Source organism: Bacillus sp. CIS52 (genome assembly GCF_053545315.1).
In genome coordinates this window covers 1,564,045-1,621,715 of record NZ_JBIUFR010000001.1, presented here as the reverse complement: position 1 = coordinate 1,621,715, position 57,671 = coordinate 1,564,045, and the positions used below count along the sequence as shown (strand labels likewise).

Annotated in this window: 55 protein-coding genes (2 of these 55 only partly in view); 14 read left to right on the top strand and 41 right to left on the bottom strand. The window is 47.8% G+C overall.

Annotation, left to right across the window (positions count from 1 at the left end; translation table 11 throughout):
* Together ACH32G_RS07835 and ACH32G_RS07830 are read left to right on the top strand one after the other, a co-directional pair.
* Positions 1-1,245, top strand: partial view of an MFS transporter gene (locus ACH32G_RS07835; protein ID WP_188154409.1) — the 3' portion only. The gene continues 132 nt to the left of window position 1, outside the view; 1,245 of the gene's 1,377 nt are visible here — the last part of the coding sequence; the start codon falls outside the window, past its left edge; its stop codon occupies positions 1,243-1,245.
* A gap of 178 nt (positions 1,246-1,423) precedes the next feature.
* Positions 1,424-2,263: a hypothetical protein gene (locus ACH32G_RS07830; RefSeq protein WP_188154408.1), complete on the top strand. Its 840-nt coding sequence runs from the start codon at positions 1,424-1,426 to the stop codon at positions 2,261-2,263.
* Between the two features lie 8 nt (positions 2,264-2,271).
* Here the strand turns inward: ACH32G_RS07830 and ACH32G_RS07825 are convergent, their stop codons facing one another.
* The gene (locus ACH32G_RS07825) at positions 2,272-2,847 is read right to left on the bottom strand and encodes a TIGR00730 family Rossman fold protein (protein ID WP_047477263.1); all 576 of its coding nucleotides are present in this window, start codon (positions 2,845-2,847) and stop codon (positions 2,272-2,274) included.
* 115 nt (positions 2,848-2,962) lie between these two features.
* On the opposite strand from ACH32G_RS07825, the gene ACH32G_RS07820 reads away from it, so the two are divergent.
* Positions 2,963-3,283: a MazG nucleotide pyrophosphohydrolase domain-containing protein gene (locus ACH32G_RS07820; protein WP_016937830.1), complete on the top strand. Its 321-nt coding sequence runs from the start codon at positions 2,963-2,965 to the stop codon at positions 3,281-3,283.
* A 44-nt stretch (positions 3,284-3,327) separates the two neighbouring features.
* Here the strand turns inward: ACH32G_RS07820 and ACH32G_RS07815 are convergent, their stop codons facing one another.
* The gene (locus tag ACH32G_RS07815) at positions 3,328-4,917 is read right to left on the bottom strand and encodes a SulP family inorganic anion transporter (protein WP_049627467.1); all 1,590 of its coding nucleotides are present in this window, start codon (positions 4,915-4,917) and stop codon (positions 3,328-3,330) included.
* Between the two features lie 2 nt (positions 4,918-4,919).
* Entirely contained in the window at positions 4,920-5,510 is a 591-nt protein-coding gene (locus tag ACH32G_RS07810) for a beta-class carbonic anhydrase (RefSeq protein WP_095241440.1), read from the bottom strand.
* A 364-nt stretch (positions 5,511-5,874) separates the two neighbouring features.
* On the opposite strand from ACH32G_RS07810, the gene ACH32G_RS07805 reads away from it, so the two are divergent.
* Together ACH32G_RS07805 and ACH32G_RS07800 are read left to right on the top strand one after the other, a co-directional pair.
* A complete protein-coding gene (locus ACH32G_RS07805) occupies positions 5,875-6,867 on the top strand; it encodes a 2-hydroxyacid dehydrogenase (RefSeq protein WP_366969815.1) in 993 nt (330 codons plus the stop codon).
* 130 nt (positions 6,868-6,997) lie between these two features.
* Positions 6,998-7,462, top strand: a complete 465-nt coding sequence (locus ACH32G_RS07800; RefSeq protein ID WP_016937826.1) for a ribonuclease — start codon at positions 6,998-7,000, stop codon at positions 7,460-7,462.
* A 62-nt stretch (positions 7,463-7,524) separates the two neighbouring features.
* Here the strand turns inward: ACH32G_RS07800 and ACH32G_RS07795 are convergent, their stop codons facing one another.
* From ACH32G_RS07795 to ACH32G_RS07695, 21 genes are all read right to left on the bottom strand, one after another.
* Positions 7,525-8,271 carry an arylamine N-acetyltransferase family protein gene (locus ACH32G_RS07795; RefSeq protein WP_095241281.1) on the bottom strand — a complete coding sequence of 249 codons (747 nt, stop codon included), beginning with the start codon at positions 8,269-8,271 and terminating at the stop codon, positions 7,525-7,527.
* 24 nt (positions 8,272-8,295) lie between these two features.
* Positions 8,296-8,553, bottom strand: coding sequence for an HPr family phosphocarrier protein (locus tag ACH32G_RS07790; RefSeq protein ID WP_012118534.1), 258 nt, complete (start codon positions 8,551-8,553; stop codon positions 8,296-8,298).
* Positions 8,554-8,576: 23 nt separating this feature from the next.
* The gene (whiA, locus tag ACH32G_RS07785; RefSeq protein WP_007407421.1) at positions 8,577-9,527 is read right to left on the bottom strand and encodes a DNA-binding protein WhiA; all 951 of its coding nucleotides are present in this window, start codon (positions 9,525-9,527) and stop codon (positions 8,577-8,579) included.
* Between the two features lie 26 nt (positions 9,528-9,553).
* Complete coding sequence (locus tag ACH32G_RS07780) at positions 9,554-10,507, bottom strand: gluconeogenesis factor YvcK family protein (protein WP_013353725.1); 954 nt, start codon at positions 10,505-10,507, stop codon at positions 9,554-9,556.
* Positions 10,504-11,391 carry an RNase adapter RapZ gene (rapZ, locus tag ACH32G_RS07775; protein ID WP_013353726.1) on the bottom strand — a complete coding sequence of 296 codons (888 nt, stop codon included), beginning with the start codon at positions 11,389-11,391 and terminating at the stop codon, positions 10,504-10,506. The genes ACH32G_RS07780 and rapZ overlap by 4 nt, the downstream gene beginning before the upstream one ends.
* 25 nt (positions 11,392-11,416) lie before the next feature.
* Positions 11,417-11,884 (bottom strand): 8-oxo-dGTP diphosphatase, encoded by a 468-nt coding sequence (locus ACH32G_RS07770; protein ID WP_095241274.1) that lies wholly within the window; start codon positions 11,882-11,884, stop codon positions 11,417-11,419.
* 274 nt (positions 11,885-12,158) lie between these two features.
* Positions 12,159-13,109, bottom strand: coding sequence for a thioredoxin-disulfide reductase (gene trxB / locus ACH32G_RS07765; protein WP_029575303.1), 951 nt, complete (start codon positions 13,107-13,109; stop codon positions 12,159-12,161).
* 206 nt (positions 13,110-13,315) lie between these two features.
* Complete coding sequence (locus ACH32G_RS07760; RefSeq protein WP_049627469.1) at positions 13,316-14,722, bottom strand: C40 family peptidase; 1,407 nt, start codon at positions 14,720-14,722, stop codon at positions 13,316-13,318.
* Between the two features lie 397 nt (positions 14,723-15,119).
* Positions 15,120-16,574 carry a tetratricopeptide repeat protein gene (locus ACH32G_RS07755; protein WP_095241272.1) on the bottom strand — a complete coding sequence of 485 codons (1,455 nt, stop codon included), beginning with the start codon at positions 16,572-16,574 and terminating at the stop codon, positions 15,120-15,122.
* A 115-nt stretch (positions 16,575-16,689) separates the two neighbouring features.
* Positions 16,690-17,751, bottom strand: coding sequence for a sensor histidine kinase (locus ACH32G_RS07750; protein WP_448814174.1), 1,062 nt, complete (start codon positions 17,749-17,751; stop codon positions 16,690-16,692).
* The gene (locus tag ACH32G_RS07745) at positions 17,748-18,425 is read right to left on the bottom strand and encodes a response regulator transcription factor (protein WP_016937821.1); all 678 of its coding nucleotides are present in this window, start codon (positions 18,423-18,425) and stop codon (positions 17,748-17,750) included. Before ACH32G_RS07745 ends, ACH32G_RS07750 begins: the two co-directional genes overlap by 4 nt.
* A gap of 37 nt (positions 18,426-18,462) precedes the next feature.
* Positions 18,463-19,068: a hypothetical protein gene (locus tag ACH32G_RS07740; RefSeq protein ID WP_016937820.1), complete on the bottom strand. Its 606-nt coding sequence runs from the start codon at positions 19,066-19,068 to the stop codon at positions 18,463-18,465.
* Between the two features lie 88 nt (positions 19,069-19,156).
* Positions 19,157-20,926, bottom strand: coding sequence for an ABC transporter ATP-binding protein (locus ACH32G_RS07735; RefSeq protein WP_016937819.1), 1,770 nt, complete (start codon positions 20,924-20,926; stop codon positions 19,157-19,159).
* A gap of 213 nt (positions 20,927-21,139) precedes the next feature.
* Positions 21,140-21,760, bottom strand: a complete 621-nt coding sequence (gene hisIE / locus ACH32G_RS07730; RefSeq protein WP_099744374.1) for a bifunctional phosphoribosyl-AMP cyclohydrolase/phosphoribosyl-ATP diphosphatase HisIE — start codon at positions 21,758-21,760, stop codon at positions 21,140-21,142.
* Positions 21,757-22,515 carry an imidazole glycerol phosphate synthase subunit HisF gene (gene hisF / locus ACH32G_RS07725; protein ID WP_188154406.1) on the bottom strand — a complete coding sequence of 253 codons (759 nt, stop codon included), beginning with the start codon at positions 22,513-22,515 and terminating at the stop codon, positions 21,757-21,759. Before hisF ends, hisIE begins: the two co-directional genes overlap by 4 nt.
* The gene (gene hisA / locus ACH32G_RS07720) at positions 22,512-23,249 is read right to left on the bottom strand and encodes a 1-(5-phosphoribosyl)-5-[(5-phosphoribosylamino)methylideneamino]imidazole-4-carboxamide isomerase (RefSeq protein ID WP_188154405.1); all 738 of its coding nucleotides are present in this window, start codon (positions 23,247-23,249) and stop codon (positions 22,512-22,514) included. The genes hisF and hisA overlap by 4 nt, the downstream gene beginning before the upstream one ends.
* Positions 23,246-23,884 (bottom strand): imidazole glycerol phosphate synthase subunit HisH, encoded by a 639-nt coding sequence (gene hisH, locus ACH32G_RS07715; RefSeq protein WP_045925881.1) that lies wholly within the window; start codon positions 23,882-23,884, stop codon positions 23,246-23,248. Before hisH ends, hisA begins: the two co-directional genes overlap by 4 nt.
* Positions 23,885-24,469 carry an imidazoleglycerol-phosphate dehydratase HisB gene (gene hisB / locus ACH32G_RS07710; protein WP_016937814.1) on the bottom strand — a complete coding sequence of 195 codons (585 nt, stop codon included), beginning with the start codon at positions 24,467-24,469 and terminating at the stop codon, positions 23,885-23,887.
* A complete protein-coding gene (hisD, locus tag ACH32G_RS07705; protein WP_188154404.1) occupies positions 24,466-25,749 on the bottom strand; it encodes a histidinol dehydrogenase in 1,284 nt (427 codons plus the stop codon). The genes hisB and hisD overlap by 4 nt, the downstream gene beginning before the upstream one ends.
* A complete protein-coding gene (gene hisG / locus ACH32G_RS07700) occupies positions 25,746-26,387 on the bottom strand; it encodes an ATP phosphoribosyltransferase (RefSeq protein WP_045925879.1) in 642 nt (213 codons plus the stop codon). Before hisG ends, hisD begins: the two co-directional genes overlap by 4 nt.
* Complete coding sequence (locus tag ACH32G_RS07695) at positions 26,380-27,552, bottom strand: ATP phosphoribosyltransferase regulatory subunit (RefSeq protein ID WP_064778558.1); 1,173 nt, start codon at positions 27,550-27,552, stop codon at positions 26,380-26,382. The genes hisG and ACH32G_RS07695 overlap by 8 nt, the downstream gene beginning before the upstream one ends.
* Positions 27,553-27,792: 240 nt before the next feature.
* On the opposite strand from ACH32G_RS07695, the gene ACH32G_RS07690 reads away from it, so the two are divergent.
* Positions 27,793-28,518 (top strand): C39 family peptidase, encoded by a 726-nt coding sequence (locus ACH32G_RS07690; RefSeq protein WP_448814173.1) that lies wholly within the window; start codon positions 27,793-27,795, stop codon positions 28,516-28,518.
* A gap of 16 nt (positions 28,519-28,534) precedes the next feature.
* On the opposite strand, the gene ACH32G_RS07685 is transcribed toward ACH32G_RS07690, so the two are convergent.
* From ACH32G_RS07685 to hprK, 4 genes are read right to left on the bottom strand one after another with little or no spacing between them, the layout of a single operon-like run.
* Positions 28,535-29,053, bottom strand: a complete 519-nt coding sequence (locus ACH32G_RS07685; RefSeq protein ID WP_016937809.1) for an acyltransferase — start codon at positions 29,051-29,053, stop codon at positions 28,535-28,537.
* 3 nt (positions 29,054-29,056) lie between these two features.
* Entirely contained in the window at positions 29,057-29,707 is a 651-nt protein-coding gene (ppaX, locus tag ACH32G_RS07680) for a pyrophosphatase PpaX (protein ID WP_064778555.1), read from the bottom strand.
* A 25-nt stretch (positions 29,708-29,732) separates the two neighbouring features.
* A complete protein-coding gene (lgt, locus tag ACH32G_RS07675; RefSeq protein WP_016937807.1) occupies positions 29,733-30,548 on the bottom strand; it encodes a prolipoprotein diacylglyceryl transferase in 816 nt (271 codons plus the stop codon).
* A gap of 14 nt (positions 30,549-30,562) precedes the next feature.
* Positions 30,563-31,495, bottom strand: a complete 933-nt coding sequence (gene hprK, locus ACH32G_RS07670; protein ID WP_013353746.1) for an HPr(Ser) kinase/phosphatase — start codon at positions 31,493-31,495, stop codon at positions 30,563-30,565.
* 169 nt (positions 31,496-31,664) lie between these two features.
* On the opposite strand from hprK, the gene nagA reads away from it, so the two are divergent.
* From nagA to ACH32G_RS07655, 3 genes are read left to right on the top strand one after another with little or no spacing between them, the layout of a single operon-like run.
* Complete coding sequence (gene nagA / locus ACH32G_RS07665) at positions 31,665-32,855, top strand: N-acetylglucosamine-6-phosphate deacetylase (RefSeq protein ID WP_448814172.1); 1,191 nt, start codon at positions 31,665-31,667, stop codon at positions 32,853-32,855.
* On the top strand, positions 32,852-33,577 hold the full coding sequence (gene nagB / locus ACH32G_RS07660; protein WP_448814286.1) for a glucosamine-6-phosphate deaminase: 726 nt from the start codon (positions 32,852-32,854) through the stop codon (positions 33,575-33,577). The genes nagA and nagB overlap by 4 nt, the downstream gene beginning before the upstream one ends.
* Before the next feature lie 13 nt (positions 33,578-33,590).
* Complete coding sequence (locus ACH32G_RS07655; protein WP_438420726.1) at positions 33,591-34,322, top strand: UTRA domain-containing protein; 732 nt, start codon at positions 33,591-33,593, stop codon at positions 34,320-34,322.
* Between the two features lie 132 nt (positions 34,323-34,454).
* Here ACH32G_RS07655 and ACH32G_RS07650 read toward each other — a convergent pair whose 3' ends face one another.
* The 6 genes from ACH32G_RS07650 to ACH32G_RS07625 all read right to left on the bottom strand — a co-directional run bounded on the left by ACH32G_RS07650 (position 34,455) and on the right by ACH32G_RS07625 (position 41,166).
* Positions 34,455-35,030 (bottom strand): TetR/AcrR family transcriptional regulator, encoded by a 576-nt coding sequence (locus ACH32G_RS07650; protein WP_045925873.1) that lies wholly within the window; start codon positions 35,028-35,030, stop codon positions 34,455-34,457.
* A 165-nt stretch (positions 35,031-35,195) separates the two neighbouring features.
* The gene (locus ACH32G_RS07645) at positions 35,196-39,065 is read right to left on the bottom strand and encodes a metallophosphoesterase (RefSeq protein ID WP_448814171.1); all 3,870 of its coding nucleotides are present in this window, start codon (positions 39,063-39,065) and stop codon (positions 35,196-35,198) included.
* Positions 39,066-39,158: 93 nt separating this feature from the next.
* Complete coding sequence (locus tag ACH32G_RS07640) at positions 39,159-39,518, bottom strand: phage holin family protein (protein ID WP_014418984.1); 360 nt, start codon at positions 39,516-39,518, stop codon at positions 39,159-39,161.
* Positions 39,519-39,713, bottom strand: a complete 195-nt coding sequence (locus ACH32G_RS07635) for a PspC domain-containing protein (RefSeq protein WP_003151448.1) — start codon at positions 39,711-39,713, stop codon at positions 39,519-39,521.
* Between the two features lie 4 nt (positions 39,714-39,717).
* Entirely contained in the window at positions 39,718-40,815 is a 1,098-nt protein-coding gene (locus ACH32G_RS07630) for a DUF4097 family beta strand repeat-containing protein (protein WP_188154400.1), read from the bottom strand.
* A 24-nt stretch (positions 40,816-40,839) separates the two neighbouring features.
* A complete protein-coding gene (locus ACH32G_RS07625) occupies positions 40,840-41,166 on the bottom strand; it encodes a hypothetical protein (RefSeq protein WP_016937800.1) in 327 nt (108 codons plus the stop codon).
* Positions 41,167-41,366: 200 nt separating this feature from the next.
* On the opposite strand from ACH32G_RS07625, the gene ACH32G_RS07620 reads away from it, so the two are divergent.
* Positions 41,367-41,606, top strand: coding sequence for a hypothetical protein (locus ACH32G_RS07620; protein WP_016937799.1), 240 nt, complete (start codon positions 41,367-41,369; stop codon positions 41,604-41,606).
* A gap of 45 nt (positions 41,607-41,651) precedes the next feature.
* Here the strand turns inward: ACH32G_RS07620 and uvrA are convergent, their stop codons facing one another.
* The 3 genes from uvrA to ACH32G_RS07605 form a co-directional block, all read right to left on the bottom strand.
* Positions 41,652-44,525: an excinuclease ABC subunit UvrA gene (uvrA, locus tag ACH32G_RS07615; RefSeq protein WP_047475768.1), complete on the bottom strand. Its 2,874-nt coding sequence runs from the start codon at positions 44,523-44,525 to the stop codon at positions 41,652-41,654.
* 7 nt (positions 44,526-44,532) lie between these two features.
* Positions 44,533-46,518, bottom strand: coding sequence for an excinuclease ABC subunit UvrB (gene uvrB / locus ACH32G_RS07610; protein ID WP_045926627.1), 1,986 nt, complete (start codon positions 46,516-46,518; stop codon positions 44,533-44,535).
* A gap of 174 nt (positions 46,519-46,692) precedes the next feature.
* Positions 46,693-46,929 (bottom strand): CsbA family protein, encoded by a 237-nt coding sequence (locus ACH32G_RS07605; protein WP_003151438.1) that lies wholly within the window; start codon positions 46,927-46,929, stop codon positions 46,693-46,695.
* Between the two features lie 298 nt (positions 46,930-47,227).
* Here ACH32G_RS07605 and ACH32G_RS07600 point away from each other — a divergent pair, with 298 nt between their 5' ends.
* From ACH32G_RS07600 to ACH32G_RS07590, 3 genes are all read left to right on the top strand, one after another.
* On the top strand, positions 47,228-49,729 hold the full coding sequence (locus tag ACH32G_RS07600; protein ID WP_448814170.1) for a PEP/pyruvate-binding domain-containing protein: 2,502 nt from the start codon (positions 47,228-47,230) through the stop codon (positions 49,727-49,729).
* Between the two features lie 71 nt (positions 49,730-49,800).
* Positions 49,801-50,370 carry a TetR/AcrR family transcriptional regulator gene (locus ACH32G_RS07595; RefSeq protein ID WP_016937794.1) on the top strand — a complete coding sequence of 190 codons (570 nt, stop codon included), beginning with the start codon at positions 49,801-49,803 and terminating at the stop codon, positions 50,368-50,370.
* A gap of 25 nt (positions 50,371-50,395) precedes the next feature.
* The gene (locus ACH32G_RS07590) at positions 50,396-51,733 is read left to right on the top strand and encodes an MFS transporter (protein ID WP_016937793.1); all 1,338 of its coding nucleotides are present in this window, start codon (positions 50,396-50,398) and stop codon (positions 51,731-51,733) included.
* A gap of 225 nt (positions 51,734-51,958) precedes the next feature.
* On the opposite strand, the gene ACH32G_RS07585 is transcribed toward ACH32G_RS07590, so the two are convergent.
* From ACH32G_RS07585 to ctpB, 3 genes are all read right to left on the bottom strand, one after another.
* Positions 51,959-53,149, bottom strand: a complete 1,191-nt coding sequence (locus ACH32G_RS07585; RefSeq protein WP_016937791.1) for a S1C family serine protease — start codon at positions 53,147-53,149, stop codon at positions 51,959-51,961.
* 74 nt (positions 53,150-53,223) lie between these two features.
* Positions 53,224-53,577 (bottom strand): swarming motility protein SwrAA, encoded by a 354-nt coding sequence (swrA, locus tag ACH32G_RS07580; RefSeq protein ID WP_012118562.1) that lies wholly within the window; start codon positions 53,575-53,577, stop codon positions 53,224-53,226.
* A gap of 374 nt (positions 53,578-53,951) precedes the next feature.
* On the bottom strand, positions 53,952-55,352 hold the full coding sequence (gene ctpB / locus ACH32G_RS07575; RefSeq protein ID WP_045926622.1) for a carboxy-terminal processing protease CtpB: 1,401 nt from the start codon (positions 55,350-55,352) through the stop codon (positions 53,952-53,954).
* A 167-nt stretch (positions 55,353-55,519) separates the two neighbouring features.
* On the opposite strand from ctpB, the gene ACH32G_RS07570 reads away from it, so the two are divergent.
* Positions 55,520-56,926 carry a right-handed parallel beta-helix repeat-containing protein gene (locus ACH32G_RS07570; protein ID WP_049627491.1) on the top strand — a complete coding sequence of 469 codons (1,407 nt, stop codon included), beginning with the start codon at positions 55,520-55,522 and terminating at the stop codon, positions 56,924-56,926.
* Between the two features lie 46 nt (positions 56,927-56,972).
* Here ACH32G_RS07570 and ftsX read toward each other — a convergent pair whose 3' ends face one another.
* Positions 56,973-57,671: the 3' portion of a permease-like cell division protein FtsX gene (ftsX, locus tag ACH32G_RS07565; protein ID WP_016937789.1), read on the bottom strand. Its footprint extends 192 nt past the window's final position; 699 of the gene's 891 nt are visible here — the last part of the coding sequence; its start codon lies beyond the right edge, outside the window; the stop codon is at positions 56,973-56,975.

The window sequence follows — 57,671 nt, the reverse complement described above, 5'->3', positions numbered from 1 at the left end:
CCTTCACTTTTAAAGGAATGGAACATATCCACTCATACCATCGCTTTTATTACGTCTGTCTCCTATTTCGGAATGTTTATCGGCGCCTCTGCCGGAGGATGGTTTTCAGACCGTTTCGGAAGGAAAAAAGGTTTAATTCTGGTTGTCACCTTTTTCTCTTCCTTCTCCCTCCTCTCTTCTCTGGCTTGGAACCCAGAAATACTCGGTGTTTTTAGATTTCTTACGAGTTTAGGTATCGGCGCCACAACGATTGTGGCAAGTACGTATATCAGCGAATTTTTCCCCTCCGCAGCCAAGGGAAAATACCAGGCAATCTGTATTACGATAGGCATATGCGGAATTCCTGCAGCCGGCTGGGTGGCTAAATTGGTCGTGCCGTCCGCCTCTTACGGCTGGCGGTTTATCTTTCTATTCGGCGCAGTCGGTATTTTTTTTCCGCTGATCGCCAGAAAACTGGAAGAATCACCAAAATGGCTGGATACGAAAGGAAAAAGCGAACAGGCACACCGCATTCTGCTTGAGCTTGAAGCAAAAATAGAAAAAGAAAAGGGTGAACTGCCTGAACCGGCTCCGGCTCTAAAAAGCAGAAAAACCGCTGTAAAATCCGTTCCATATCGGACGTTATTTCAAAAGCCTTTAGCAGGAAGAACTTTGGTTTTAATGACGATGTGGGCAGCTTCCACGATTGCCATTCAAGGCTTTGGCACGTGGGTTCCCACCCTTTTGGTGAAAGAAGGCGTATCAATGGATGAGTCTATCGTATACGTCACTCTGGGAACGATCGGTGCCCCGCTTGGCGCTCTCATTGCGTCGCAAATCTCTGACCGTGTAGATCGAAAGTGGGCCATTTCTGTTTTATCGTTCATTATTATGGCGCTTGGATTCATTTACGGCATCAATCCTTTGCCGATGGTCATTGTCATATGCGGATTTCTCATGCATATGTTTGAGCGTACGTTCAGTTCAATCGCATATGCTTATACGCCGGAATTATATCCGGTTGAAGCCAGGGCGTCTGGAAATGGCCTCACTTACGGCGTGGGACGTCTTGCGAATGTAGCCGGTCCCTTTGTCGTCAGTTTCCTGTATTCAGGCTACGGATTTTTAAGTGTCTTCTTGTTCTTTACAGGCTGCTGGCTCCTTTGTGCACTGACAGTCGGTATTTTTGGAATCGGGTCAAAAAAACAAAAGATGCAGCAGGATGATTTCATATCGGAAGACACATTTGCGCAGCAAAAGTTGTAAACGCATACACCTCAAAACGCAAAACATCCATCTCCTCAGAGGAAATGGATGTTCTTCTTTCAATCCCAACCGCAGTCTCTTTCTCATCTTATTCTCATACACATGTCTTATCCTTAAGAAAGGCGTGATACGCATGAGGCGGAGAAAACGGTTTTTCCCCGGGAAGAAAAGGTATTTTATGGGCGGAGAACTTTCCGATCAGAATGGTTTAGATGCAACCGCCGAACCATCTTCCTACAGAGCAGTTGATGCCGAAACATATTTCAGACCCTCTTGTCTGCCTGTCCTGAACACAGCAATTGAAAGTTCCTTTTTTAACCCTTATATTGACAGGCCTTGGAAAAGCATTCATCTGCCCCAATCCCTCACTTTGGCTCCTGAAAAAACGGTCTTACATTATTTTAGTGTTTTACGTGAAGCCGAAAATCTTACGGACGAAAAAGCCGGGGGGTGCGGTACAGTCGGCCAGGCCCGCATTCCTTTTCCGCTTGCCTATGCCTTTTTCTCTCCGGCCTGCCGTAAGAAACATTCCTACAAAGCTTTTCTTGCCTCATTTGAAGGTATTGGCCAGACCCACCTGATCAAATTGAATCAGCTTGAAGGCTTGCGCTATTTCGTTGAGATCGAAACCATTCAAGGTTCAAATCAAAACGTCACATTTTTCGCTTATTATCACGGTATTGTCCGGTTGGAAAAACACAATGGCCGGTTTCTGATCGGCCGAATAACTTGGTATGGTGAAGATTTTTTGTGTGCCGCTTACCATTTGTGGCAGCACAATGCAGAAACCAGCCTTGATATCAAATTTGGCAGCTGGTGCAAGCTTATTAAAAAAAGGTGGCCTGTCCGGCAGAATGGTTATGTCAAAACAATTGATTTTGACGGAACAGACGGCGGTCATTACCGTTTTGTCTATTTTCAGCTCACAAATGGTACAGACGTGTTAGCCAAACAGCTGAGAAAAAACAGCTCCGGGCAATGGGAGCTGATTCATCTTGATGCTGACGACTGCTTATAGAATCTTCCTTACAATTCCCGCCATTTCTTATCTAAAATCGGGTATGTATACCGATTCATCTGTTCAATCAGCTCATCTGGGCGGGAGGAGCTGTGGATCAGCTTCAAATGAGATTCATTCGAAAATCCTTCCTGAATGCTGTATTTGACCATCTTCATCATCGGCTCAAAATAACCGTTCACATTGTAAAGTCCGATTGGTTTTTGATGAATGCCGATTTGCGCCCAGCACAGCACTTCAAATAACTCTTCATAAGTTCCGAAGCCGCCTGGCATGGCAATGTACCCGTCGGCAAGTTCACTCATTTTCGCTTTCCGTTCATGCATGCCGCTGACTTCAATCAGCTCCGTCAGATTTTGGTGAACAATCTCTCCGCTGAACAATCCGCTCGGCATGACGCCGACAGCTTTTCCGCCGCCTGCCATTAACGCGTCGGCAACGGTTCCCATCAGACCGACCCGTGAACCGCCGTAAACAAGGGCGATTCCCTGCTCCGCCATATATTCACCGAGTTCGGCCGCTTTGCGTTTGTATTCTTCATTTACCCCCGGATTTGATCCCGCAAATACACAAATCGTTTTCATTTTTTCATCTCCGCATCTATATATGTACATCAATAAATCAAAATACACTATATATTGTCCCATCTCTATATGATAATATCAATAAGAATCATACAGGACATAAGGAGTGTTTCACATGCAGATCGCTGAAACAGAACAATGGCTGAAAGACTTTTACGAAAAAAGAGGATGGACGGCGTACGGACCATTTATCAGAATCGGCTTTTTAATGGAAGAAGCGGGTGAGCTCGCCCGGGCGGTAAGAGCATATGAAATCGGCAGGGACCGGCCGGATGAAAAGGACGCGACCCAGTCAGAACGCAGGCAGGAGCTGATGGAAGAAATGGGTGACGTCCTCGGAAACCTCGCCATCCTCGCCGATAAGTACGGAATCACTTTAGAAGATGCGATGAGAGCCCATCAGGAAAAACTGATTAAACGTTTTGAAACCGAATAAAAACACGGCCTGTCCGCTTTTTCATGGACAGGCCGCACCTGAATTTATCCCGTTATCTCGTCCTGATGCTCAAAGAAGTGCTGTTTTCCGATTTTATGAAACAGCCCCGTCTTTCGGATCAGCTCCCTCGGCTGAGACTGCAATCCGACGATCATCAATCTGCCGTTATGGCGTTTGATCCGGTTCATGACATTCCCCAGAACCGCTTCTGCGGAAGTATCCATGTAATGCACATTATTCATCAGCAGGATAAGCGTTTTCGGCTTTTCCTGAAGCCTCTCCAGCAATGATGATTCCAATGAATCAATCGAACCGAAAAACAGCGGCCCTTCAATGGAATATGTGCTGACGGACGAATCGTTTTTAACCGATTTGACGGCGGCATGCGGTGTTTTGACGCTTGTCGATTCGCTCATTTTTCTGATAAAGAAAACAAAAGCGAGCACGAGACCGGCAGACACGCCGATGATTAAATCAAACAGAACCGTCAGTAAAAAGGTTGCCGCCAGTACGAATGAATCAGTGTTTTTCAGCCGCATCATATTGGCGACTTCCCTCCGTTCACTCATGTTCCAAGCCACAACCATCAATACCGGCGCCATGCTTGCCAGCGGTACGTGAACGGCAAGCGGGGCGAAGACGAGCAGGACGAGGAGGACGGTGACTCCGTGAACAACACCGGAAATCGGAGAAACTGCGCCGTTTTTAATATTTGTTGCGGTCCGCGCAATCGCTCCCGTTGCCGGTATGCCGCCGAAAAGCGGCGCGGCCATATTGGCGATGCCCTGCCCGACAAGCTCCCTATTGCTGTCATGCCGTGATCCCTTCATATTATCCGCGACCATTGCCGATAATATGGATTCAAGCCCGCCGAGAAGCGCAATGATCAGAGCCGACGGAAACATCATTATCATGTTATCAATTGAGAAATCAGGAAGCTGAAAAGCCGGAAGCTGCCGCGGAATCTCTCCGTAAGCAGAACCGATTGTCGCCATCTTGTCAGGGAAAAACACGACCGCCGCGGCTGTAGATACAAGCAGCGCCACAAGCGCACCCGGAATCTTCGGCATCAGCCTGGCTGATAACAGCAAAATGGCCAAAGCAATTCCCGCGATCAAAATGCTGTACAAATTAAAGGTTCCGATCTTTTTGCCGATCTCCGCAATGTTAAGGATAAAGCTTTCATGCTTTTGAATATCGCGCAGACCGAGAAAATGGGCGATCTGCTCTGAGAAAATCAGCACCGCGATTCCGGCCGTAAATCCGACGATCACCGGCTTCGGCACGAATTTCATAATCTTCCCGAGCTTAAATACGCCGAACAGGACGAGCATCACGCCTGCCATGAAACCGGCGACAAGTAAATTCTCAAAACCATACTGCATCACAATGGCAAATAAAATGGGAACAAACGCCCCCGTAGGCCCTCCGATCTGATATTTAGAGCCGCCCAACAGCGAAATCAGAATTCCGGCCACAATAACGGTATAAAGCCCGTATTCCGGACCGACCCCGGAGGCGATGGCAAAGGCCATGCCCAAAGGAATTGCTACAATTCCGACGACAATTCCTGCGACCAAGTCTTTCTGAAATTTCTGCAAATTGTATCCATGATATCTGCCGGAAAATTGCATGGTCAGCTGCATCCCCCTTTGACTGTTTCATAACCGTCAACCACAACATCCAGCGTCCCCGTCCCCGGATCAATCACCAGCCCGTGCACCGGCACCTCTTCAGGCAGGAGCGGATGGTGCCTGACCATATTCACGCTGTGAGCCACGCTTTCTTCGACGCTGTGAAAACCGGACAGCCATGTCTCCAAATCGACTCCCGCATGCTGCAAAAGGCTGAGACATTTCTCCTCCACGCCGCGCTCTTTTGCTTTATTTAATATGGAAGCCGCATTCAATCCCGACATCCCGCACTCGCGGTGACCTACGATGCAGACTTCCTCAGCCTGCAGTTCATAAACGGCAACCAAAATACTCCGCATGACACTTCCAAATGGGTGAGAAACAATGGCTCCCGCGTTTTTTATGATTTTGGCATCGCCGTTTCTGAGTCCCATCGCCTGCGGCAGAAGCTCCGTCAGCCTTGTATCCATACAGGATACGATGACAAGCTTTTTTTTCGGGAATTTTGTCGTTTGGTAAGGTTCATATTTCCTTTCTTGGACAAACTGCTGGTTGTGCTCCAAAATGCTTGATAAAGAAACCATTTTTCTAATCATCTCCCATCCGATTGTATTGCAAGCCTTCTTACCCAGCTTACAGTAAGGAATTATAGCACAGAAAAAGGCCTCAAAAGCGCTTTCAAAAAAAGACACGATAATTTAACTGTAAATTCAGATTATATTCATTTATATCTTTCAAAAATAATAAAATTTATCTTTATACAAACCTATAAAGCTTTTGAAAACAGCGGTCCCGCGCTTTTGCCTTTAGAAATATAGGCGGATTCTGTTATGGATTGGAGAAATCACACATGTATATCTCTTCTTCTTTTCATTTTGGGTTCAAAAGAACCAGAAATTAACCGAATGCGTTTGAATATTTCTCACTTTACCGCTTCTCTTATATAATAAAATAGAGATGAAAGACAAAGGAGGAGAAGCCCCGTTGAAACCATATGTATTCATCGCAAAACCGATACCGCCGGAAGTCGAACAAATGATAGGCGAGCATTGCCGCTATGACATCTGGAAAGAAGATACCATTTCAAAAGAAGAATTGTACGAGAAAATGAAGGATGCTGAAGGGCTGCTGACATCCGGAACGGCGATTGACAGTGATTTGCTGGATCACGCGCCGAAACTGAAAGTCGTCAGCAACAATTCGGTCGGCTACGATAATTTTAATATAGAAGAAATGAAAAGACGCGGGGTCGTCGGCACACATACGCCGTACACCTTGGATGACACGGTCGCTGATCTGGCTTTTTCATTAATCCTGTCTTCCGCCAGACGGGTTGCCGAATTGGATCGATTCGTCCGGGCCGGCAAATGGGGAACTGTTGAGGAAGAATCCCTTTTCGGTATGGATGTCCACCATCAGACATTAGGCATTATCGGCATGGGCAGAATCGGTGAACAAGCAGCCAAACGAGCAAAATTCGGCTTCGATATGGACGTGTTATACTATAACCGCAATAGAAAACCGGATGCTGAGAAAGAGCTCGGCGTTACATATGCCGACTTAGATACACTGCTGAAAACGTCAGACTTTGTGCTTTTAATTACGCCGCTTACTGACGAAACATATCATATGATAGGAGAACGGGAATTTAAAATGATGAAAGATACGGCATTTTTCGTCAATATTTCCCGGGGAAAGACGGTTGATGAAAAAGCGCTCATCCGCGCATTGCAGGAGGGCTGGATAAAAGGCGCCGGTTTAGATGTATTTGAAAAAGAGCCGATCGGTGAAGACAATCCGCTCCTCCAGCTGGAAAACGTCACATTGCTTCCGCATATCGGTTCAGCAACGGCTAAAATCCGTTTGAATATGTTCAAGCAAGCCGCCCAAAACATGATTGACGCCGTATACGGAAAAACACCAAAAAACCTCACGAAAGAATTTCAATGAGAGGAAAAATCCCGGTTGGTTCAGCCGGGGTTTATTTTTCGCTGGATCAAAAGTACTATTTTTAAATTCTATCTATTCCTTTCTTTCGATGCTGATACAATAAAAAGGAATCAGCTTCACATGATGAAAAATGGGAGGTATTGCTTTGAAAAAACGTTTATCATGGATTTCCGTATGTTTACTGGTGCTTTTCTCGGCGGCGGGGATACTGTTTTCAACGAATGCCAAGACGGAAACACCGTCTCACAAGGCACACACAGAAGCACAGGTTATCAACACATTTGATGGGGTTGCGGATTATCTTCTGACATATCACAAACTTCCTGATAATTACATTACAAAATCAGAGGCACAGGCCCTCGGCTGGGTAGCATCAAAAGGGAACCTTGCAGACGTCGCTCCGGGAAAAAGCATCGGCGGAGACATCTTCTCAAACAGGGAAGGCAAACTCCCGGCCAAAAGCGGGCGGACGTGGCGTGAAGCGGATATTAACTATACATCAGGCTTCAGAAATTCAGACCGGATTCTTTACTCAAGCGACTGGCTGATTTATAAGACGACAGATCATTATAAAACCTTTACGAAAATCAGATAAACCGAAACAAAAAACGGCTTCCCTGCGGGAGGCCGTTTTTTTCTGCAGGAAATCTGCAGGCTTTACATAAAATGAGTATTAAACTTTTCTTCAAACTCTGATCGGTCTATTCTGCTGTTTTCCGCTGTGCCATCGTGTTTTTTTATTGTTATATTGCGTTCAGACAGAACCATGTGCCCTTCCGGTGTCCGCTTAGAAGCAAGCAGGCGTTTGTTGAAAGGAGAGCGTTCATGTTCAAAGATTGTTTGTTTCATAGACTTGAGGTCCTTTTCATCGATTTCTTCAAGCGAAAATGCGTAACCTGTCTGCCAGCCGTCCCCTTTGTTCATTTCAAGCATGTATGTCCCGAATTCCGTCTCTTCTATCCTCACGCGGAACGCGCCGGCCGCTGATACCATCTCGTCTCCCGACATCGGCACAGGCTGCATGGCGAGATTGAGGCCGAAGCCTGCATCAGCGATGTACTCACTCCCCCCGGCGGAAAGAAGTACGGCCGCATGTGTGCCGGGCAGCGCCCAGCCGTTTTTCCAAACCGTTCCGCGGATCAATTTGACATCAAATCCGGCATCTTTCAGTATGAAATAAAGCAGTCCATTCAAGTCATAACAAAGGCCGCCATGAGGTTCCTTCACCATGTGCCGCCACAGTCCTTCTTTCGTGACGTCATATTCTTTTTTGGACAAAACCGCGCGATTTTCAAACGGAAACCGATACGCGAGTGCCTTTAAAAACTCCGGCAGGTTGCTGAAATCGAGGGAATCCTTTTCCCAGCCTATCGTTTGATAACAATCTTTCAGAAACTCATTCATCGTTCCGTCCCCCTTACAAAGTGTTTACACTTCTTCCTGCACATAAGCGGACAGCTTCTCCAGCGCTTCCTTTTCATCGTCGCCTTCAGCGATCAGAGTGACTTCCGTCCCCGTGCTGACCGCCAGACTCATTAATCCCATAATGCTTTTGGCATTCACTTTCTTGCCGTTTTTCTCAAGAAACACATCTGATGCAAAACGATTTGCCTCCTGTACAAACAATGCAGCGGGACGCGCCTGCAATCCCGTCTTTAAACGCACTTCCACTTTCTCCTGAACCATAAGATCTCCCCTTTTCTGTACGGTTATTTCAAAGTGATGCTTTGTCCTGTACGCAGCTGTTCTGCAATTTCATCGAGCTTTCTCAGCCTGTGATTGATGCCGGATTTGCTGATTTTCCCGCTTGCAACCATTTCCCCAAGTTCTTTCAGCGTGACTTCCTGATAATCAATCCGCAGCTGCGCAATTTCGCGAAGCTTTTCCGGCAGCGCTTCAAGACCGATCCGTTCATCAATGTATTTAATATTTTCCACCTGTCTGAGCGAAGCCCCGATGGTTTTGTTTAAGTTTGCTGTTTCACAATTGACGAGGCGGTTCACCGAATTTCTCATATCTCTGACAATCCGCACATCTTCAAAGCGCAGCAGTGAATTGTGGGCGCCGATGACATTCAGAAATTCAGTGATTTTTTCCGCCTCTTTTAAGTACGTAATATAGCCTTTTTTCCGTTCAAGCGTTTTGCTGTTCAGGTGGAATTCATTCAGCAGCGCGCATAATGAATCGTTATGTTCCTTATAAAGCGAGAAGATTTCCAAGTGGTATGACGATGTTTCAGGATTATTCACGGATCCCCCCGCCAAAAACGCCCCTCTCATATAAGAACGTTTGCAGCAGCGTTTCGCCACCAGTTCCTCAGAAATATTCCGCTCGAATACAAAGTTCTCCCCGAGGATTTTCAATTCCTCCAAAATCAGCTTTGCATTTTCAGAAAAGCGTACAATATAAACATTGTTTTTTTTCAGCCGCATTTTTTTTCTGACTAACAGTTCGACCGATACATCATATTGTTTCTTCAGCAATGTATAAATGCGGCGCGCAATCGCCGCATTTTCGGTTTGAACGTCAAGCACGAGATGGCGGTTTGAAAATGACAATGAACCGTTCATCCGAATCAGCGCGGACAGCTCCGCCTTGGCGCAGCAGTCCTTCACTTCCAGATTCGTCAGTTCTTTTTTGGTTTCCGATGCAAATGACATATTAGCCACCTCATTTCAAAAGACCTCTAGTCCCTTAATAAATCGACGAGAAGAGAAGCCACTTTATGTGTATCGTGACGGATTACGCCATTTTTATACGTGATAATCTGGTCTCTGATCACTTCAAGCCCCATGGCTTTCAGCTTTTCAACGTTAAATTCAACGGGCCGGGCCAGCTCTTTCGCATATTTGCTTTTGATTTCGTCAGGGATATCTTCATTATTGATTAAAATCGTATCGATAAACGGCTGCTCCATATGATCGTTCAGCGCCTTAACATGGTCGGCCGCGCTGTATTGAAGCGTTTCGCCGGGCTGCGTCATGACATTGCAGATATATACTTTTTTGGCCGCAGCCTTGACGACTTCCTCTCCGATTTTCGGCACGAGCAGGTTCGGGAGAATGCTTGTATACAGGCTTCCCGGGCCGATAATGATTAAGTCGGCCTGGCGGATCACGTCAATCGTCTCCGGCAGCGGATCAATTTTTTCAGGCGTAAGGAACACCCGTTTAATGCGCTGGCCGTAAGAAGGAATGGTCGATTCTCCGGAGACGACCTGCCCGTCCTCCATTTCGGCATGAAGAACGACGCTGGTGTTGGCAGCCGGCAATACTCTGCCGCGGACATTCAGCACTTTGCTCATTTCGGTGACAGCGTGAAAGAAATCACCGGTTATATTCGTCATCGCTGCCAAAATCAAATTGCCGAGCGAATGTCCGGTTAAGTCGCTTCCTTTGTTGAAACGGTGCTGAAACAGGTTTTCAACGAGCGGCTCAACATCTGACAAAGCAGCCAGTACGTTACGGATGTCACCCGGCGGCGGAATTTGAAGTTCATCCCGCAGACGGCCTGAACTTCCGCCGTCATCGGCAACGGTCACAATCGCCGTAATATCAACGGGCTTATGCTTTAATCCGCGGAGCAGCACGGACAAACCCGTTCCGCCTCCGAAGATTGCGATTTTCGGCTTCTTATTCATTTCCGGCTTCTCTTTTCAATGTCCCGGTGAGTAACATGAGTATAGAAATCCTTTTTAAAGTAATCAGCCAGATACTCAGCGAGTGTAACAGAGCGGTGCTGGCCGCCCGTACAGCCGATCGCGATGACAAGCTGGCTTTTTCCTTCCCGCTTATAAGACGGAAGCATAAAGCCGAGCAGATCAACAAGCTTTTCGATAAACTTTTGTGTTTCATTCCACTTCATCACATAAGATGAGACTTCCTCATCTTTCCCCGTAAGCGGCCTCATGCTTTCAATGTAGAACGGATTCGGCAGAAACCTTACATCAAACACGAGATCGGCATCTATCGGAAGACCGTATTTGAAACCAAATGACATCACGTTCACTGTAAAGGTCTCACCTTGGTTCGTGGCGAAATGCGCCACGATTTTTTCACGCAGATCACGCGGTTTCATATCCGACGTGTCATAGATCAGCTGAGAGCGCCCTTTCAATTCTTCAAGCAGCTGGCGCTCCAGTGCGATTCCTTCGAGAGGAAGCCCGGTAGCGGCCAGCGGATGAGAACGTCTCGTTTCTTTGTATCTCGTCACAAGGATGGAATCCTTCGCATCTAAAAAGAGAATGCGCGGTGTAATCCACGGATTTTCCGCCATTTCATCCAGCGCCTCAATCAGCCTGTCAAAAAATTCACGTCCCCGCAGATCCATGACAAGCGCGACCTTGCTCATTTTTGAACTTGATTCTTTCATCAGTTCCAAAAATTTCGGCAGCAAGGAAGGCGGCAGATTGTCGACGCAAAAATAGCCGAGATCCTCAAAGCTTTGAATGGCGACGGTTTTCCCCGCTCCAGACATTCCCGTTATAATGACGAGCTGAATATCATGATTTTCATTCACACTCATCTTTCTCCCCCCTGAGGTCTTTCTTTTATTTGATAAGCTGCGGATCTAAACGATAGCTGAGCAGCTCGAAGTCCGGCGTATACGTAAAGGTGCCGTGCAAAAGCCCTTGGCCCTTGATCATAAAATCAAGGATATGTCCGTCTCCGGGTGCCATCGGAAGGCTGTGGATATCTTTCACGTCATGCCACTTCAGAATGCCTTCCTCTGATTCAGCGACATTCCGCCCCGTGTAGGAATCGGCGACAAAAGTAAACATCATCCACTCTGACACGATTTGTTCCTGTTCCTTAATAATAAAGGTAAACACGCCTTTTAACTGCGGATTTAATATATAAATTCCCGTCTCTTCTCTGTACTCTCTGATGACGGAATCTCTGACTGATTCACCGCTCTCCATCTTCCCGCCGGGCGCGACCCACCAGCCCCGTCTCGGCTTTTGGAGAAGGAGAACCTGATCATCTGACTGCAGCACACAATTTGTCACTCTTTGCACAAGTACGTCACCTAACCTTCTCAACAAATCATCGTCTCTTCATTATACCGTTTCGGCATGTCTCTCACAATGCAGAGACACCGACATCCTTTTCTTTTATTTGACAGAAAACAAAAATTTACAAAAAAAGGGCACGGATACTGGAATCCGTGCCAAGGTGTATTCATATAAAAAGGGGGTCAATTACTACATTCATCTTAAAACATCAGTATTTCACCCGTGTTACAGCGGAATTAAAAGCCAGTAACGATTCAAAAACTGAACATTACAGCGATTATTTAACGGTTTTGAGCGTCTCCTGAAGCTCTTCCACATAATGCTGAACGCTTTGGGCCGCAATACTTCCGTCACCTGTCGCCGTAACGATCTGGCGGAGTGATTTTTCACGGATGTCTCCCGCAGCGAAAATGCCGGGAACTTTCGTTTCCATTTGATCATTTGTTTCAATGTAGCCTTCTTCATTTGTGATGCCCAAGTTTTCGAACGGTTTAGAAAGCGGAAGCATGCCGATATAAATAAAGACGCCGTCAGCTTTGAATTCTTCCTCTTCTCCCGTCACAGTATCCACAAGTGTCAGTCTGCCGACTTTTCCGTTTTCTTCATGGATTTCTTTTACGGTTTTATTCCATTCGAAATCAATTTTGTCATTGTCAAAGGCACGCGCCTGAAGAATGCTTTGCGCACGCAATTTATCACGTCTGTGAACGATGGTGACTTTTGAAGCGAAGCGTGTCAGATAGACGCCTTCTTCCACAGCCGAGTCTCCGCCGCCGACTACGACAAGCTCTTTATTTTTAAAGAATGCGCCGTCACATACCGCACAGTACGATACGCCGCGGCCGCCAAGTTCTTTTTCCCCGGGAACGCCGATCTTTTTGTATTCCGCTCCGGCAGAAATGACGATGGCGCGCGCTTTATATTCTTTTGAACCGGCTTTGACCGTTTTATATTCTTTACCGTCGACAATTTCTTTAATATCGCCGTATGCATATTCCGCACCGAATTTTTTCGCATGTTCAAACATTTTATTAGAAAGTTCAGGGCCGAGAATGCTTTCAAAACCCGGATAGTTTTCAACATCCTCTGTATTAGCCATCTGGCCGCCCGGAATTCCTCTTTCGATCATTAATGTGGATAAGTTCGCTCGTGATGTGTAAACGGCAGCGGTCATCCCCGCCGGACCCGCGCCGATAATGATCACATCATAAATTTTTTCTTCTGACACCATGATTCACTCCTTTTCGAAATGGGGCGCACCCTATATGAATAAGAATCCCCATCAATCGTATTCCTTACCCATATCCTATAAAATCTGAGGGCGATTCGCTATTTTTTTGCTCATTTTTCTGAGAAAACGTGATTAGGCATCTCCTGAGCGGGTATACAAATAAAGAAAGAGCCTTCCGGGATGGAAGGCCCTTGTCTTATTCATTATTGCACGACACGTCTTACATTGCCGTTGAATACTTTTTTCCAGTAAGGGTTGCTCATAGAATCGATGGATACACCATGAGATGTATTATCGTTCAGGAATGTCCCGTTACCTAAGTAGATGCCGACGTGGCCGTTTGTTTTATACGTATCGAAGAATACTAAGTCTCCGCGTTTCATGTCAGACGCGCTGACTGCTTTACCTCTTCCGATTAGCGTATCTGTGCTTGTGCCGCTTACAGGTCCGAGGTTAACGCCTGCGTTAGCATAAGCCCAGCGTACAAATGAAGAGCAGTCAAAGATACGGTTGTTAATATCAGATTGTGTGCGTCCGCCGCCGAACTTGTACGGAGATTGACCCACAAGGCTTGATCCTACGCTGATCGCGCCTTCAATACCGCCTGAATTTGAGATAACAGATCCGCCGTCAGAATCATCTGAACCGCCGCTGTTATGAGATGAGCCGCCTGAAGTGCCCGATTTGCTTGAGCTGTCAGATGAATCAGATGATGTTGAAACAGCCGCTTTTTTCACAGTTTTAACCGCTGCCGGCTGGCTGTCATCTGTTTGGTTTTGGTCTTCAGAGGCTTTTTGCGCTTCTTCCTGCTTTTTGATCAGGGCAGCCGCTGCAGCCTGCTCAGCTTTAATGCGCTTCTGTTCTTTTTCAGTGTCAGCTTTTGCGTTTGCAAGCTGTGACGCTTCTTTTTTCAGATCAGAGATAGCGGCAGCCGCTTTTTTCTGACCGTTTTTCGCTTCGTCGAAAAGCTTGTCTTTCTGATCAAGCTGTTTGTTCAGGTCTTTTTGCATAGACTCTAGCTTCGCAAGGTCGTCCTGGACTTTTTTCAGCTTCACGTTAAGCTCAGCTTCCGCATCTTCGAGTTTCGCTTTATCCTGCTCCTGCTGTTTGATCAGGTCTTTATCCGCATCAACGATAGAAGATACCGCAGTCGCACGTGAAATGAAGTCCCCGAAGCTTGTCGCCCCTAAAAGAACATCTATGTATCCTTGAGAACCGCCGTTTTCCTGTAAAGAACGAACGCGTTTTTTCAGGATTTCATTGCGTTTTTCAATACGCGCTTCTGTTTCTTTGATTTCTTTTTTCAAATCAGCGATGCGCTTTTTCGTTTTTTCATTTTCAGCTTTTTTATCTTCAATTTTATTACTTGTATCCAACGCTTTTGCGTTAATGTCTTTCAGTTCTTTTTCAATCTTAGCCTGCTTGTCCTGAAGTTTAGACAATTCCTTTTCTTTTGCATCAAGGCTTGAAGCCACCTCAGATTGCTTGCTTTCGATTTTTGCTTTTTTGCTGTCTAATGTTTCCGCCGATGCAGTTTTTGTAAATGGGATCAAAAAACTGCTTGTCCCGATGACGGAAGCCAAACCAAGTGTTAATAAACTCTTTTTCACTTTTTCTTTCCTCCCTTTTACTTTAAACCTGTTCTCATTTGGAATTCTATTATGAACATCAAAGTTACGCTTCCTCACATACCCGTGAGGCTGATGATTTTTATGTATGAATCTTTTAATCTTTTAAATTGGTATAGATTATACAGCACATGTAAAATAAACTAATCTCTTATGTACGAGAATCATTATACCATCATGTTTCGACAATTTTTATTACAGTTATATTTCAATGTGATTGCAAATCTCATATTTTGCAAAATAAACGGTGCTGGCGGCCTGATTTCGGTTCAAAAAGCAAAAAAAAGACGTATAAAAATCTCTTTTTCCGGCAGTAAAGTTCTGTTTTGCCCCTTTCTGATAAAAAAAGAACCGACTCTTTATATAGAAAGAATCGGTTTTATTCTAATATATCATCTATTTGTCTGATGTATTTTGACAGTGTTGCCGGAGATACACCGTAAACGGCGGCCGTATCTTTTTTTGTCGTTTTTTCGCCGTTCGCTTCTTTCCATACGTATGCGATGGCTGCGGCCCATGCCCGCTCATTCTGTACGGCAGCGGCGGCGCGGATGTGCTGAATGACGTGAAAAACCCAGCAGCTCATGACGTCAGTCTTTAAACTGCCGGCATCCGCTTTCTCCAGCAGCTTGACCGTCCGATACGTAAACAAAGCATCATGAGAAACGCCTGAAGCGCCTTCTTCACCGGAAAGCAGCAGTCTGACGAAGTCTTGTTCAAACGGTGAAGCAGCGCGTTTTGCCGTCAGAACTTTTTCAAGCTGGTTTCGCTCTCCTTCAGCGCTGCTGATATAATAGGCGGCGAGCCGCTGTTCAAGTGCAGCAGGCAGAGGTTCCTGCCGTTCTGCCCAAGGCGCGGACCGGTCTGATTCGGGAAATTCGGTTTCGGCCTTTCTCCAAATGGTTTCGGCAAATTCTGTGCGGCCTGTCCCGTAGGCTGAGGCGGCCAGCCAGTAATAAAACGTGTCGTCGCCTTCAAACCCGCTTTTGTAGAGAGACCGGAGCCATTTATAGCCGAGATCATGTCTGCCGACAAGCGCCAGCGTCGCCCCCAGCTTGTAGCGCTGTTCGAATAAAATCGGATACACATTGGAGAGCCTTTCGCTCAATTCCCCGACTTTTTCATCTTCTCTCTCGTAATAGCAGAATACCAGGTAGTTGCACAAGGCATGGAGATTGCCTTCATTTTTCTCAAGCACTTCGAATACCGTCTGTTTCGCTTTTGTGACATTGCCTGAGTAAAAGTAAGCGAGCGCAAGGTTGTTGTACGCGGACCAAAGCTCGGGATAATCGGCTGTAATCTCTTCAAGCATGACAACCGCTTCATGAAGCTGGCCGCTCTCAAGAAGCGTTTTTGCCCGGTCCTGCCTGATCAGCAATTCATCCTGGTCATAGAGCGATTCGTTTTCACCCGCTTCACCGAAATCCAAAAGCTCCATCAGATTTTCTATCTCTTCGCTGAATTCTCCGTCCGGTTCGGCATCTGAATAAGCCGCGGCTTCTTTGTATGCTTCCTGAAAGAGCCCCAAATGCGCGAAATTGTTCGCTTTAAAGTAATGACACTCGGGCATTTCTTCTTTCAGGTTCACCATAATAAAGTCGAACAGCTCATTTGACTGCTGGTAGTGGCCCATTTCAGAATAAATGACGGCCAGCCGGGACAGCATTTCGGAATCATTCGGCTCGAGGTGAACGGCCCTCTGAATCAGTTTGCTGGCCCGTTTTAAATTCCGCTCTTTATATGCTTTTAAGCCTTTATGAAAAAAATATTGTCCATCCTGAAGCAGCTGGACAATTTGTGCGTGCTTTTTATGTTCAGAAGTGTGTTTTCCCACAAATATCCTCCGTTTTATACGTATTACCGTCAGTAGTATACCATAAAACGGTTTCGCCTCAATAGTTCAAAAGACAGAATCAGCTTCGTTTTTTACTGGCTGGTTCGACCAGATTTTAGCTGTTTTTTTCATGCGGATCGGCAGGAAGGGTGACGCGGAAAAGGGTTCCTTCGCCGCGCTTGCTTTCTACCTCTATCGCACCGCCGTGCAGCTCGGCGATTTTTTTGGCGATGGACAGGCCGAGGCCGCTGCCCCCTGCGTTTCTCGCCTTATCCGCTTTATAAAACCGTTCAAATACGCGCTCCGCCTGCTCAGGCTCCATTCCGATTCCGTTGTCGGCGATTTCGACAGCCGCCGACTCCGGCAAATCAACAATTTTAACGGATATACGGCCTCCCTCACCGGTAAACTTCACGGCATTGTGAATCAGATTCATCCATACTTGGCTGAGCAGCGCCTCATCTCCGTACACATACGACTCCTGTAAATCGATGAGAAATTCAATCTGTTTGGCGGACCACTCAGGCTCACAGGTCAATATAGTACGCCGCAGCTGTTTGTCAATGCGAAACGGTTTTTTTTGAATCGGTTCGGTTTGGCGTTCGAGTGCAGTGAGCTTCAGCAGATTTTCACTGATTTTGGATAAGCGTTCTGTTTCTGTCTCGATGATGTGTAAGTAGCGCCCCCGCTCCTCATATGATAAATCCGGTTTTTTCAGGAGGTGCGCGTACCCCTTTAATGAAGTAAGCGGGGTTTGGATTTCATGGGAAACATTCGAAATAAATTCTTGTTTCAGTTTTTCCATTTCGCTCAGTTCCGCGGCAAGTGTCGACAGTTCATCAGCCAATTTTGTCACGGGGTGGTCCCGTTCAACCTTCTCCATTTTCCTGGAGGCGGCTGCGGTGAAGTTGCCGCTCGACATTTGCTTGATCGTGGCGGTCAGCGAATCCCAGATCGCATGATGTCTTTCACGTGCTGACTTTGAAAAAATAAACATCGTGACAAACAGCAGGCCGAAAACAAGCCAAAGCGTGAGAATCTGCTGGACGTAGGGCACAAGCAAAATCGGCCATATGAGACCGAATCCCTGAACGATCAGGTGGGCCGCGAGCCATAAGAATGCGGTGACGGTGAGAAGGATGATGATTCTTCCAGCCGTTCTGAAGATCCGTTTCACCCTGTCACCACAAACCGATAGCCGAGCCCCCGCACCGTATGAATGGCAAAAGGATAGTCTTTTTCCGGAAACCGTTCTCTCAGCCTTTTAATATGCACGTCAACCGTCCGCTCATCACCTTCATAATCAAAGCCCCAAATATCTTCTATTAAATGTTCTCTAGAAAACGTCTTATTCGGGTAACTGGCGAGCTTGAATAAAAGCTCAAATTCGCGCCGGGGCAGCGTCATTCCCGCTCCGCCGCCGCGCGTTACGGTGCGGGATTGCTTATCTAATGTGACCGTTCCGACGGTCAGCAGTTTTTCAGCGGTGATCCGGTACCGTTTCAGCAATGCTTTGACCCTCGCTTCAAGCTCAAGCGGCTCAAACGGTTTGACGAGATAATCGTCCGCTCCGGAAGTAAAACCTTGCACTTTGTCCAGTGTTTCGCCTTTTGCCGTCAGCATCAAAATCGGAATATCCGTAAAGCTGCGGACGGCTTCACTGACTTCAAACCCGTCCATTTTCGGCATCATCACATCCAGTATGACAAGATCAACAGGTGTTGATTCTATCAGCCGCACCGCCGCTTCTCCGTCTTCAGCTTCTGCGACGTCAAAGCCGCTCTGCTCCATCATAAGGCGGACAAGCTCACGGATATGGCGGTCATCATCCGCAACCAATATGACAGCCATAAAAATCCCTCCTTCTGATTTTTTCACTCATCATCTTTTAATGAATCGACATGATTTTTATAAGCCGTCTGATCTTTTCATTATCTCCTGTATCGACATACACTTTTTTTGTATGGCGGATCATCTCCTCCGTCACTTCTTTCATTACGCCTTTTTCAGAAGACTCCCAGCGCAAAGGAACATTGTATACCTGAATGGTGCCGTCGCCGTTGCTGCTGTAAGTGACCGCCCCATCAACTAAACGGGAACCGGCTAACTGAGTAACATCTTCCGGATAGCGGGCGCTCGTACGATCGTCAGGATTGACGAGTGCTCCGGCCGGAATGCGGCGAACGTTCAATTCATCTATCAGCTGATTTTCCCCAAGCTGCAGCCAGACGCGGGCATATTCAATTTGCAGAGGAGAATAATCTGCCGCGATGCTGTCTGGTTCGCTTTTGTCCGCAGAGATGTGATGTGAATCTTTGTTTACAGCTTCGTTTTTTTCTGCCGGTGATGCTGTTTCAGTCTTGTTTATGCTGCTTCCCCCGGCCGGACTTGAAGAATGGGCCGGCTCTTCGTCGTTACCGCCCGTACACCCGGCAGTCATGAATACGAGCAGCACGGCAGCGTGACAATAAAAAATCGTTGTGCGTTTTTTCATGATTTAACCCCCGCTTCCAATGAATAGGATTCCGGCTGCAAAATAAAAAGCAGCTTTTTCAGCTGCTTTCTATTCCTAAAGTCTTGCTTTACACAGCTTTGTTTTCTAAATCGGCATTCAGCTTCAGCTGCTGTTCCGCAAAATCGCGGTACAGCGCATGGGATGCCATTAATTCATGGTGTGTGCCCCGTCCGGTGATTTCCCCCTGTTCAACAAAGAGAAGCTGATCTGCATCCACAACCGTGGATAAACGGTGGGCAATCACAATGGTGGTGCGCCCTTCCATTAAGACTTCGAGCGCCTGCTGCACCCATTTTTCAGATTGGCTGTCCAGACTGGATGTCGCTTCATCAAGCATCAGAATACTCGGATTGCGGAGAAGTGCTCTGGCAATGGCAATGCGCTGGCGCTGTCCGCCTGAAAGCATAATCCCCCGTTCACCGACCTCGGTTTCAAATTTCTTCGGTAAGTCTTCAATAAATTGCAGGGCGTAGGCCATGTCAGCCGCTTGTCTCAGTTCCTCATCAGTCACCTCGCGTTTTAATCCATAGCAGATATTATCGCGGATGGTGCCTGACATTAACGGGCTTTCTTGCGACACGTAGCCGATATGCTCCCGCCATGATTCAAGAGAATACGCATCAATCGGTTCGTTTCCGAGCAAGATGCTGCCGGCCGTCGGATTGTAGAATCGTTCCAGTAGCTTAAATAACGTTGTTTTCCCGCCGCCGCTCGGTCCGACAATCGCGGTGACTTTGCCGGCATCAATCGTTGCCGTAATGTCTTTTAAGATGGTTTGATCTTTTTTGTAGCCGAATGAGACTTGTTCAAGCTTAATCGGCTGATCTGCGTTTTCAATGATTTTTCCGGTTTGGATATCTTCTTCTTTTTCTGCAAGAATGTGAATCATCCGTTCCGTTGCGCCGACGGATTTTTGAAGCTGTGTAAAAAATGAAGTGATCTGGCCCATCGGCATAATGATCTGAAACAAATACAGAATAAAGGCAACGAGCGCGCCGGCTGTCAGTTCACCGGATGACACCTGCATTCCGCCGTACCCGATGACAGCGACCAGCGCCGCCATTAATACAAGTGTAATGAGCGGGCCTACGAGCGACTGCACCTTCGCTTCACGCAGACCGAGTTTAAAGAGCGCCATGATGCCGGCTTTTCCGCGGCCGTATTCCGCTTCTTCAGCGTTTGAGGCTTTCACAAGTCTGATTTCCGGAAGGATGTGGTTTAATAATCCGGTGAATCTCGCCGTCTCATCCTGTGTCTCCCGAGAAATTTTAAACATTTTCCGGCCGATCGGCACTAAAATAACCGCAGCCAGCGGCACGACGATCAGCACGAGCAATGTGAGCTTCCAGTTCATGAAAAATAAGATCGTCAGTGACCCGATAACGGAAATGATTCCGGTAATAAATCCGCTGATATTGTTGGTGATCAGCTCTTTTACCACCATCGTGTCATTGGTGACACGGCTGATCGTTTCTCCCGTGGCGTTTTTGTCAAAATAAGAGACAGGCAGTTTAATTAACTTCTGCCACAACAAATCACGCAGTCCCGAGATGATTTTCTGGCCGCTGTAGTTCAGGGCGTAGGTGGCGTAGGCGCTTAATGCAGCCTGTACGATAAACACGGCTGCGATGATTCCGATCTGCACGCCTGACAGCGACGACATGGAAAAGCCGTCGACGAGCTGCTTTGTCAACAGCGGAATCAGCAGGCTGACGAGCGTTGTCACAATACTGAGAGACAGCGCGAAGGCCAGCATTCCGTAGGATGGTTTTGTTTTTTTGACTAATGAAAAGAATGAGCTGAATTTCCCTTTAGGTTTTGGTTGTTTATTCGGCATATGTTTTCCTCCTATATCACTGTTTATACTATAACGGATGTGCATGAACGGAATATGAACAAAACGTATATTTTTGATAAAAACCAAAATAAACTCTATTAGTCAATATTATCAAATTCATCTGCCTCCGGTTGCAGAAATAAGGAATATTTTATTGAATGTTTAAGTTCGGGCATATTTAAAAACCTCACGGAGCTCTCCGTGAGGTTTGTTTTACTCAGATGCTGAATGGCGTTTCGCAAGAACGTCAAGCACGTCGTCCAAAGGAAGCGACTGTTCACGCAGAAGAACGAGCAAATGATACAGCAAATCTGCCGCTTCCCATTTTAATTCTTCATGATCGCGGTTTTTCGCGGCGATGATCACCTCTGCGGCTTCTTCGCCGACTTTTTTGAGAATTTTATCGACGCCTTCCCGAAACAGATACGTTGTGTAGGCCCCCTCAGGCATCTCCGCCTGCCGTTTGGCGATTACGCTTTCCAGTTCGTTTAAGATGCCGAAACGATCCTGCGCGTCCGCTTTTTCCGGAGAAAAGCAGCTGTAGCTTCCCTTATGGCATGCGGGTCCTGAAGGCTCCGCAAGCACAAGGAGGGCATCTTGATCGCAATCATAGCGGATGGCTTTCACCTTTTGGGTATTCCCCGACGTCGCTCCTTTATGCCACAGCTCCCCGCGTGAACGGCTGTAAAACCAGGTTTCTTTCGTTTCTATCGTTTTTTCGTAGGATTCACGATTCATATAAGCCAGTGTCAGTACTTCTTTGCTTGCCGCATCCTGTACGATGGCGGGAATCAGCCCGGCCTCGTCAAACCGCAGTTCATCTGCCCGTTTCATCTCACATTCACCCCGTGTTTCTTCATATAATCTTTCACTTCTTTTATAGATGTCTCTTTGTAATGGAAAATGGAAGCTGCAAGCGCGGCGTCCGCTTCACCGATCGTGAAGGCTTCAAGCATATGGCGCGCGCTGCCGGCTCCCCCTGACGCAATGACGGGCACCGGGACGGCACGTGAGACAAGTTTTGTAAGCATATGGTTAAAGCCTGTTTTCTCACCGTCAGCGTCCATGCTTGTCAGCAGGATTTCACCCGCTCCCCGTTTGACGGCTTCTTTTGCCCAAGCCGTGACTTCCCACTCGGTTTTCTTTCTGCCGCCGTGTGTGTACACTTTATAGCAATCCGAATCTTCGTCATACTTTGCGTCAATCGCCGCTACGATGCATTGCGAGCCGAAAAACTCAGCTCCTTCCGTAATCAGCTCGGGACGGAGGACGGCCGCTGTATTAACGGATACTTTATCAGCGCCCGCGCGAAGCATTCTTTTCATATCGCTTAATTGATTGATTCCGCCGCCGACCGTAAACGGAATCGCCAGTTTTGCCGCAACCTGCTCCACGACGTCAGCCATCGTCTTCCGGCCTTCATGAGAGGCGGAAATGTCGAGAAAAACAAGCTCGTCAGCGCCCTCCCTGTCATAGGCTTCGGCCAGCTCGACAGGATCGCCCGCATCCTTCAGCCCGAGAAATTGAATACCCTTGACGACGCGTCCTTCTTTCACATCGAGACACGGAATGATTCGTTTCGTGATCATGCGTCCTTCACCCCGCTGAGTGCTTCAGCCAATGAAAATTGTTTTGTATACAGCGCTTTTCCGATAATCGCTCCCGATACGCCGGCGTCTTTGAAGCGGGCCAGCGCTTTGAGGTCGGCGACTGAGCTGACACCGCCTGAGGCGATGACGTTTTTCCCCGTTGCTTTTGCAAGCTGAACGGTGCTTTCGATGTTCGGGCCTGACAGCATGCCGTCAGTCGCAATATCCGTGAAAATGAAGATTTCCGCTCCTTCCTCCGCCAATTCACGGCCCAAATCGGACGCTTTTACCGAAGATGTTTCCAGCCACCCTTCCGTCGAGACATACCCGTTTCTCGCATCGAGACCGATGGCGATTTTCCCGCCGTATTGTTTCAGCATGCTTTTCACAAACGCCGGATCGGAAACGGCCGAGCTGCCGAGAATGACGCGATCAGCGCCTTGTGATAAGTAGCCGTATACATCCGCTTCAGAACGGATTCCGCCGCCGATCTCAACCTTGACATCAAGCTGCCGGACGATGTCCAGAACATGCCTGTCGTTTACTTTCCTTCCCTCTTTCGCGCCGTCAAGATCCACGAGATGAATCCATTCGGCACCTTCGTTTGCAAATTGGGCCGCCATGTCTAAAGGTGAGTCTCCGTAGATCGTTTCCTTGCCGTAATCACCTTGAATGAGGCGGACGCATTTGCCGTTTCTCATATCGATTGCCGGATATAATGTAAAAGCATTCATTTCTTCACCTTCTGTTCCGCTGCCATTTTTGTAAATTGCGTTAAGATCGCCATTCCGGCCGTGCCGCTTTTTTCTGGGTGAAACTGCGCTCCGAAGACATTGCGTTTCCCGACGACCGCAGGAACACGAACGCCGTACTCAGCGCTTGCCAGAAGATCGCCTTCTTCCATCCCGTCTATATAATAGGAATGGACAAAATAAACAAAGCCTTCTCCCGCTTCCGAAAGCAAAGGAGATGTTTGGTGAACCGCCAGCCGGTTCCAGCCCATATGCGGCACCTTCAGCTTATTTCCTTCGGCATCCCTGTCTTTGAGTCTCACTGCTTTTCCGGCTAATAAACCAAGTCCTTTTGCAGAGCCGTTTTCGCTGCTTTCTTCGAAAATGAGCTGCATGCCGAGGCAGATGCCAAGAAGCAGCTTCCCTTCGTCAACCATACGGTGTATGAATTGATCAAGCTTCGTGCTGCGTAAATTGTCCATGGCGTCACTGAATGATCCGACACCGGGAAGAATAAAAGCATCCGCTTTTTCGAGCTCTTCCGGCCGGTCTGAAACGACATACGGGACGCCGACGCGTTCCAGCGCCTTCGACACGCTGAATAAATTGCCCATTCCGTAATCAATTACACCGATCATTTACAGCATCCCTTTCGTAGACGGCACACCCTTGACGCGCGGGTCAATGGATGACGCTTCGTCCAGCGCTCTGCCAAGCGCCTTAAACACGGCTTCTATCATATGATGCGTATTTGTGCCGTAATGAACGATGACGTGCAGATTCATTCTCGCTTCGAGCGCCAGTTTCCATAAGAATTCATGTACCAGCTCGGTATCAAACGTTCCGACTTTCGCTTGCGGAAATGCAGCGCGCATCTCAAGGTGCGGCCGGTTGCTCAGGTCTACGGCGACTTGGGCGAGCGCTTCGTCCATCGGCACAAGCGCTGATCCGTACCGTTTGATTCCTTTTTTATCACCGAGCGCCTCCAAAAAAGCCTGCCCTAAGCAGATGCCGATATCTTCAGTCGTGTGGTGATCATCTATCTCCGTATCGCCTTTTGCGTCAACGGTTAAATCAAATTGTCCGTGCTTTGTAAACAAATCAAGCATATGAGTCATAAACGGCACATCCGTGCTGATATCGGCTTTTCCTTCTCCGTCAATACCGAAAGCCAGCTTAATATCCGTCTCATTTGTTTTTCTGGCGCGTTCCGCTTTTCTCATCGGTCATTTCCTCCGTTTCTCGCTTCAATCGATCTTGCGTGCGCTTCAAGCCCTTCCAGTCTCGCAAAGGCGGCAATGCTGTCCGCGTGGGTTTCAAATGCCTTCCGGCTGTATGAGATGATGCTCGATTTCTTTTGAAAATCCGTGACATTCAGCGGGCTTGAAAACCGCGCCGTCCCGTTTGTCGGCAGAACGTGATTCGGTCCCGCAAAATAATCGCCGACCGGTTCAGCGCTGTATCGCCCTAAGAAAATCGCTCCCGCGTGCCTGATGCTTCCAAGCAAAGCCTCCGGCGAATGCGTCATGATTTCTAAATGCTCAGGCGCCAGCGCATTCACCGTATCCACCGCATCCTCCATCGTTTCCGCGATGTAAATATGGCCGTGATCTTTGATCGATGCTTCGGCGATTTCTTTACGCGGCAGCGTCTGAAGCTGTTTATCCACTTCACCTGATACCGCTTCTGCAAGCTTCCGTGAGTCGGTGACAAGCACGCATGAGCTGAGCATATCGTGTTCGGCCTGAGAAAGCAGGTCAGCGGCAACTTCTTCGGGCACCGCCGTATCGTCTGCCAGGACTGCGATTTCACTTGGCCCGGCTATCATGTCAATATCCACATCGCCGAAGACTTCGCGCTTCGCCAGCGCCACAAAAATATTGCCGGGACCTGTAATCTTATCAACAGGCTGTATCGTTTCCGTTCCGTAAGCGAGCGCGGCAATCGCCTGCGCGCCTCCCGCTTTGTAAATTTCCTTTATGCCGAGCTCAGACGCTGCCGCCAGAACGCCCGGCGAAAGGCTGCCGTCTTTTCCCGGCGGACTGACGAGAACGATCCGCCCCACTCCCGCAGCGAGAGCGGGGATGACATTCATTAAAACGGAAGACGGATAAGCGGCCGTCCCGCCCGGCACATATACGCCCGCGGAATCAAGCGCCGTTATTTTCTGCCCGAGCATCGTGCCGTCTTTACGATGGTAAAACCAAGAGGATTGCAGCTGGCGCTCGTGATATTCTTTAATATTGGCAATTGCCTGCTTGATCACTTCCAGCAGCTGATCATCAAGCAGACGGTACGCCTCTGCGATTTCTTCTGCGCTCACCGCCAACTGTTCCAGGCTGATGCCGTCAAATGTTTTTGTATAGGCCAAAACGGCTTTGTCGCCGTTTTTTCTGACGTCTTCAATAATCGCCCTGACGGTTTTCCGCTGCTCTTCGGTTCCGCTGTCAATGGAACGCTTCAGTGAAAACCGGTCGCTTTTTTTTATTGCGGTTATTTTCATTTTGCCGTTTCTCCTTCCACAACCCTGGCCAGCCTGGCAGCCATTTCGTCGATGACGTCATCCTTCATGCGGTAGCTGACTGGATTGACGATAAAACGCGATGTGATGTCACAAATGTGTTCTGATTCAACGAGTCCGTTTTCCTTTAATGTCCGCCCTGTTGATACGATATCCACGATTCTGTCAGCAAGCCCGATTAAAGGCGCCAGCTCAATGGAGCCGTTCAGCTTGATGATTTCCACCTGCTCGCCCTGCTCTCTGAAATAACTTGACGCAACATTCGGATATTTCGTCGCAATCCTCGGGGCGACACCGTTCCAATCCGCTCCCGGAAGCCCCGCAACGGCGAGATGGCATTTGCTGATATTCAGATCGAGCACCTCATACACGTCACGCTCTTCTTCAAGCATGACATCCTTTCCGGCAATACCGGCATCAGCGACGCCATGTTCGACATAAGTCGTGACGTCCATCGGCTTCGCTAAAATAAAGCGGAGATTTTCTTCAGGAACATCGATGATCAGCTTTCTTGATTCCTCAAACTCCTCGGGCAGCCTGTATCCGGCCTGCCGCAGCAATCCGGCCGCTTCTTCGAATATCCGCCCTTTTGGCATTGCCATTGTGAGTACCTTACCCATTTTGCTCTTCCTTTCTGGCACCGATAAAGTATGTGACTTTTGTGAATGATTTTGTCATATGATCGATATTTTCAATGCCCGCCAAATCCTGCAGGACGACCTTTCTGCCTCTTGCCCTTTCTTCCTCCGCGAATAAAATGGCCTGCGCCCGCTGCTCCTTGCTGAAAATAACGGCGTCCGCCTCGCTTGTTTCTTCCTGGATGCCGAGCGCTTCAATCAGCCTGTCGATACGGAGTCCGAAGCCCGTGGCGGGAGCAGGGCTGCCGAAATGGCCGAGAAGATTGTTATAGCGGCCACCGCTTCCGATGACAAACCCGACATTTGCCGCATACACTTCGAATAAAATTCCCGTGTAATAACTCATATGGCTGACCATGTTCAGATCAAGGCGGATATGCTCGGCACACCCGTAATCTTCAAGAATGTCCCATAGGTCTTCCAGCTCCTGAATCACGCTTTGCCCGGAGATGCCGATGATCTCCTCCGCTTTGGCGCAGATCTCTTTTCCGCCGCGCAATTCCAAAAGTCCGAGCAGCCGGCTTTTGTCTATTGAAGAAAGCGGAAGCGATTTGACATGTTCTCTGTACCCCACATAATTCTTTTCAAAGAGAAAGCGCCGCAGGACATCCGCCCGCTCGGCATTGCCCAGCACCTCGACAAACAGCTCATCTGCGAGTCCTGCATGGCCGATCGCGATTTTAAATTGGTGCAATCCCGCGTTTTTCAACGCGCCGGCCGCGAGTGCAATCACCTCAGCGTCCGCACTTGTTGATCCGTCGCCGATCAGCTCCGCGCCGACCTGTTCGAATTCGGCCGGACGTCCGCCTTCCCGTTCTTGAGCGCGGTAAACGCTTGCCGCGTATCCCGCTCTGAGCGGATGATTATTTTTGTGCAGCTTAGACGCCGCCACCCGGGCAATCGGTCCGGTCATGTCAGGCCGAAGCACAAGCGTTTTTCCATCCTGATCGAGAAGCTTAAACAGCTGCTGTTCTTCAATGGCTGACTGGACACCCACTGTTTCATAAAATTCAAGGGTCGGAGTCTCCATAAACTGATAACCCCATTTATCAATTAAATCCGTCAGTGTGGAACGGACTTTCTTCTTTGCTTCGTATAAACCGGGAAGCGTATCTCTCATGCCATGCGGTTTCTCAAACATAAACATTGCCTTTTGCACCTCCGCTTTGTCTGAAGGAAAATTCCGAATCCTTTAGTTCGCTAATATGATAATATGTTAGCAGATAAAAGAATGGATTGCAATGCCCAATGTCCGCCTATTCTTTCCCATATTGATGACTAAATCATGAACAAATCTGTAAACATAACAGAACAATCTAATCATATTGAACAGAAGTGCTATAATACATAGAATAGCTTCATCAGAAACAAGGGAGAATAATTGATAATGAAGACGCTTGGAACATTATGTGTGCTGATTCTGACAGCCGTCCTTGTCTATCTGGGATATAACATCTATACAAACGATATTCATTTGAATTTTTTCAATCAGCAGTCCGACGAGCCTGATGAGAAAACACCGTTAAAAGGGAGCGCGTCACCGCTGAATGTCGTTTTGTACAGACAGATGGATTCACCCAAACTGTACAATGGCTGTGAGGTGACAAGCCTTGCTATGATTTTGAACAATGCCGGATATCATGTATCAAAAAATACATTGGCGGATCGAATCAATAAAGTTCCGCTCACATACAGCAGCGGGCTGAAAGGAGATCCGAATGAAGGATTTGCCGGAGACATGGAAAACGGCCCGGGTTTAGGCGTTTATCATGAGCCGATTGTTAAACTGGCCAAAGAGTATGCGGGAAACAAAGTATACGACCTGACAGGAAAAGACATTTCTGCTGTGTACCGCCAGCTTGAAAAGGGACGGCCGGTCTGGGTGATTATCACCACTTCCTTTAAACCGGTTGATCATATGCAGACTTGGAATACGCCGAACGGAAAGGTCGACATCACGTTCAGCATGCACAGCGTAGCCATCACCGGTTATGATCACGATTATGTATACGTCAATGACCCTTACGGTTATAAAAACAGAAAAACGGACCGGACTGAATTCGAAAAAGCCTGGAAGCAGATGGGCAGCCAGGCCATTGTAATCAAGTCATAAAAAAACCCCGCTGACGTTAATCAGCGGGGTTTTCCATTCGTTTTTTCATTTCTTCGTGCGTATAGATCAGCTTCATCGGGTTTCCTCCGACAAACGCCCCGGCCGGGACATCTTTATGCACCAGCGTGCCGGCTGATACAACGGCTCCGCTCCCGATGGTGACGCCGGGCAGAATCGTTGTGTTTGCCCCGATCATTACCTCGTCACCGATTGTGACATCACCGGTCCGGTACTCATGTATTAAATATTCATGAGCCAAAATCGTCGTATTGTAGCCGATGATGCTGTTTTCTCCGACAGTGATTTTTTCAGGAAACATAATATCCGGCATCACCATCAGCGCGAATGAGGTTTGTTTTCCGACATTCATTTTCAAAAAGGTTCGGTACAGCCAGTTCTTCACGCTTAGAAACGGCGTATACCTTGCAATCTGGATGATGATGAAGTTTTTTATCACCTTCAGAAAGGGAACAGTCTGATATACATGCCACAATGAATTTGCACCTGCAACCGGATGGCGGTCTGTTTTTCTCACGGATTACTTCACTCCGGTAATGTGCAATAAATCACTCATTTTCTCAAGCATATAATCGGGTTCATAGGCGGAAAGCGTCTGTGCGCCTTTAATCGTCCACGCGACGCCGGCTGTTTTCGTGCCGGCGTTTTTGCCCGCCATGACATCGTGATAATTGTCACCGACCATCATGGCCTCCGACGGATCGCACCCAAGCCGGCTGAGCGCAAGCTGCACAGGTTCGGGATCAGGCTTCGGATGCTTTACATCATCAAGCGTGACGACAGTATCGAAAAACGCCCCGATGCCTGTCAGCTTCAATCCCATATTGACTGTATCCCTCAGCTTTGTGGTGACAATCCCGAGCTGATAGCCCGCTTTTTTCAATTCATCGAGCGTTTCATAAACCGTTTCGTACTCCGTGACAAGCTCATCGTGCTTCTCATGATTGAATGCCCTGTACATGCTGATCATGTCATCGCACTTTTCGGCATCAATGCCTGAAAATGTTTCGTACAGAGGCGGGCCGATAAACGGAAGCACATCTTCCCGTTTATACTGTCCCGGGCAATAATGATCAAGCGTATGAAGATAAGAAGCGATAATCAGTTCATTCGTGTCAATCAGCGTGCCGTCGAGATCGAATAAAATGGCGGTTAAACGTTTATCAGTCATCTTATGTCCTTTCCGATTTCAGACGTCAGTCCGTATCCGCATACCGCTTATCGGCATACCCTTTAACGCGTCTGAAAACCATTAAAATAATCGCAAGAACAATCAGCACAATGGAAATGACCTGCGCGATCCGAAGCTGGCTCGTGAGCATCAGGCTGTCCGTGCGCATTCCTTCAATAAAGTATCTGCCGATCGAATACCAGATGATATACGTTAAGAACAGATTGCCCCTGCGCAGGTTCACGCGGCGGAGCAGAAGCAGAATCACGACACCCGCAAAGCTCCATAGCGATTCATACAGAAACGTCGGGTGATAATAATGTCCGTCTATGTACATCTGATTAATGATGAAATCCGGAAGGTGAAGACTTTCCAAAAATGAACGGCTGACCGCTTCGCCGTGAGCCTCCTGGTTGATAAAGTTTCCCCAGCGCCCGATGGCCTGACCGAGCAGAATACTCGGCGCGGCAATATCCGCCAGCTTCCAGAATGAGATCCCTCTTACTTTTGAAAAAACAACGCCTGTTGCGATCGCGCCGATTAATCCGCCGTGAATCGCGATGCCGCCTTTCCAAATTTTAATGATTTCCCCGGGGTGTTCCGAGTAATAGCTCCACTCGAAAAGCACATAGTATGCCCGGGCGCAAATGATTGCGATCGGGATGGCGAAAAGAACAAGATCAATAAAAATGTCCTTTTTCAGCCCCCGCTTTTCGCTCTCCCTCATGGCCATCCAAAGCCCTAATAACGCACCCGCGCCGATAATGATCCCGTACCAGTGCACGGATAAAGGCCCGAGCTGCAAGGCAATCGGATTGATTGGTGTTCCTGCTTCGTTCATATTATTGCCAACTCCTATTCGTCTTGTTCGCCGTCTTCAATGACATCCGCCAGCTTATTCGTAAATTGCTCGGCGGCATTTAAGCCCATCCGCTTCAATCTGAAGTTCATCGCCGCAACTTCGATAATAACGGCGAGATTTCGCCCAGGGCGGACCGGAATGGTCAGTTTTGTAATTTCCGTATCAATGATTTTCATTTTTTCTTCTTCAAGTCCGAGACGGTCGTATTGCTTCCCTTGCTCCCAAAGCTCAAGGTCCATGACGATTGTAATTCTTTTATTGCTTCTGACAGCGCCCGCTCCGAACAGCGTCATGACATTTATAATGCCGAGACCCCTGATTTCAAGCAGATGCTCAATCAGATCAGGCGCATTTCCGACGAGCGTATCCTGATCCTCCTGCCGGATTTCGACGCAGTCATCCGCGACAAGACGATGGCCGCGTTTGACGAGCTCCAGGGCCGTTTCACTTTTACCGACACCGCTTTTTCCCGTTATGAGCACACCGACGCCGTATATATCCACAAGCACGCCGTGAATGGCGGTTGTGGGCGCGAGACGGCTCTCAAGAAAATTCGTCAGCCGGCTTGACAGCCTGGTTGTTTTCAGAGGGGATCTCAGCACCGGCACGCCGTTTTTCTCGGATGCTTCTACAAGCTCCGGCGGGATCGGCATATCTCTGGAAAGTATGATAGCCGGCGTCACATCGGTGCACAGCGATTCCATCCGCTGTTTTTTATCCTCCTCAGGAAGCTGATCGAAAAATGACAGCTCCGTTTTTCCTAAAAGCTGCACCCGTTCTCTCGGGTAATATGTAAAATAACCGGCGATTTCAATACCGGGCCGTGATAAATCACTCATCGTAATCGGGCGGTTAATCCCTTCTTCTCCGCTGATCAATTCTAAATGGAACTGCTCCATTACGTCTTTGGTCCGAACCTTTGCCAAGATATGTTCCTCCTGTTCTGGGATGTTCCGAGCTTTGAACAGTTATATTTTATCACTTTACCGTCTGAACCAAAACAGATTTATACAATTCCGGCATAACTGGTCTAGATAACTAGTCTGAAAAAGAGTAAAATAAAACTAACAACTAACCAGAAAGGCGTGTTTTAAAGTGGCTGAAAGCTTGTTAATCAGCGGTGCGGACATCGTAACAGAAGAGGAAATCATCCGAAACGGATTTCTCGGCATAAAAGACGGCATCATTTCTTACGCGGGTCAAACAAGACCGCAAGAAACGTATGAGAAGGAATGGAAGGCGCCCGCGGGCTCGTATGCGCTTCCCGGAATGATAGATATCCATATTCACGGCGGTTACGGCGCGGATACGATGGATGCCGATCTCGCGGCTCTTGAGACAATGTCCGCCCGGCTGCCCGAAGAAGGAACAACCGCTTTTCTAGCGACCACGATCACACAGCAGCACGAAAACATTGAAAAAGCGCTTAAAAACGCCAAGGAATGGACGGACTCCTCACCGCAGGCTCATAAAGGCGCTGAGTTGATCGGCATTCATTTAGAAGGACCGTTTGTCTCTCCGAAAAAAGCGGGAGCACAGCCGAAACAATGGATTACGCCGGCCGATGCCGGGCTCTTTCAGAAATGGGAGCGTCTCTCCGGAGGTCTGATTAAAATCGTGACGCTTGCACCGGAAGAAGATCCTGATTTCAGCCTGATCCGTTATTTAAAAGACCGGAACATCATCCCGTCAATGGGACACACAAACGCGGGAGCCGATCTTTTAGAAAAAGCGGCGGATGCCGGAGCGCTGCATATGACACACCTTTTCAACGCCATGAGCTCCTTTCACCACCGTGAGCCGGGGGGCATCGGTACGGCGCTCGCCTGCGGCCGCATCACGGCGGAGCTGATCACTGACGGCATTCATTCTCATCCTTTGGCTGTAAAGCTTGCCTATTTGGCGAAAGGAAGCCAAAACCTGATCATGATTACAGACTCCATGCGGGCAAAAGGGCTTAAGGACGGAGAATACGAATTCGGCGGACAAAGAGTCACCGTTTGCGGAGACAAAGCGCTTCTTTCTGACGGGACGCTGGCCGGTTCCATTTTAAAAATGAATGAAGGCGCGGCGCTCATGCACAGGTTTACGAACTGCTCATGGCTGGATATAGCTAATATGACAGCGGCAAATGCAGCCCGCCGGCTCGGCATTTTTGACCGTAAAGGAAGCCTTGCGGAAGGAAAAGACGCCGACGTTGTTTTGACGGACGGACAGTGCGGCGTGCTGGCAACGATTTGCCGAGGAAACACCGCATATATCTCAGGAGGAGCTGATTGGACATGAACGTCATCACATGCAGACATTATGAAGAATTAAGTGAAAAAGCCGCAGAGATGATTGCTGAAACAGTTAAACAAAAGCCGGATGCCGTTCTCGGCCTTGCGACGGGCGGCACCCCTGAAGGCGTATACAAAGAGCTTGTGCGGATGCACCGCTCCGAGGGCCTGTCATTCCGGGATGTCACAACGATCAACCTTGATGAATACGCCGGGCTTTCTCCCGAGGACAAAAACAGCTATCATTATTATATGAATACACATTTTTTTGCACATATCGACAGCAAAAAGGACCGCCGCTTTCTCCCTGACGGACGGGCAGACGATCTTGATGCTGAATGCGAACGCTATGACCGATTGATTCAAACACTCGGCGGAGCGGATATTCAGCTTTTAGGCATCGGACACAACGGCCATATCGGCTTTAATGAGCCCGGGACGCCATTTGAATCCCGAACCCATGTCGTTGAGCTGAATGAAGAGACAAGACGGGCGAATGCGCGGTACTTTCCGTCAATCGATCAAGTTCCTGAAAAAGCCGTGACAATGGGGATCAGGACGATCTTGTCCGGCAAACGGATTTTGATCATGGCATCCGGAAAAAGCAAGGCCCAAGCGGTGAAGCAGCTTCTGGACGGGCGCGTCACTGAAGCATTCCCCGCCTCCGCCCTGCACGAACACCCGGATGTGACGGTCTTGATTGATGAAGAGGCTGCGGGCGGCGATTGAAAGGATTTGACCTATGCAGATTGATAAACAATCTCCGATTCCGATTTACTTTCAGATTATGGAACAATTGAAAACCCAAATCAAAAACGGCGAGCTGAAAGCGGATGCGCTGCTTCCGTCGGAGCGGGAATACGCCGAACAATTCGGCATCAGCCGCATGACGGTGCGCCAGGCGCTTTCCAATTTGGTGAATGAAGGATTTTTATACAGACAGAAAGGCCGTGGAACCTTCGTCAGCAAACTGAAGATGGAGCAGCCGCTTCAAGGGCTGACAAGCTTCACCGAAGATATGAGAAGCCGGGGCATGAAGCCGGGGAGCAGACTTGCCGAATACCAGCTGATTCAGGCGACGGAAGAATTATCTTCTATCCTGGGATGCGGCTGTCCGGCAACGCTTCATAAAATCATCCGCGTCCGGCTGGCGAATGATATCCCGATGGCGATCGAAGCCTCGTACATCCCGTTTGACAAGGCGGGGAAATTGGATGCCTCCCATTTTCAATCATCCATGTATGAGCACATCGAAGCGTACAATCAGATGCCGATTTCACGTGCCAAACAAGAGCTTGAACCGGGAACAGCTTCCGAGGAAGAAGCCGAACTGCTCGGGATCCAGCCCGGCGCGCCCGTCCTCTATATCAAGCGGACCACTTATCTGCAGGACGGCACTGCCTTTGAGCATGTCAAATCCGCCTACAGAGGCGACCGCTACACATTCGTGCATTATATGGACAGGGTGAAATGAAACATCTCCAACCGTTACGGGTTGGAGATGTTTTTTGATCTGCCATTTTCAAATCAATTCTCTATGACTCTGTCAAAACGGAGAGGCTGGGGTTCTGGTATCTATTTTTATAAAGAAAAGAGTACTAAAATGCTACCCTCTGTTTTGGACAATATACGGAACCTGCTTTGAAATCAGCAGCAGCGGTTCTTTGTTTTTGTGAGCCAGCGAAAACATGATTGCGCCTTCAATCATCGAGTTGATTGTCATCCCAAGCTTCTCCGCTTCCTCTTGTTCAAATCCATGTTCAAGAAATTTTGCCGCAAACACATCCGTCCACTTCTTGAACACCTCAACACATGTGCATCTTAACGTTTCATTGATCAGAGCGGTCTCACCCGCCAGCAATCCAACCGGCACGCCCTCAATATTCTGAGGATCATTAAACTGTTCAGCCGTTACATGAATAAAGTGCTGAATGGCTTCTACAGGGTCCCCGAATTCAGACATACTATTCTGTATTTGCTTTTCAACGCATCTTCCCGTATGTCTGATTGCCGCAATGGCGAGTTCTTCTTTTCCGTTTGGAAAGTGATGATACACAGACCCTCTGGGTGCTCCGCTCTCTTTTATAATTTGATTCAAACCTGTCGCATGGTATCCCTGAATCTGAAAAAGATATGCAGAGGTTTGAATAATTCTTTCTTTTGTCCCGGTTTTACTGTTCATTATGTTTCCTCCTGCATTTAAGAAAACCAATCGATTTTAGTATAGAAAAGGGACATAAAAAAGTCAAAAGCACTTATCACAGCAGGGCGCAGCCATTTCCGCACAGAAAAAATCCTGCTGACCGTCAGATTCCGTTCTGAGCGATCAGCAGGCGGTATTTCACTATTAAGGGTTGGAGACATGCCTGAAATCAAGCTGATCCGGAGCTGGAGCATACGGGGTTTTTCCCGTTTTGAACATCCAGATCGGTGATATTGTTTTGCCGTTGTACGGATCTTTGACGACGGTGTACCAGTAATAAACTGATTCTGGCTGCAGGCCGTCCCAGACCCACTCTGCGGTTTTTCCGCTTTTTACGTGTTTTTGATGACCGAGCAGTTCGTTCGTATAAACGTTGCATTCAAAATAATCGGTCGCTACCTTTTTCATTTTCGGCTGTAAATCCATTTCAGCTGAAAATTCGTCTTTATCAGCGAACAGATCGGTGTCATAGTAATTGATGTCATCCGTATACGGCGAGTAGGAGAACATGTGAACCTGATTGGCGGCCTGATCGAATTGCATGATGCGCATATAGCCTTGGCCCCCTTCAGGACCGTCCTGATAGTCGGTCAGAATTTGATGAACGAGACGGTCCGGTTTTCCGTCGCCGTCATCGTCAAGGGCATCGGTTTTTTTCACGGCATTATGATAATGGCCGCTCAATACCATCGCCACATTGCGATTCGGCTTAACGACTTTTTGGTAGATCGTCTCCCCGATCGGGCTTCGGTTTCCGCTCACAAGCAAATACTCATGAAAACATAATATGGCGGTTCGGTCCGGATATTGCTTAAGCACTTGATTGATCCAGTCAATCTCTTGATCCGTAATGCCCCAGCCCATATAAATCATAATAAAATCGTTCCCGCTTGCCGACAGCAGATCATAATGCCCGCGGTTGTTTTTGTATGACCCGCCGTAATGCATGTTCTTTTCAAAACGGCGGCTTCCGAAGAAATCCCCGAAGGTGCGGTATGTGCCGTCTTTATGGCCGACGTCATGATTGCCGGCAAGCACGCCGTACGGAATCCCCGCCTTATCAAGTGTCCGCATGGAGTGATCAGCGTTTTTCCACTGTTTCATCACCATTGAATCATCGACGATATCGCCGGTATGAAAGACATATTTAATATTGTGCTTTTCCTTATTTTCTTTGATCCACTCCGTCATTTTGTCAAAAATGTTCGGGTGCCCTTGTGCGTAATACTGTGTATCGGACATCCAGACAAACGAGTAATTGCCTTTTGCCGGGATTTGATCCTGAACGATGACATTCATCTTTGAGTTTTTCACCGCATCCGCTGCGGACACGGCGGCTTTTAACGTAAACGGCTTTTTATTTTTGGCAAGGACGCTGTCCGCCTCCTGCCAGCGGCTTGTCCGGTAATTCCAAATATACATGGTTACCTTTCGGCCGGGCAGAGAGCTTCCTTTCCAGACCGCCTCAGCCAAGTCCGTTTCGTCAATAGAAGGGTCAACGGTGACTTCAAATCGGTGATAAGGGAAACGTTCCTTGCTTTCCGATGAGACCGTTTTTCCGTCATTTGCCGAGATGCGGTTCATTTCCGGCAGTGTAAACGGCATTTCATTTTCTTTTATGCCTCGCGGCGGTTCTGTTAATGAGGCGTGTTTATACACTCTCACGCTGCCCGGATTCCGCGCGGTGTAACGGAATCCCCGGTAAAATGATACATTCATCTCATCCTTCGTCGGATCTTTTACCCGGACGGACAGCTTCACTTTATGGGCGCTTATGTTTTGATCGGCAAGCTCCGGCTGATCCGGCTCCTCCCGTTTGATATGGAAGGTGCGGACGGACGTTGTTTCATTTCCGGCAAGGTCTGCCGCAGTGATGGTAAGGGTATGCTTTCCGGGCTTAAGATCGGCTGATGACGTATGATGCGGGAGCGTGATGGTTTCTCCGTCCAAAAACGCTTTGACTTCTTCCACCTTGCTCCATTTATCACGGATGTCCGCTTTCAGCTCAAAGTTACCTTTCAATGTCGCGCCTTCTTTGATACCCGGAACAATTTTCGGCCCTGTATTGTCCACCCGCACAGACTGACTGAGCTGCTCCTCACCGTCGCTTACAAAAATCTGGTGATAGCCTTCAGAAAGCTTCGCCGTATTCCATGGCAAAAGCCGCGACGTAAATAAATGATCCGGCAGGCTGAATGAGAAGGTCATGCTCTGATTCGCCCGCTTCCCGTCACCGATAAACAGCTGCTCAGCAGGATCCCGCTTCCCGTCTTTGATCAACGTTCCGTCTGAAAGGACCAGGCGGGCATTTTTTACGATAAAATCATCCCGATTCTCCCCCGTGTCATACGGAGAAACCTTTGAGCCCGCGCGGATGGATACTTTCTGCGTTTTGCCCCCTTTTTGCAGCAGACGTTCCGGAAGCAGAACCGAATACGTTCTGTAGCGGTGAGCCGGATCGTCAAAAATGTGCAGCACCTCGTTTTCCATCATGACGGTGTTTTTGAAATAAAGATTGGTTTTTCGGGCATCAAAGGCGAAATAGACCTCTTTTTCCAGCGCCGGCCGGGTCTCCTGCCGCTTGCCGTCAATCCACAGCCTGATCTTATCCGCGTCGGCGTCAGATGTGGCTTTGAGCAGATAGGTGCCCGATATCGTATCTTCCGGTTCAATGTTCATTCTGAGTCCGTGTGATTTACTCGTCTGTTCAATGTCAATCATCTTGACGGGTGTTTTTGCTTCATTTTCCCCGTCACCGGCTGCGATATAATACTCCAGCTGATCCTGGCCGAGCAGTTCCGGAGAATAAATAATGTGACGGTATAAGCTGTCGTTGCGGTCTTTTTCAGCCAGAATTCGTTTGAATGGTTTGTTCTCATTGGTTCTGTAATAAAACGCGGCTGTTTTGACAAGGTTTTTGTCCCGGATGTCCGCTTTTAATTCAATGCTTTCTGCCGGCCGGACCGGCTTTTTGTCTGTAAGGTCTTCAATGACTGGTTTTTCCTTGTCCGGTTTGATCACTCTTTTCTGCTGAGGGATCTGCGCCTGAAAAACGGAGCCCGGTGACGGCTTATGTTCGCTTGTGGAGATCTTCAGCAATTCTCCCGTTCCGTTCAGCGGATATTTGTACAGCAAAGAAGTCAGCCGGCGGAATGCGTGTTTTCGGTAGTGCGCTGAGGCGATGGTTTTTCCGGTGTTTGCTGACAGCACCACCGTCCGCGGGCGGGCGTTGGACATTCCGTCCGTCCCTTCGATGACGGCGAGATGTTTTCCCTCCTTCAGGCGGGTTCCGTAATAGCGGTTGAAATCATCTGCCGTCAGTTCTGATCCGGCGCGTCTCAGCCAAAACACATAAGCGCCGCCTGACGGAATGACAATATCTTCTCTCGGCCTCCATATCACATCTGAATCCGGCCCTTCCTTCGGATAGCGGTAGCGGATATGATAATCCTTAAAGTGAATGGGTCTGTCCGTCGTGTTATACACCTCGATAAATTCATAGGCATCAGCGCCGTCTTCATTTTTCGTATCAACGGCAAGCTCCGTAATCATCAGCTCGGGAATATGATTCAAATCGGCTTGATAGCCGTCCAGCTTCAGCCGCTTTTTCTCCGATTCCGCCCGCTGTCTGCCGTTGGTGAAAACGAGGTAATATTCCAATTCTCCATTCCAGATATCCCGTTTTGAAACCTGGGCCGTAAACAGCCGGATTGCGCCTGGAGCGGGCTCCATCGGCACCATCTTATATCCCAGCTCATTGCTTTGTTTATAAAAAAGAAACGCCGAAAACGCTTGATAATCGGCATTCTGTACATGAGCCTGTATGAACAGGTTTCTTTTCATTTCCGCCTTTACTTCGATTTGGGGAGGATTCTCCAGAAGCGGTATGTAATGAGGCGGCTGTCCGAATTCCTGCTGATTCACCGGGATTGCCGATTCTTTGCGCGCCGCACCCGCAGAAGGACTCACACAAAGCAAACCAATCAGAAAAAAGAGCGTCATCACAAGTTTCATCTCATTACCTCCCTATGCATTATGTTGCGTCAGGAGGCCTCCGCTTATGTAACCGCACATAAAAAAGCTGCCCCCTCGGGGACAGCTCTTTTTTTATCCTTTTCTAAGCGGCTCCAATATGCCTTTTTGAATCAGCAAGTGGAAAACGGAAAGCACGACGGATGCCCAAATGGCGGTGCCGAACCCGTCAATCTGAAAGCTGTCTCCCATCAAGGCAGCAGTCATCATTAACGTAATGGCGTTGATGACAAACAGAAAAAGGCCGAGGGTCACAACCGTGACAGGCAATGTCAATATGACGATGATCGGCTTGATCAGCACATTTAACACAGAAAGAATCACACTGGCGATGACAGCCGCTCCGATACTGCTGATATGGACGGAATCAAAATATCCCGCGATAACGATTAATAATAAAGCATTTACTAAAATGCTGACTGCCCATTTGATCATTTATTTCAAATCTCCTTCTAAAGGTACGACAAAACACCAGATAATATATACAATCGGCACGATTCCGCTCGTGACAAGCGCTAATACAACGGTTATGATGCGCAAAAGCGACGCATCCATATTGATGTACTCCGCCAAACCGCCGACGACACCGGCGATTTTACGGTTTTTTTCTGAACGGTAAAGTCTTTTCATCCAATCACCTCTGAGTATGCTTGAGCTTAATGGCTCCTGTTAACGATTCTGAGAAAATCGAGAGATGCTGATCATGGGCTTGATTTGATTCCAGCATCAGTTCTTTTTGAATGGTATCATTCTTTTCCTTTAAAATCTCCGCATCAATCAGCTCGTGGCTGAGAGAGCCGAGATTGCTTTTGAGCTCCGCTTTCACCGCCGAGTCATCAGGCAGGGCGATCTCCACATTTCCGGTCGTCGTTTTTGTGTAGATGGAGCGGCAGTGCGGCGCTGTCACGGTAAGGATGATATTGCCGTTAAAGCTTTGGACGTCTATAGATTCACTCGATCCGCGCAAATCAATCAAGCCGTTAATTGTTTCTGCTTCGATCGCGCCGCATTGATGGCCGGCCAGCTTGATTTGTCCGTTAGCCGTTTCCGCCGACGCTTTCTCAGCCGTCAGATGAGAGAACGACAGAACGCCGTTTGTCGTTTTCGCCGAGAATTCTTTTACATGTAAATGTTCCCCTCTGATCGGTCCGTTAAACAGTTTCACTCTTATCTTATCGTACTCTTTCTGAGGAACATAAAGCGTGACATTGGTTTTCATCGTTTTCTTTTCCGTGCGGACAAAAAACTTATTGCCCTTCATTTCACACTCAATGTGCTGGAGGAATGCGGTGCGCGCCGCCTCCTGACTGTCCGCCCGGTACACTTTCGCCTGGCACTCCGCTCTGACATCTTCATCCTCCCACGGTACGATATTGACGCTGCCGTTTGCAATCTGCATATCAATGGCTGAGAATTCACTGTCTTTAAATTGAAAAATATGCTGCACGTCGTGTGCGTGGCCGAAATTCAGATCCAGATCCGCTTCCTTCACTTTTTTGACAGCCGAATCAATCCAATCGAACAGCTTAGCACCGAGCGACGGCTTTTGGCTTTCTTTTGTCCCGCTTTTGAAATCTTCCGCAGATTCCTGGACCTCCGTTGATAATGCGGTGATCTGCTCTTCTTTTTCTTTATATTCAAGATCCAGTTTTTCAATGAGCGTCAAAGCTTCCTGCGCCGTCAGCCTGCCTTCTTCCACAAGCTTTAAAATCCGTTCTTTCTCCTGCTTCATATAAAACTCCTCCCCCGACTTTTCTTACACCTGGCGTAATACCTTTATTCCCTGCACGATATTCCAAATGACCATTCCGATGAGGATCAGAAAATAAACAGCTGCTCCTGCTATCATAACAAAAACCGGAACCATACTCTCCCCCTGAGCCGTAATCGCTCCTCCGACAACACCGGCAATCACAATCAGCAATCCCGCAAACGGAATGATGTGAGAAATCAGGGCGCGCATGGCATGCCGCTTCGTCTCTTTTTCATCGACGACGAAGTAAGCCACAATCGGAAGAATAAGAGGCGCGAAAAACACGCTGAAATAACAGATGGATGCGATGATCGCTTGGTTTCGATTCAATAAAAACACTCCCTGTGCGGTAATGTAAAAGGCCCTTCATTATACATACGTATGACGAATGGGCGGGTTTCATTTTCATGCTAAAGGACATGCTTCGTTATACGTAATTTTTCATTTCAGAGATTTCACTATAGAATCTTTTCCCCTAACCGATTACAATATGTAACAAAGCCTGACCGTATGCAAGGAGGACATACCAAATGGAGAAAGATCCCGGAAACGACCAAGTAACGGAAGAAAGCCTGCGAAAATTGATTCGCGAACAGAAAAGAATGAACAGCGAAATGCTGGCTGAACTAGAACAGATCAAGGCGGCGCCTCTTCCCATTTCTCATGATATTCAATATATAAAAGTGCTGCTGGACAGCAGCAGCACTCATATTCTGCAGGACTTAATGCATTTAAGCAGACAGCTTCCCCAACAGAAGAAAAGCCTGTAGCACAACAGCCCAAAACCGATCGGTTTTGGGCTGTTCTTGTATCTGTTAAGTGGCTGCCGTTTCTTTTTCGGCCAGCAATGCTTTCATCCGTTTTTTATCACGTTCCATTACCGGTTTCAGATAGCGGCCCGTATATGATTCTTTCACTTCGATAATTTCTTCAGGCGTCCCGGAGGCTACGATCGTGCCGCCGCCCGCGCCGCCTTCAGGTCCGAGATCGACGATGTAGTCCGCCGTTTTAATGATATCGAGATTGTGTTCAATAACCAAAACGGTATCTCCGTTATCGACGAGTCTTTGAAGCACAACCAAAAGCCTTGCGATATCATCAACGTGGAGGCCTGTCGTCGGTTCGTCCAGAATATACAGCGTCCGGCCGGTGGAGCGCTTATGCAGTTCGGAAGCAAGCTTGACGCGCTGCGCTTCTCCGCCTGAGAGCGTCGTCGCAGGCTGGCCGAGCGTCACATACCCGAGCCCGACATCGGCAAGCGTTTGAAGCTTGCGTTTGATTTTCGGGATATTTTCAAAGAAAGACAGAGCATCTTCCACCGTCATATCCAGAACATCAGAAATGCTTTTGCCTTTGTATGTGACCTCAAGCGTTTCCCGGTTGTAACGTTTGCCGTGGCACACTTCGCACGGGACGTACACGTCAGGAAGGAAATGCATCTCAATTTTGATGATGCCGTCGCCGCGGCAGGCTTCACAGCGCCCGCCTTTCACATTAAAGCTGAATCGGCCTTTTTTGTAGCCGCGCACCTTTGCTTCATTTGTCTGCGCGAACACATCGCGGATGTCATCAAACACACCCGTGTAAGTTGCCGGATTTGATCTCGGCGTCCGGCCGATCGGCGCCTGGTCGATATCGATCACCTTATCAAGATGGTCGAGGCCTTTGATCTCTTTATGGCTTCCCGGTTTCGCTTTGGCTTTATGAAGCTTTTGCGCAAGCGCCTTATGCAGAATTTCATTCACAAGCGTGCTTTTTCCGGAACCGGATACCCCTGTCACCGCCGTAAAAGTGCCGAGCGGGAATTTGGCATTCGCTTTTTTCAGGTTGTTTTCCGTAGCGCCTTTGATTTCAATGTATCGGCCGTCAGGTTTTCTTCTCTCCGGAGGCATCGGGATGAATTGAGCCCCTGACAAATAACGTCCGGTCAGAGAATCCGCATCATTCATCACTTCTTCAGGCGTGCCCGCAGATATAACACGGCCGCCGTGAATGCCGGCGCCCGGTCCGATATCTATCAGATAATCGGCAGCCATCATCGTATCTTCATCATGCTCGACGACAATCAGTGTGTTGCCGAGATCTCTCATGTTTTTCAGCGCGCTGATCAAACGGTCATTGTCACGCTGATGCAGACCGATGGACGGCTCATCAAGAATGTACAGGACGCCTGACAAACGGGAGCCGATCTGCGTCGCAAGCCTGATACGCTGGGCTTCGCCGCCTGACAGCGTACCCGCCGCCCGGCTCAGCGTCAGATAATCAAGACCGACTTTATCTAAGAAACTGAGCCGTTCCACAATTTCTCTTAAAATTAAATCTGCAATCTGCATATCTTTCTCAGACAGCGTCAGGTTTTTGAAAAATTCCAGCGCATCGCCGACGGAAAGTTCGGTAATGGTTCCGATGTGGCGTCCGTTGACCAAAACGGCCAGCGCTTCTTTCTTCAGCCGGTAGCCTTTGCACGTCGGGCACGGCTTCTGTGACATATATTGCTCCATCTGTTCACGGATATAATCGGAGCTTGTCTCTTTATACCGTCTCTCAATATTGCGCAGCACGCCTTCAAATTCAATTTCATTCTCCCGCACTTGTCCGAAATCATTCTCGTATTTAAAGTAGATCCGTTCATTGCCGCTGCCGTACAGCACTTTATCAAGCTGATGCTTCGGCAGGTCTTTGACCGGAGTCTCCATATCGATGCCGTAATGGCGGCAGACCGCCTGAAGCAGCTGCGGATAATATTGTGAACTGATCGGCGTCCACGGTGCGATGGCGTGTTCTTTTAATGAGAGCTCAGGATTTGGAATGACGAGCTCCGGGTCCACTTCAAGCTTCAAACCGAGACCGTCGCAAGTCGGACAGGCGCCGAACGGGCTGTTAAACGAAAACAGCCGGGGCTCAAGCTCTCCGATGGAAAAACCGCAAATCGGGCAGGCGTGATGCTCGCTGAACATCAGCTCTTCCTGGCCGATGACATCTATCATGACACGGCCTTCTCCTAAGCGGAGGGCGGTTTCCAGTGAGTCGGAAAGCCGGGCGGCAACGCCTTCCTTGACGACAATCCGGTCAATGACTACTTCAATGGAATGCTTTTTGTTTTTTTCAAGTTCAATATCGTCGGAAAGCTCGGCCATTTCTCCGTCAATCCGCACCCTTACATACCCTTGCTTTCTGATTTGGTCAAGGACCTTAACATGGGCGCCTTTTCTGCCTGAGACCATCGGCGCAAGCACTTGAAGCTTCGTCCGCTCAGGATATTCAAGAATCCGGTCAACCATCTGTTCAATCGTTTGCGATGTAATTTCGATGCCGTGCTCCGGACAGTGCGGCTTACCGACTCTCGCGTATAAGAGCCGGAGGTAATCATAAATCTCCGTTACCGTTCCGACGGTTGACCGCGGATTTCGGCTTGTCGTTTTCTGGTCAATGCTGATGGCCGGAGAAAGCCCTTCGATCGCATCAACGTCCGGCTTATCCATCTGCCCTAAAAATTGGCGTGCATAGGCAGAAAGCGATTCGACATACCGCCTCTGTCCTTCCGCGTAAATGGTGTCAAAAGCAAGGGATGATTTTCCCGATCCGGACAGGCCCGTCACGACGACGAGCTGATCCCGCGGAATCGTTACATCAATGTTTTTTAAATTGTGCGCCCTTGCCCCTTTCACCTCGATCCGGTCAATTGCCATGTGTTCATCATCCTTCCGCTTTTAGCTCTAACAGTAAATCACGAAGCTCTGCCGCCCGCTCGAAATCAAGCGCTCTGGCCGCTTCTTTCATTTCATGCTCCATTTGCTCAACGACTTTCTGGCGTTCTTTCTTCGTCAGCTTCGTCAGCTTAGGCGCGGCTTTTGTTTTGTATTCTTCTTTATCCTCAGCGGCCTGCGTCGCGCGGATCACATCGCGGATTTCCTTATTGATCGTTTGCGGCGTAATGCCGTGGATTTCGTTAAAATGCTCCTGCTGTTCCCGGCGGCGCTTCGTTTCATTCATCGCGATTTCCATCGAATGCGTGATTTTATCAGCATACATGATGACCCGGCCTTCTGCGTTTCTCGCTGCCCGTCCGATCGTCTGAATCAGCGAACGCTCAGAACGGAGGAAGCCTTCTTTATCCGCATCCAGAATGGCGACAAGCGACACTTCCGGAATATCAAGACCTTCCCTCAGCAGGTTGATGCCGACCAGCACATCATATTTTCCGAGCCGGAGGTCACGGATAATCTCAATCCGTTCAAGCGTCTTAATCTCGGAATGCAGATAATTGACCTTGATGCCGATTTCTTTCAGATAATCGGTCAGATCCTCTGACATTTTTTTCGTTAAAGTCGTCACAAGCACGCGCTCATTCCGTTCTATCCTCGCCTGAATCTCGCCGATCAGATCATCAATCTGTCCTTCGATCGGCCGAACGTCAATGAGAGGGTCGAGGAGTCCCGTCGGCCTGATGATCTGTTCGATCATTTCCGGCGTATGCTCAATCTCATACGGTCCCGGAGTAGCCGACACGTACACGATATTGTGCATATGTTTCTCAAATTCCTCGAATCGGAGCGGACGGTTGTCAAGCGCTGACGGCAGGCGGAACCCATGATCGACAAGCACCTGTTTTCTTGCCTGGTCACCGTTGAACATGCCGCGCACCTGCGGAATCGTAACGTGTGATTCATCAACGACGATCATAAAATCGTCCGGAAAATAATCAAGCAGCGTATACGGCGTAGAGCCCGGAGGACGGAGCGTCAAGTGTCTTGAATAGTTCTCGATGCCCGAACAGAAACCCATTTCCCGCATCATTTCAAGATCATATCTCGTCCGCTGCTCAAGCCGCTGCGCTTCAAGGAGCTTGCCGTTTTCGCGCATGACTTTCAAGCGCTCCTCAAGCTCCTGTTCAATGTTCAGAATCGCTTTTTCCATCTTTTCCGCCCGGGTGACGAAGTGGGAAGCCGGGAAAATCGCGACATGATCGCGGTCGCCGAGAATCTCTCCGGTCAAAGCGTCAACTTCTCTGATCCGCTCTATCTCGTCTCCGAAAAATTCCACTCTGATACAATGTTCGTCACGGGAAGCCGGGAAAATTTCCACAACGTCGCCGCGCACGCGGAACGTCCCCCGCTTAAAGTCGATATCATTGCGGGCATACTGGATATCCACTAGCTTTCTCAGCAGCTCGTTCCGCTCAATCTCCATTTCCGGTCTGAGCGACACGACCATCTCCCGGTATTCTTCAGGCGAACCGAGACCGTATATGCATGACACACTCGCAATGATAATGACATCTCTCCGTTCAAACAGAGAGGATGTCGCGGAGTGCCGCAGTTTATCAATTTCATCGTTAATACTTGCGTCTTTCTCTATAAATGTATCCGTTTGAGGCACATACGCCTCCGGCTGATAGTAATCGTAGTAGCTGACAAAATATTCGACAGCGTTGTTCGGAAAAAACTCCTTAAACTCGCTGTACAGCTGTCCGGCAAGGGTTTTGTTATGGGCAATGACCAATGTCGGCTTATTGACTTCTTTAATCAGATTGGACACGGTAAAGGTTTTGCCCGTCCCTGTCGCACCCAGGAGAGTCTGATGTTTTCTGCCTTCCTGTATGCCTTTGACAAGCTTCTCAATCGCTTGCGGCTGATCTCCCTGGGGCTGATATTTCGAGACTAACTCAAAACGATCTTTCACAAAAAAGCCTCCGTTTCTTTACGAAATCTTCCTATTGATATAGTAACACAATGACGGGCAAAATCACTAAAAATACGAACTAAAGTTCGATGGTTTGTTTTTACCAAGTCAATTTTTGTATAAAAAACCTGCTTTTATGGCGTAAAAGCAGGCTTCCATTTCATATTCACCATGTCAGGCATTGTCTTTCTTTTTATCTGCTTCTTTTTTGGCCATGTACAGCCCGCCGGCTACCAATGATACGACATCCAATCCAACGATGAAATACGTTTCGGTGTAACCTTTTAAATAGGATGCGAAAAGCAGTGCGGCTGTGAGAGCGATCGCCACATAATGGTTAAAAGTGACCCGCGTAAAAAGGACGACCAGCATAAAAGGGAAACATAATGCAAAAACGGCTTTTGTAATCACAAAAACCCTCCTCGGGAATTCTTCATCTCATCTGATTATAGTAAAAAATGAAGAATCGGACAATCGTTCCCCTGCTATCACAATACCCTTTTTCAGCAGTCTTCAATCATCTGTCAGAAAAAATGTGAATGTAAATCTATTGAACCATTAATGAAATGAACCAAATTGCCTTTCTTCAGCCGAAAGGAGGAGAAGGATTAGGTCTTTGTGTCTTTGACAGTTTCTTCCTCCCTCTTTACAATGTAATGATAGTGTTTACTATCATTTTCTTGGATGAAGAAAAAGGGGGTTATACCGCATGTATTCAGTACGATTTCAAAAAGCGGAAGAATCGAGCCTCTCAGCAGGCGCAAAAGGAATGAACCTGATTAAACTGACGAAAAACGGCCTGCCCGTTCCCGACGGTTTTGTCATTCAGACAAATGCGCTGACGCGTTTTATGGAAGATAACCGGCTTCAGGCAGAAGAGGAAGAGATGGAGCGCGCCATTATAAACGGCACGTTTTCAAAAGAGCTCCGCGATGAGCTGATTGCCTCTTTTTATGAATTGAGAGAATCATACGCCTCTGTTGCCGTACGTTCCTCGTCTGCGTCCGAAGATCTTGAAGGCGCTTCTTTCGCGGGCCAGTACGAAACCTATTTAAATATCAAAACAGAAGAAGAGTTTCTTGGAAAAGTGAAAGAATGCTGGGCTTCCTTCTTTTCGGCGCGGGTCAGCGGTTATAAAGAGAAAATGAACAATGACACTGCAGAGCCGCTAATGGGCGTTGTCGTCCAAGGGCTGATCAATTCTGAGGTGTCAGGGGTCATTTTCAGCCGAAACCCCGTCACACATGATGACGGAGAACTGATGATCAGCGCGAGCTACGGTCTCGGAGAAGCAATCGTTTCCGGAAGCGTGACGCCCGACACATTTATCGTCAATAAAGACACATTCCGGATTGACAAAGAAATCGGTTTAAAAGAAATGTATATCGTTTCTCAAAAGGAAGGCGTTACCGAAAAAGAAACGTCCGCTGACATGAGAAACCGCTTCTGCCTCGATGACGAGAGCATCAAAGAACTTGCCATGCTGACGATAAAGACAGAAGAACTGTACGGTTATCCCGTGGATCTCGAATTCGGATTTGCCGAAAATAAGCTGTATCTGCTTCAGGCCAGACCGATTACAACGATCGCGCAGGATCAGAAAGCGGCAGACGAAGAACGGGAATTTATCATGACGCCTCGGGACCAGAAAGATTTTTGGATCAATATGGAGTCTAATATTGAAGGCCCAATCAGCCCGTTATTCGCCTCTCTCATTGTGCCTGCTTTAGAATACGGCCTCAAAGAGAGTACGAAGGCCTTCCCTGTGATGGGCATCGAGATTGAGCGTGTCAAGCTCCACCAGGGCCATGTTTTTTCCAGACAGCATAAGACGGACGACAACCTGCCCGCAGAACAGTTAGAAGCGCTTTTTCCCGTTTTGGCTGACCGCATGTATGATATTATTCATAAAACCTTTCTGCCTTTTTATCAAAAGCTGGACGGACTGGCGCATAAAAATCATACACCGGAGACTGCCCTTGAGGCATTCCGAAACCTGCAAGAATTCTATTTAAAAGGATATGAAGAACATTTCAACATTGTCTTTCCGCAGATTGCGTTAAATATGACACTGGAGTCCATGTACGGACAGGTTGAGAAAGACAACGCCTCCCTTCTGTATGAAATGCTGGCCGGCGTCATGAATAAATCACTGGAAACCGACAGACAGCTTTGGCTGCTTTCCGGACAAGTAAAAGACAATCCTGAACTGCTGCGCGTTTTTACTGCTTTTCAGGCAGACGAGCTTCATCAGACGCTTCTGCAATCAGATGAAGGAAAACGCTTTCTCGAACAAGTCGGCGAATTTTTACAAGAATACGGCTGGAGATCAGTAAAAAGCCATGATCTGATCGAAGAAACGTGGGCGGAAAATCCTTATTTCGCTTTGGCTAACATTCAAAACTACGTCCGGAACGGCTACGATTTTGACAGTGAGTTTCATAAAACGATAGCAAAACGCAAACAGCTTTACGCCGCCTTCATGAATCGAATTGAAGATGACGGCTTCCGGGAGACGTTTGACCGTTATTATCAGTGGGCGTTATCTGCATCCGTCATCATAGATGATCACCATTTTTATATCGATGCGATGCTGGACGCCAAAGCGCGCCTTTGTCTCTTGAAAATCGGCGAGCTGCTGCAAAAACAAGGCGTGATCGATGACCGGGAGGATATGTGGTACTTATACAGCGATGAAGTCGAGAAAGCACTGGTTACGCCTGTTCCGATGAAGGAAAAAACCGCTGAACGTAAACAGCTCTTCCAGCAATATCAGCTGCTTGAAGCGCCCGCTTATCTCGGCACACCGACGCCCGAACAGCTGAAAGCCGCTGAGCAGGTTACAGGCGCCATCACAGAAGATGAAAAAAACACTGAACATCATATTTACGGACTTGCAGCGTCAAGCGGAATCGCAAGCGGCCCGGTGAAAGTCATTCGTGACGCAAGTGATTTCTCCCGTTTTTCATCAGGAGATGTGCTCGTCTGCAAAATGACGACACCGCTTTGGACCAGTCTGTTTCAGGATGCAAAGGCCGTCGTTACGGATACGGGCGGCATCCTGTCACATGCAGCGATCATCGCAAGAGAATACGGGCTTCCCGCTGTTCTCGGCACACGTGTCGCGACTGACAGGCTCAATGACGGAGATATCGTCTCGGTAGACGGCACAAACGGACAGATTACGATAGTCAAACGCGCTTCATGCTAGGTTTCCCTCTTTATTGACGGGCAGGGCGGGTGTATACTTGTCCTGCCAGTATTTACGCGAGGTGAAACATGTTGAGAACGACGAACAAGAGAATTCTTGACGCTGCGATGAATCTTATCATTCAAAAAGGATACCGCGCCGCGACAACAAAAGAAATCGCAGAAAGAGCGAATGTAAGTGAAGCAACGATTTTTCGTAATTTTAAAAACAAACAAGGACTAATGAAAGCCATGATTGAGCAGCAGGCACCGGTACCGGAAAGCGTGATCACCAAGGCGGAAGGCAATCTGTATGAGGATCTTCTTCATTTCGCCACGACCCTTTTGCAGCGATTGGAACAAAAAAAAGAGGTGTTCCGCATCTGCCTGCGCGAACCGGAATTATTCGAAGACGTCCTGCAGGATATTGTCGTATATCCGCAATCCGTGAAAAAGGATTTAATCGTTTACTTTAAGGAACTGACAAAGAAAAATAGGATAAGCCCCGGCAGCGAAGAAGCTAATGCAGACGTCTTTATGACGATGATTTTCGGTTATTTTATGCACCGGCTGCAGCTGGGGAAAAGAGTCATTACTCTTTCTGAAGAAACGATGCTGAAACACAGCACTGAGATTTTTATTAAAGGAATTATCAGCCGGTAATGTCCGGCTCCTAGGAGGATGAAGGATGAGTTCAAAGAAAGAATGGGCGCTGATCGTTTCGCTTTTGCTGGGAGCCATACTCGTTCCCATCAATTCTACGATGATCGCAGTCGCTCTTTCATCCATTTCCCGCTCATTCAGCGAATCAATTGCCAGCATCACATGGGTCGTGACGGTGTATTTAATTGTGATGGCCGTGACACAGCCCATTGCCGGCAAGCTCGGTGATATGTACGGAAATAAAAAAATGTATTTATGGGGTGTCGGCCTTTTTCTGATCGCTTCATTGGGGTGCGCCCTCTCGCCAAGTCTTTTCTTATTGATTTTCTTCCGGGCGCTTCAGGCTGCCGGCGGCGCTTTGCTTACGCCAAACAGCATCGCCATCATCCGCCATGTCGTGTCCGAAAAACGGCTTCCGAAAGTATTTGGTTTTTTCGGCCTCGGTGCCGGGCTGGGCGCGGCTCTCGGACCGTTTATCGGCTCTCTTTTAATCGAGAGTTTCAGCTGGCATTCTATCTTTTGGGTCAACATTCCGTTTCTGGCGATCGCACTTGGGACGGCATTTATCATGTTTCCTAAATATAAAGAAGAAACCTCTGACGCGCCGCTTGATATCATCGGATCCGTTCTGCTTGCCGGGAGCATTGTTTCTATTATTCTTCTGACGAAAAATGAAAGCTCTTTGGGCTATTGGGTGTACGCGCTGCTCATTCTATTATTTGTTCCGTTATTTTTCAGGCGGGAGCTGCGCACGAAACATCCGATTATTGATTTTGACCTGTTTAAAAACACAACCTTTACAAGCGCCAATCTGTCCGTTCTGTTAAGCAATTTAATGATGTATGCCGTGTTATTGATTATGCCGCTCTTTATGACCGGCCACTTCAGCATGAATACGTCGCACAGCGGTATGGCTCTTTCAGTCTTTTCCATTTTTATGTCCGCCAGCAACTGGGGCGGAGCTCAGCTGCATCACAAATGGGGCGCGCGAAGAATGATTTTTCTGTCCTTCGGGCTGATGGCCGGAGCCAATCTTTTATTTCTGCTTTTGGTTTATTCCCATTCCGTCCCGTTCCTTATGGCATCGCTTATTGTGGGGGGCATCGCGTCCGGTGCGGGGCTGACGAGCATGCAGGTGTCTTCTCTTGCGACGGTAGAACCGGGCATGTCCGGTATCGCATCCGGGATTTTTTCCACCTTCCGTTATTTCGGAAGCATTATTTCTTCAGCACTGATCGGTTTAATCTCCGGATTTCACATTCTGTTTATAATATTGATCGGCGTATCTGTGATCGGCTTGTTCGTATCGCTTGGAATTAAATCCGGCGAAACCGTTGATACGAAAAAAAGCCATTCGGCGTAAACAAAAAAAGGTTCCGTGAGCACCCGCTTTCCGGAACCTTTTCTAGTTTTCCTTCTTATTTTTCTCTCTCAAAGTGTCACCGCACTCCCCCGCCGCATAGAGTATCGCGATGCCGTTATCTTTTTATTTAAAAGAGAGAAGTGGAATGTAACTGAGTTCGGCCGCTGGCGCCGTAATCCGGCCGTAAAAAAAGCCCGGTGCCGCTAAACACGGCGGCCGGGCTTTTTATAATGCTGTCATTTCTTCTTGCTCATGTTCATCCTGAACGAATAAAATACCTAATTCATGATGTTCGCCTTCATAGGACGCGCGCTGATCAAACCGGATCTCACCATTCAGGCCGATGATCTCCATTTTTACAAATGCGCGGTTTTTTTGAAGTGCTTCGTAAAAATCCGATACATGCTTTACGGGAATGCCGTTTACTTTCGTTATAATCTCACCGATCTTCAGCTCAAGATCTTCCGCGGGCGTATTCGGAATGATGCCGAGCACCATTAAGCCCTGATCCCGCTTAGAGAAATAAAACGGAGCCGCGTTATCGTTCAGCCGCTGTCTCAATGATAAGAATAGGCGTCCGAGCACCGCAATACAAGCGGCAGCACCGGCAAGCGGACTCCACCAAAGGGCCGCTGCCCCGAACGCGGTGACGATAATCCCGAGAATCATGACACGCTTCGCCGTTATCCGTATGCTGACTTCTGGCAGGGATCCCTGCACACGCTGTCCGAAGCCGGCGATATAAGGAATCCAGATCAGATGGAAAGAGCCGCCCGGCACGGTAAAGACAGGCCACCAAGAAAGGTGTGACTCAAGCCCGCTGCCCGGCACCAATAAGAAAAGCGGAAGCAGCCATGCGCGATTCGCCAATTGACGGCCGATGGGCAGACCTCTGCTGCTGACGACAAGCGCCGGAGATGTTTTCAGGTGCGCTGAACGGTAAGCAGCCGCTCCCTCCGTGATGATCAAAAGGCCCATAAACACGGCCGCTGATGCCCAATTCACGCCGAATGCCTGCGGAAACCGATCCGCAAACGGCACTGTGTGGGTATACTGAAGGATAAACGCAATCAACATGCCGGCGCTGACAATATAAGCTGATGACAGCCAGTTCATACGGAACGTCAGCGATGCCAAAGCCGTCACAGCCGCAATTATGCCGAGAAGACCGAATGGAATCGAAATTCCCAGTCCAAAAAATAATATGGAGAGAAGAATACCCGGTATAAGCCCTTTTATGTATGTAAAGATAAGCTCGTCATACATATCTGCGATTTTTGTATGAAACGTATGGCGTTCACGTTTAATCCGCAAATATCCGCATGCGAGACTTATGATGATAAAAAACCAAAACATCGGGTGCAAAAAAAACAGACCGATACTTTTCAGAAGTTCAATTCCCCATTGAACAGACATTGCTTTCACCGCCTCAAGCCAAACATTTTAATTCTATTCTACCAAATAATCATTGGCTTGAATATCTCAAACGTCTATCTCTCTTCCGTCATCCACAACGTCACATTTGATAGAGAGAAATCTTTCAGATAGTGGTCGACTTCCACCTCGATTACACCGCTGATCAAAAGCATGGACCGTTTAATATCCGTCAGATTGATTCCTAAACGCTTATGGTTTTTCATTAAGTAGGTGAAATAATGCTTTGCACACTCCTCATTGATATCGTGAACACATTCAACATTTGTGTAATTGACCAGGTATCTGCTGAACAGCATAAGAAGACTTAGTGCTTTTGTTGATGAAAATGTAACGTCTTTTGTTCGGTCTTTTAGTTGTTCCACTAATTCATAATATTTTTTTTCACGCACAATACTTGCCCTCTTCAATTGTGAACCCCCATTTTTTTATCCAGATAAGCACGGGTGATTACAGCTGCCGTGCTGAAGCGCCGCAAACACTTCTGCTTTCAATACTGAAATGCAGCTGCCAAACTAAAAAACTGTTCTCTATTAGAACCTTCTTTTATTGTAAGAACTAAAACTGACTGAGGCAACTTTCAAAAGTTTCATTTTGAATACATATTAACTCGGCATAAAGTCTCTCTTCCCTATAAATATCGGGTAATGTTTGTCCTTTATAAATGTTTAAATGTGAAAATTTTTTTAATATCTTGTCAAAATCGTCATAATTATGTGTCTTTTGGTTCATTTATGAGACATGATAAAAGAAACAGGAGGCCTTAAAAAAGCCTCCTTTTCATTTATTTAACAAATAATGATTTTAACGCCATTTGCAGCTGTATATCATTTTTTTCGTCAGATTTCTTCTCATTCATCAGCTGATTCATTTTTTCCGCTGTTTGTTTGTCAATGACAGCTGTTTTATCAAGTTTGTACCGATCTTGGAACGCCATGACGGCTTTTTTCATTGTGCCGCTGAAATAGCCGTCCGCCCTGCCCGGGTCGAAACCCAAACCTTTCAGCAGGATTTGCGCGTGTTTGACATCTGCGCTGTTCATATCAGGCTGAAGCGGCTGTTTCAGCTGAAGCGGTCCCGCCGCAAAATAATCCGGCTGGCTTACGGCGATTGTCGGAGTAATGCCTTTTTTGTGAATCCAATTGCCTTTCGGCGTCAGCCATTTGTAAAGCGTCAATTTAATGTTGCTGCCGTCTCCCATCGGCACGGCCTGCTGTACCGTTCCTTTACCGAAGGAGGTATCACCGACAACGTCATAATGCCCCGCTTCTTTCAGCGCGCCCGCAAGAATTTCTGAAGCAGAAGCGCTTCCTTTATCCGTAATGACATTAACGGGATACGGCTTCTTATGTTTTAAAGTTGAGAAATATTGTTTTTTATCTCCGTTGCGTTCCGCGATTTGGATATACGGCATGTCTTTTGTGACGAAATGCTTTAAAATCTGTTCGACGCTTTGAAGGTAGCCGCCGGGATTTCCTCTTACGTCAAGAACGAGTCCGTCAATCCCTTGTTTCTCAAGCTTTTTCAGCGCCGCGGCGAAGTCCTGAGCAGTATGCTCGGAAAACGTCGATATAGCGATGTAGCCGACATGATGCCCGCCTGATTCCTTACGGGAAGCAAATACGGTTTCCAGCGGGATTTCCGCTCTTTTAATCCGGAATGACAGCTGTTTTTCAGTGCCCGGACGATGTATTTTAATAGAAACTTTCGATCCTTTTTTCCCTCTGATTTTCAGCACGGCTTCATTTAAATCTTTCCCGTTCATTGACTCGCCGTTTATACTGATGATTTCATCATTCGGCTTGAGGCCTGCCTTTTCAGCCGGAGATTGCTTAAACGGTGATACGATAATGATTTTATTCTCTTCCATACCGACTTCAGCGCCGATCCCTTCAAAAGATGAATCCAGAGAATCGGAAAACTGCTTGGCAGTCTGCTTGTCCATATAAACGGAATAAGGATCGTTTAATGTAGACAGCATCCCCTGAATCGCTCCTTCAAGTAGCTTTTCTTTATCCACATTTTCCACATATTCGTTCGAGATCAGCTCATATGCTTTTTCGATTTTTTCCATTGCCTGGCTTCTTTCTGCTTCTGATGATTTCGGCTGTGCCGCCCCGGCAATATGGGCTCCGCCGCACAAGATGCTGACGGCCGCTATCGCTGCGATTATTTTCTGCTTCATCGTTTACCTCCTCTTAGTCCTTTTACGAAAACCTGGAGATAGTATGTGTAAACTGAAAAGAATTCATGTAACGGCAACAAAAAAACGGAACCGATAGATTGTTTCATATAAATGGGTAACGTATAATAATTTGTATGCAATTCATTAAATATACAGGAGAATGCGATATGAAAATAAAATTATCGATTTTATCCGCGGCGGTGCTGGCCGCAGGCATTACCGCCTTTGTCTGGCAAAAAACAGAGGCCAATGAAAAATCACAGGCTGACGCTCTTTATGTTTCTCCCGCGGGAAACGATCAAAATGACGGAACGAAAGAAAAGCCGTTCCGCACATTGAAGCATGCGGCGGAAAAGGCGGAGGCCGGAACAACAGTATTGATTCGGGAAGGAACGTACGACGAAACATTTGAAGTAAAGCACAGCGGGACGGCGAAAAAGCCGATTACATTTCAGAACTATCAGAATGAGCATGTCACCATCAGCGGCAAATCTGCACCTAAAAGCGATTCTGAAACACCGTTAATTCAAATCAGCAATAAACAGTACATTACCATTCACGGCATTACGCTTGAAAACCTATCCGTCTCATCAGAAGATGCGACAGCCATGGGCATCTATGTCACCGGATCAAGCAGTCATATCGCCATTGACGGCAACCATATCCGGAACATTAAAACAACGGCTGATGAGGGAAATGCACACGGCATCGCGTTTTACGGCTCGGGCGCCATGAAGGATGTCAGCATCACAAATAACACGGTTGAAAAATTGACGCTCGGCGCAAGCGAAGCGGTCGTGCTGAACGGGAATGTTGACGGTTTTAAGATCGCCGGCAATACCATCCGGAACAACAACAATATCGGGATTGACGTGATCGGCTACGAAGGAACTTCCAAGCAAAATGACTATGCGCGAAACGGCGTCATTGAAAACAATACGGTGAGCCATAACTCTTCTTACGGAAACCCCGCCTACGGCAATGAATACTCTGCGGGCGGTATATACGTTGACGGCGCAGAACATGTGGACATTAAGAAAAACACCGTTTACAACAATGACCTCGGCATTGAAGCCACTTCCGAGCATAAAGGGAAGTACGCACAAGATATACGGATTACGGATAACAAAGTGTACAACAATGCTTACACGGGTATTTCAATCGGGGGATATGACACAAAACGAGGCGGCACAATCAATTCCGTGATCGCTCACAATATTATGTACCGAAATGACACGAAGGACCTTGACGGCGGCCAGCTGCTGCTTCAGTACGATACAAAAGGGAACACCATCGAAAAGAACATCATGACGGCAAGCGGTTCACGAATTTTTATCGCAAATGATTATACGAAAAACGAAGGCAATACCGTTAATCATAACGTCTATCACAAAGAAACGGGAAAAGACGGCATTTGGAATTGGAAGAACAAAGAATATGATTCATTCGCAGCTTACAAAAAAGGAACGGCAAATGATCCGAATTCCATATATGCCGATCCGATGTATCGTGACGAATCGTCTTATGACTTTACATTAAAGCCGGGATCACCGGCCCTGCCCGTCATTCAATAACAGAACCATCAAAAAAAGCCAGTCTGACAAAGACTGGCTTTTGCATTTATACACGAAGGAATTTCCGGATGGACGTCAGGCTTCCCCATACTCCGATAACCGCGCCGATCAGAATGAGCACAAGTGATACTTGGAACACAAACGGACTGTACGGCAGGAGTGAAACAAATGAGCCCTGAACTTTCGGAGCCACCCAAGCGACCATCGACTGGTACGTGCTCAGCACGAGAGCGATCGGTATGACAGAACCAAATACCCCAAGCAGCAGCCCTTCAAGGAAAAACGGCCAGCGGATAAACCAGTTTGTCGCGCCGACAAGCTTCATGATTTCAATCTCTTTTCTTCTGGCGAAAATCGTGATTTTAATTGTATTTGAAATTAAGAACATCGCCGTGAACAGAAGGCCGATGATTAACGCGATCCCGATGTTGCGTGACACTCCGACGACCTTAAACAGACGGCTGACTTCTTCTTTCCCGTATGTCACTTTATACACATGATCCAGCTTCTCAATTTTTTTCGCGACTTTCGGCGTATCATGCGGATCTGTCGTTTTGACGATAAACGCGTTGTTCAGCGGGTTTTCCTGATCTTGCATTTTCATGGCCTTTCCGCTGTCGCCGAAGCTTTTGACCAATTGATCAAGCTCTTTATCTTTAGATGAAAATTCTACGCTTTGGATTCCCGAGATGTCTTTAATCTCATTCTGCAGCGTATCCTGCGTTTTCTTATTTGACGTCAGATC

Excerpts from the sequence above, each read along its gene's own strand:
- ACH32G_RS07830 (WP_188154408.1), top strand. The coding sequence starts at position 1,424 with ATGGGCGGAGAACTTTCCGATCAGAATGGTTTAGATGCAACCGCCGAA.
- ACH32G_RS07825 (WP_047477263.1), bottom strand. The coding sequence starts at position 2,847 with ATGAAAACGATTTGTGTATTTGCGGGATCAAATCCGGGGGTAAATGAA.
- ACH32G_RS07820 (WP_016937830.1), top strand. The coding sequence starts at position 2,963 with ATGCAGATCGCTGAAACAGAACAATGGCTGAAAGACTTTTACGAAAAA.
- ACH32G_RS07815 (WP_049627467.1), bottom strand. The coding sequence starts at position 4,917 with ATGCAATTTTCCGGCAGATATCATGGATACAATTTGCAGAAATTTCAG.
- ACH32G_RS07805 (WP_366969815.1), top strand. The coding sequence starts at position 5,875 with ATGAAAGACAAAGGAGGAGAAGCCCCGTTGAAACCATATGTATTCATC.
- ACH32G_RS07800 (WP_016937826.1), top strand. The coding sequence starts at position 6,998 with ATGGGAGGTATTGCTTTGAAAAAACGTTTATCATGGATTTCCGTATGT.
- ACH32G_RS07795 (WP_095241281.1), bottom strand. The coding sequence starts at position 8,271 with ATGAATGAGTTTCTGAAAGATTGTTATCAAACGATAGGCTGGGAAAAG.
- ACH32G_RS07790 (WP_012118534.1), bottom strand. The coding sequence starts at position 8,553 with ATGGTTCAGGAGAAAGTGGAAGTGCGTTTAAAGACGGGATTGCAGGCG.
- whiA (WP_007407421.1), bottom strand. The coding sequence starts at position 9,527 with ATGTCATTTGCATCGGAAACCAAAAAAGAACTGACGAATCTGGAAGTG.
- ACH32G_RS07780 (WP_013353725.1), bottom strand. The coding sequence starts at position 10,507 with ATGAATAAGAAGCCGAAAATCGCAATCTTCGGAGGCGGAACGGGTTTG.
- rapZ (WP_013353726.1), bottom strand. The coding sequence starts at position 11,391 with ATGAGTGTGAATGAAAATCATGATATTCAGCTCGTCATTATAACGGGA.
- ACH32G_RS07745 (WP_016937821.1), bottom strand. The coding sequence starts at position 18,425 with ATGGCTGTCATATTGGTTGCGGATGATGACCGCCATATCCGTGAGCTT.
- ACH32G_RS07740 (WP_016937820.1), bottom strand. The coding sequence starts at position 19,068 with ATGAAAAAACGCACAACGATTTTTTATTGTCACGCTGCCGTGCTGCTC.
- ACH32G_RS07735 (WP_016937819.1), bottom strand. The coding sequence starts at position 20,926 with ATGCCGAATAAACAACCAAAACCTAAAGGGAAATTCAGCTCATTCTTT.
- hisIE (WP_099744374.1), bottom strand. The coding sequence starts at position 21,760 with ATGAAACGGGCAGATGAACTGCGGTTTGACGAGGCCGGGCTGATTCCC.
- hisF (WP_188154406.1), bottom strand. The coding sequence starts at position 22,515 with ATGATCACGAAACGAATCATTCCGTGTCTCGATGTGAAAGAAGGACGC.
- hisA (WP_188154405.1), bottom strand. The coding sequence starts at position 23,249 with ATGAATGCTTTTACATTATATCCGGCAATCGATATGAGAAACGGCAAA.
- hisH (WP_045925881.1), bottom strand. The coding sequence starts at position 23,884 with ATGATCGGTGTAATTGATTACGGAATGGGCAATTTATTCAGCGTGTCG.
- hisB (WP_016937814.1), bottom strand. The coding sequence starts at position 24,469 with ATGAGAAAAGCGGAACGCGCCAGAAAAACAAATGAGACGGATATTAAG.
- hisD (WP_188154404.1), bottom strand. The coding sequence starts at position 25,749 with ATGAAAATAACCGCAATAAAAAAAAGCGACCGGTTTTCACTGAAGCGT.
- hisG (WP_045925879.1), bottom strand. The coding sequence starts at position 26,387 with ATGGGTAAGGTACTCACAATGGCAATGCCAAAAGGGCGGATATTCGAA.
- ACH32G_RS07695 (WP_064778558.1), bottom strand. The coding sequence starts at position 27,552 with ATGTTTATGTTTGAGAAACCGCATGGCATGAGAGATACGCTTCCCGGT.
- ACH32G_RS07690 (WP_448814173.1), top strand. The coding sequence starts at position 27,793 with ATGAAGACGCTTGGAACATTATGTGTGCTGATTCTGACAGCCGTCCTT.
- ppaX (WP_064778555.1), bottom strand. The coding sequence starts at position 29,707 with ATGACTGATAAACGTTTAACCGCCATTTTATTCGATCTCGACGGCACG.
- lgt (WP_016937807.1), bottom strand. The coding sequence starts at position 30,548 with ATGAACGAAGCAGGAACACCAATCAATCCGATTGCCTTGCAGCTCGGG.
- nagB (WP_448814286.1), top strand. The coding sequence starts at position 32,852 with ATGAACGTCATCACATGCAGACATTATGAAGAATTAAGTGAAAAAGCC.
- ACH32G_RS07655 (WP_438420726.1), top strand. The coding sequence starts at position 33,591 with ATGCAGATTGATAAACAATCTCCGATTCCGATTTACTTTCAGATTATG.
- ACH32G_RS07650 (WP_045925873.1), bottom strand. The coding sequence starts at position 35,030 with ATGAACAGTAAAACCGGGACAAAAGAAAGAATTATTCAAACCTCTGCA.
- ACH32G_RS07645 (WP_448814171.1), bottom strand. The coding sequence starts at position 39,065 with ATGAAACTTGTGATGACGCTCTTTTTTCTGATTGGTTTGCTTTGTGTG.
- ACH32G_RS07640 (WP_014418984.1), bottom strand. The coding sequence starts at position 39,518 with ATGATCAAATGGGCAGTCAGCATTTTAGTAAATGCTTTATTATTAATC.
- ACH32G_RS07635 (WP_003151448.1), bottom strand. The coding sequence starts at position 39,713 with ATGAAAAGACTTTACCGTTCAGAAAAAAACCGTAAAATCGCCGGTGTC.
- ACH32G_RS07630 (WP_188154400.1), bottom strand. The coding sequence starts at position 40,815 with ATGAAGCAGGAGAAAGAACGGATTTTAAAGCTTGTGGAAGAAGGCAGG.
- ACH32G_RS07620 (WP_016937799.1), top strand. The coding sequence starts at position 41,367 with ATGGAGAAAGATCCCGGAAACGACCAAGTAACGGAAGAAAGCCTGCGA.
- uvrA (WP_047475768.1), bottom strand. The coding sequence starts at position 44,525 with ATGGCAATTGACCGGATCGAGGTGAAAGGGGCAAGGGCGCACAATTTA.
- ACH32G_RS07600 (WP_448814170.1), top strand. The coding sequence starts at position 47,228 with ATGTATTCAGTACGATTTCAAAAAGCGGAAGAATCGAGCCTCTCAGCA.
- ACH32G_RS07590 (WP_016937793.1), top strand. The coding sequence starts at position 50,396 with ATGAGTTCAAAGAAAGAATGGGCGCTGATCGTTTCGCTTTTGCTGGGA.
- ACH32G_RS07585 (WP_016937791.1), bottom strand. The coding sequence starts at position 53,149 with ATGTCTGTTCAATGGGGAATTGAACTTCTGAAAAGTATCGGTCTGTTT.
- ctpB (WP_045926622.1), bottom strand. The coding sequence starts at position 55,352 with ATGAAGCAGAAAATAATCGCAGCGATAGCGGCCGTCAGCATCTTGTGC.
- ACH32G_RS07570 (WP_049627491.1), top strand. The coding sequence starts at position 55,520 with ATGAAAATAAAATTATCGATTTTATCCGCGGCGGTGCTGGCCGCAGGC.